We start from the raw sequence: 55,488 nt of genomic DNA, 5'->3' as shown, positions 1-55,488 counted from the left end.
ACGGCGCCTCCTGAGTTCGCGACTGCGGGGCTCGCAGGACCGGCTCACTCCTCGCGCTCACGCCCGCTCCTTCCGCCGGCCCAGCATCCGCAGGTAGACCAGCGCGATGACCAGGTTGATCAGCAGCATGATGAACGAGATGGCCGCGCCGAAGCCCAGCTCGCCGCCGGAGAGCGCCACCTTGTAGACGTAGACCGCCAGCACCTCGGAGCGCTGCTCGGGGCCGCCCGCGGTGATCAGGAACGGGGTGAAGTCGTTGAACGTCCAGAGGCTGATCAGCAGCAGGTTGGTCAGCACGTGGCCGCGGATGCGCGGGAAGACCACGTCGCGCAGCTGCTGCCAGGTGGACGCGCCGGCCAGCCGGGCGGTCTCCAGGTGCGAGCGGGGCACGTTCTCCAGCGCGGCGGCGTAGAGCATCATCGAGAACGCGGTACCCCGCCAGGTGTTGAAGATGACGATCGACAGCATCGGATGGTCGAGCAGCCAGGCCATGCCGGGCGTGCCGAGCAGCGCGTTGAGCGTGCCGGCGTCCCGGTCGAGCAGGGCGATCCAGAGGAAGGCGACGACCGAGCTGGGCAGGATCCACGACAGCAGGACGAACGCCTCGACCACCCGGCGCAGCGGGCCCCGCCGGTCGCGCAGCGCGAAGGCGATGGCGAAGCCGAGGCCGGCCTGGCCGAGCACCGCCGAGCCGAGCACGAACTGCAGGGTCAGCAGCAGCGACGCGCGGAAGCGTTCGTCGGTCAGCGCCCGGGTGTAGTTGTCGAGTCCGACGATCTCCGGGTTGGCCGCGGCCAGGCCGGTGAGCCGGTAGTTGGTGACACCCAGGTAGATCGTCCAGGCGGCCGGCACCACGAGGAAGAGCAGGATCAGCACCATGCTCGGGACGAGGAACCCGGCGGCGCGGGTCCGGCCCAGCCCGGCGGCGTCGGGGGCGGGGGAGGCGCCCGTGTCCGGGCGCGCTCCCCCGACCGTCTCGTCAGGACGAGACGTTACCTGGACCACCGACGATCCCTTCGACCTTCTTCTGGTACGCCGTGGCGGCCTCGTCGACGCTCTTGCCCGACGCCGCGGCGGCGGTCGCCTCCTGCAGTGCCACCGACACCTGCGGGTAGACCGCCAGCGGCGGCCGGTACGCGGTCAGCGGCAGCACCTTCTCGGCGACGAAGTTGAGCATCGGGTCGCCCGCGAGGACCTCCTTGTTGACGTCCATCCGGGAGGTGATCCGCGCCGCCCCGGCGAGCTGCGCCTTGGTGGCCTCCGCCGAGTGCATGAACGCCAGCAGCTCGAACGCCTGGGACGGGTACTTCGAGTTCGGGTTCAGCACGTCGACGCCGCCGCCGGACATGCTCACGAAGTCCTGCCCCCGGATGCCCGCGCCGGGCTGCTTGGCCGGGATCATCGCGTACCCGACGGTGCTGTCCCGGTCGGGCATCTTGGCGATGCCGTCCTTCGGGTTGATGACGCTGCGCCAGAAGTAGTCGCCCTCGCCGAGGATGCCGATCTTGCCGGCGGCGAACTCCTCGAAGGACTTGTCCCGACCCTTGGCCTCCTGCTGGAGCTTCGGGTCGCCGAGGCCGCCGCCGTAGACCTTGGTGTAGAAGTCGAGCATGTCCTTGACCGGCTGGTTGGCGCCGGCCCACTTGCCGTCCTTCCAGATCTCGCCGCCGGCGCCGACCAGCAGCGGCAGCGCGCCCTGCATCGCGGTCGCCTCGCCCATCGCGGTGCCGGCGTTGATCTGGATCGGCGTCACCCCGGGCAGCGCCTTGAGCTTGGCGCCGGCGTCGAGGATCTCCTGCCAGCTCTTCGGTTGCCAGTCGGCGGGCAGGCCGGCCTGGGCGAAGAGCTTCTTGTTGTAGTAGAGGACGCGGCCGTCGGTGCCCTGCGGGATGCCGTACCGCTTGTCGTCGAACGTGCCCAGGCCCTGCACGCTCTCCGGGATCTGCGACCAGCCGTCCCACTTCTCGGCCTGGTCACCGGCCACCTCGGACAGCGGCTTGAGGTATCCGGCCTGGGCGAACTCGCCGACCCAGATGCCGTCGACGGACACCACGTCGGCGCCGCCCTTGGAGCGCAGGTCCAGCGCCAGCTTGGTCTTGTACTGCTCGTCGTCGACCCCGCTGGGCACGAACGACACCTTGGCGGTTACCCCCTTGGCCTTCTGGGCCTCGACGAACCGGGGGATCACCCACTTCTCGATCCACTCGGCGCCGGTGGCGTTCTTGCCGCCGGCGATGGCGTTGGCGGCGATGGTGAGGGTGATGTTCTTGGCGTCCTTGCCGGCCGGCTCGTCGCCTCCACCGCAGCCCGTGGCGGTGAGGGTGACGGCGGTGAGCGCGGCGAGCACACCCGTGACGCGTCTCGACGTGACTGACATGGGTTGTTCCCTTCGCAAGGAGAGACTTCGAAGAGACTCGCGGGTCGCCCGCCGGCTGCAGGTCCATGCCGGCGGTGCTTGTCGGCCACAATGTCATGACAGCCTGACGACGTAAATACCTGTCACTGAAATGAGCCGGAAACAGGCGCGTCACCGCTCGGCGACGGTCACCTCCAGCGCGTACCGGGAGGCCCGGTAGATGTGCGCGCCGTGCTCGACGTAGCGGCCCTGGTCGTCGTACGCCGTCCGGGTCATGGTCAGCAGCGGGGCGCCGCGCCGCTCGCCGAGCATCTGCGCCTCCGCCGCGGTCGCGGCCCGGGCGCCGATCCGCTGCTGGGCGCCGCGCACCCGCAGGCCGGCCGCGCGCAGGATCGCGTACAGGCCCCGGCTCTGCAGGCCGTCCAGGGTGAGCCGGACCAGGTCGAGGGGGAGCCAGTTCTGCATCACCGCGAGGGGCTCCCCGTCGGCGAAGCGCAGCCGGCGCAGGTGCTGCACCTCGCTGCCCGCGGCGACCCCGAGCGCGGCCGCCACCGGCGCCGGGCAGGCCACGGTGGCCAGTTCGAGCACCGAGGTGGACGGCTGCCGCCCGGCCCGGGCCAGGTCGTCGTGCAGGCTGGTCAGCTCGACCGCGCGGCGCACCTCACCCCGGACCACCTGGGTCCCCACGCCCCGACGGCGGACGATCAGTCCCTTGTCCACCAGGTGCTGGATGGCCTGCCGGACGGTGGGCCGGGACAGTCCCAGCCGGTCGGCGAGCTGCAGCTCGCTGTCCAGCCGGTCGCCCGGTGCCAGGTCACCGCGCTGGATCGCGGCGCTGAACTGCTCGGCGACCTGGAAGTAGAGCGGGACCGGGCTGCTCCGGTCGACCACGATCTCGGGGCCGGTCACGGGGACCTCCTCGTCACGGTTGCCCAGGGGGTCGGGGGCGCGTCGATGGGCGCCACTGTACCGAAGTGGTCACCGAGCGCGCCCGCCGGATGTCAGGACAACACATTGACACAACTCGCGGCCACTGTTACCAATCAGGGACCAGGATCGAGGTGGCGGTCACGCCGTCGCCGGCCCGGACAAAGGACGCCGCATGCTCGATGTGCTCACCATCGGCCGGGTCGGAGTGGACATCTATCCGCTGCAGATCGCCACGCCGCTGGCCGAGGTCGAGACGTTCGGGAAATTTCTCGGCGGCAGTGCCACCAACGTCGCGGTCGCCGCCGCCCGGTACGGGCTGCGCGCCGGGGTGGTCACCCGCACCGGCGCCGACGCCTTCGCCGACTACGTGCACCGGGCGTTGCGGGACTTCGGCGTCGACGACAGCCAGGTGCGACCCGTCGCCGGGCTGCCCACCCCGGTGACGTTCTGCGAGATCTTCCCGCCGGACCACTTCCCGATCTGGTTCTACCGCACCCCCACCGCCCCCGACCTGCAGATCCACCCCGACGAGCTGGACCTCGCCGCCATCGTGGCCGCCCGGGTCCTCTGGATCACCGGCACCGGGCTCTGCCAGCAGCCCAGTCGGGACGCGCACACCACCGCGCTGGCCGCCCGCGGCGGCCGCCCGCACACCGTCCTGGACCTCGACTACCGGCCGATGTTCTGGCCCGACCCGGCCGCCGCCACGGCCGCCTACGCCGAGGCGCTGCCCCGGGTCACCGTCGCCGTCGGCAACCTCGACGAGGTCGAGGTGGCGGTCGGCACCCGGGACCCCGAGCAGGCCGCCCGGCTGCTGCTCGACCGCGGGCCGCGGCTGGCCGTGGTCAAGCTCGGCCCGGACGGGGTGCTCGCCAGCACCGCCGAGCGCACGGTCCGGGTGCCGCCGGTGCCGGTGGCGGTGCTCAACGGGCTCGGCGCCGGGGACGCCTTCGGCGGCGCCCTCTGCCTGGGCCTGCTGCGGGACTGGCCACTGGAGCGGACGCTGCGCTTCGCCAACGCCGCGGGCGCCATCGTGGCGTCGCGGCTGGCCTGCTCGTCCGCCATGCCAGACGAGGCCGAGACCGAGGCGCTCGCCGCCCGGGCGGAACCGGCCCCCGCGACGGAAGGAGACCGGTGAGCACCGACTACGAGGCGTTGACCCTCACCCGCGCGCACCGGCCGCAGGCGATCGCCGAGGCCGCCGCCGGGCGGACCCGCCGACCCTGGCCGGACCACGGCCGGCCGCTCTTCCTGATCGCCGCCGACCACCCGGCCCGGGGCGCCCTCGGCGTCCGGGACCGGCCGATGGCCATGGCCGGGCGGGCCGACCTGCTCGACCGGCTACGACTCGCGCTGTCCCGGCCCGGGGTCGACGGGGTGCTCGGCACCCCGGACGTCCTGGAGGACCTGCTGCTGCTCGGCGCGCTGGAGGACCGGCTGGCAATCGGCTCGATGAACCGCGGTGGCCTGTTCGGCGCCGCGTTCGAGCTGGACGACCGGTTCACCGCGTACGACGCCGACAGCATCGCCGCGATGGGCTACGACGGCGGCAAGATGCTCTGCCGGATCGACCCGGCCGACCACGGCACGGCCTCCACGCTGCAGGCCTGCGCCCGGGCGGTCAGCGCCCTCGCCGCGCACCGCACGGTGGCGCTGGTGGAGCCGATGTGGGTGGGGCGCACCGACGGGCGGGTCCACGTCGACCTGACGCCCGAGGCGGTGATCAAGAGCGTGAGCGTCGGGCAGGCACTCGGCACGACCTCGGCGTACACCTGGTTGAAGCTGCCGGCGATCGACGAGATGGACCGGGTGATGGCCGCGACCACCCTGCCCGTCCTGCTGCTCGGCGGCGACCCGACGGAGGCCCCCGACGTGGTCTACGCCCGCTGGCAGCGGGCGCTGCGCCAACCCGGCGTCCGCGGGCTGGTGGTCGGCCGGGCGCTGCTCTACCCGCCGGGCGACGACGTGGCCGCCGCGGTCGACCTGGCCCACTCGCTGCTGCCGACGCGGCAGGAAGCATGACCGGGGAGCTGCACCTGCCCTGGGGTACGACGGCCCAACCGCCCTGGGCGCTCGAGCTGACCCCCGCACGGGCCGGCTGGACGTACGCGGGACTGCGGGTGCTGGACCTGCCCGCCGGCGGCGTGGTCACCTTCGCCACCGGCGACGAGGAGATGCTGGTCCTGCCGCTGGCCGGGGCCGCCACCGTCCGCTGCGACGGGCTGCGTATGGAGCTGGCCGGTCGTGCCTCGGTCTTCGCCGCGGTCACCGACTTCGCCTATCTGCCCCGGGACGCGACGGTGACGGTCCGGGGCGAGGGGCGCTTTGCGCTGCCGTCGGCCCGGGCCACCCGCCGGCTGTCGCCGCGCTACGGCGCGGCCCGGGACGTGCCGGTGGAGCTGCGCGGCGCCGGGCCGGCCAGCCGGCAGGTCAACAACTTCTGCGCCCCGGAGGCCTTCGACTGCGACCGGCTGGTCGCTGTGGAGGTGCTCACCCCCGGCGGCAACTGGTCGTCCTACCCGCCGCACAAGCACGAGGACGACCGGGTCCACGACGGCGGCCGGGTCGAGGCGGCGCTGGAGGAGATCTACTACTTCGAGGTGTCCGGGGCGGCGCCGGGCGACGGCGGGGGACCGGTCGGCTACCAGCGGGTGTACGGCACCGACCGGCGGCCGATCGACGTCCTCGCCGAGGTGGGCAGCGGCGACCTGGTGCTCGTCCCGTACGGCTACCACGGCCCGTCGATGGCCCCGCCCGGCTACCACCTCTACTACCTCAACGTCCTGGCCGGCCCCGGCCCGGACCGCACCATGGCGTGTGTGGACGACCCACGACACGGCTGGATCCGGGGCAGCTGGGCCGACCAGCGGGTCGACCCGCGGCTGCCGCTGACCGGCCCGGCCCGGGGAGGCGACTGATGCGGACGCTCACGGTGGCGCAGGCCCTGGTGGCCTTCCTCGCCCGGCAGTGGTCCGAACGCGACGGCCGGCGGCGCCGGCTGATCCCCGCCTGCTTCGGCATCTTCGGCCACGGCAACGTCGCCGGGCTCGGCGAGGCCCTCGCCGGCGCCGCCGCCGCAGGCGTCGACCTGCCGTACCGGTTGTGCCGCAACGAGCAGGGCATGGTGCACACCGCCGCCGCGTACGCCCGGATGACCGACCGGCTCAGCACCCTGGCCTGCACCACCTCCATCGGCCCGGGCGCGACCAACCTGGTCACCGGAGCCGCCGGCGCGACCATCAACCGGCTGCCGGTGCTGCTGCTGCCCGGCGACATCTTCGCCACCCGGGCGGCCAACCCGGTGCTGCAGGAGCTCGAGGACACCCGCTCCTACGACGTGAGCGTCACCGACGCGCTGCGCCCGGTCTCCCGCTACTGGGACCGGATCAACCGGCCGGAACAGCTGCCGGCGGCGCTGCTGGCCGCCATGCGGGTGCTCACCGACCCGGTGGAGACCGGCGCGGTCACCCTCGCCCTGCCGCAGGACGTGCAGGCCGAGGCGTACGACTGGCCGGAGGAGCTGTTCGCCGACCGCGTCTGGCACGTGCCGCGCCCCCGCCCCGACGAGGGGGCCGTCCAGCGGGCCGCCCGGATCGTCACCGCGGCCCACCGGCCGGTCCTGGTGGCCGGCGGCGGCGTCATCTACAGCGGCGCGCCGGACACGCTGCGCCACTTCGCCGAGCGGCACGGCGTGCCGGTGGTGGAGACCCAGGCGGGCAAGGGCGCCCTGCCCCACGACCATCCCCTCGCCGCGGGCGCGGTCGGGGTCACCGGCACCGCCGCGGCCAACGAACTCGCCGCGAACGCCGATGTGGTGATCGGCGTCGGCACCCGGTACAGCGACTTCACCACCGCCTCCGGCACCCTCTTCGGCGACGCCCGGTTCGTCAACCTCAACATCACCGGCTTCGACGCCGCCAAGCTGTCCGGCGTCCAGGTCGTCGGGGACGCGCGGGAGAGCCTGACCGCGCTGAGCGCGGCCTGCGCCGACTGGGCGACGCCGGCCGCGTACCGGTCGACGGTCGCGGACCTGGGCGCCCGGTGGGCGGCCGTGGTGGACCGCGCCCGGCACGCCGACCCGCAGGCGCCGCCGACGCAGGCGGCGGTCATCGGCGCGGTCAACGACGCCGCCGGCCCCCGCGACGTGGTGGTCTGCGCGGCCGGGTCGATGCCCGGCGACCTGCACAAGCTGTGGCGCAGCGCCGACCCCAAGGCCTACCACGTCGAGTACGGCTACTCGTGCATGGGCTACGAGATCGCCGGTGGGATCGGGGTGAAGCTGGCCGCGCCCGACCGGGAGGTCTTCGTGCTGGTCGGTGACGGTTCCTACCTGATGCTGCCGAGCGAACTGGTCACCGCGGTGGCCGAGGGCGTCAAACTGGTCGTGGTGCTGGTCGACAACCAGGGGTTCGCCTCGATCGGGCGGCTGTCGGAGAGCGTCGGCGCGCAGCGGCTCGGCACCGCCTACCGCGACCGCGCCGGTGCGCCGCTGCCGGTCGACCTCGCGGCGAACGCGGCGAGCCTCGGCGCGGAGGTGATCCGGGCGACCACCATGGCCGAGCTGCGGGCGGGTCTGGACGCGGCGAGGGCGGCGCACCGCACGACGGTCGTGCACGTGTCGACGGACCCGATGGAGGCCGGGCCGGACGGCGGCGCGTGGTGGGATGTGCCCGTCGCCGAGGTCTCGGCCACCGCGGCGGCGCAGACGGCCCGGGCCGCGTACGAGGCGGGGCGCAAGGCGCGCCGCGCGCACCTGCACCCGTCCTGACCCACGTCGGCGCGGGCCACCGCGGACCCGGTGTCCTCGGTACACTGCCGCGATGCACCGGTCCCGGGTCCACGCCCTGATCATCGACGTGCCGCAGGTCGCCGCGGCGCAGGCCGCCGACTTCTGGTCCGCCGCGCTCGGTGCCCCGCCCCGGCACCTCGCCGACGAGCCGGAGTTCACCAACCTGCCGGACGTCGTGCCCGACCTGGTCACCGCGATCCAGGCGGTCGACGACGCGCCGCGCTACCACCTCGACATCGAGACCGACGACGTGCAGGCCGAGGCGGACCGGCTGCGCGGGCTCGGCGCCACGCCGGTGTCCCGGTGGCAGGAGTGCCATGTGCTGCGTGCCCCCACCGGCCACCTGCTCTGCGTCATCCCGGTCGTCGGCGACCCGGCGGGGTTCGCGGCGACCGCCCGGCGCTGGGACTGATCGTCCGACGGGCGACGCCCCGACCGCCGGGACGGCGGCCGGGACGTCCACAGTGTCGGGTCATCCGGTGTACGGCAGGGTGACCTTCGACCGGTTGCCGGTGCCGAGGCTGGTCGGCGTGCTGCCGATCGCGTTCCAGACCTCGACCTTCACCGTGCCGCCGGCCAGGTTCCCGAGCGTGCCCGCGGCCGAGTACAGGCCCTTGGCCTCGGTGTAGTGCTCCCAGCCGTCGACCGGGTCGGTGGCGAAGTAGTGGTACGTCTCCACCCGGTCGAAGCTGCCGTCGCCGGTCAGGTCATAGGAGACCCGCACGTGGGTGCCGTCGCCCACCCCGGTGCCGGAGTCGAGGAACAGGTCGAACCGGGTCTGCCCGCCGGAGTACGTCGCGTTGACCCCGGTGGCGGTGTAGACCAGCGGGTTGTGCGGCGTACCCACCCAGTTGCCGTTGGCGGCGGCGACGGTCGCTGTGCCCGCGACCCCGGCCGTGCCGGACAGCTGGCTGGTGCCCTGTAGGTACAGGTTCGCGGCGAAGCCGGTCGGCGGCGGGGTGGTGGTGGGCGCCGTCCCGGTGTACGGCAGCACCAGCTGCGACTGGTTGCCGATGCCCAGGCTGGTCGCCGCGCCACCGATGGCGTTCCAGACCTCGACCTTCACCGTGCCGCCGGCCAGATTCCCCAGCGTGCCGGCGGCCGACTTCAGCCCCTGCGTCTGCCGGTAGTGCTCGACCCCGATGACCGGGTCGGTGGCGAAGTACTGGTACGTCTCCACCCGGTCGAAGCTGCCGTCGCCGGTCAGGTCGTACGACACCCGGGCCTGCACCCCGTTGCCCACCGCTGTGCCCGCGTCGACCGCCAGGTCGAAGCCGGTGGCGCCGCCGGTGTAGGTGCCGGTCAGCCCCGTGGCGGTGAACACCTGCGGGTTGGTCGGCGTGCCGTCGTGGGTGCCGTTGGCCGCGGCCACCGACACCGTGCCGGCCGCGCCGGCCGTGCCACCCAGCGCCCCGCCGGAGAGCAGGTACTGCGTCGGGCTGAGCGGCTGCCCCGGCGGGGTGGTGGGCGATGGCGACGGGCTCGGGCTGGTCGGGGTCGGGCTCGGGCTGGTCGTCGTCGGCGGGCCGGTGGGGACGACCACGCCGCCGGTGGCGTTGCCGCCGCTCCAGGTCAGCGCCCCGGAGGTGGCGGTCTTCCCGGCCGGGACGACCAGCTTCGTACCGTCGGAGAAGGTCACCGTCAGCGGCGCGGCGGTGATGTTCGACGCCACGTAGGTGCGCGCGCCGCCCTTGGCGAACACCTTCGCCAGCGGGTGGCTGGCGGTGACGGTGGTGTCCACGGTGCCGAGCGCGGCCAGGTTGCGGATCCAGTGGAAGGTGTGCGCCTTGCTCTCGCCCTCCTCGCTGGTGAAGGTGCTGTTCGCCCGGAAGTTCGACAGCGCCCGGTCGCCGTCACCGAGGGCCAGGAACTCCCAGATCACGTCCTGCCAGACAGTTGGCGGTCCGCCGTTGTTGGTGACCAGCTCGTTGTAGTTGGCGGTCACGTAGGCCGGGTCGTCGCCCAGGTAGAAGTGGCCGCCGGTGATCGGCAGCATGTTGATGCCCTGGATCATCTCCGGGTCCGCGGAGAACCAGGTGGAGTACGACGCGCCGTCGCCCCAGACCATGCCGACGGTCCGGTGACCGAAGGCGGAGGGGAAGTTCGCGTCGCGCACGTCGAACCAGTACTCGGAGATCGCCGCGGACTGGGTGGTCCAGATGTAGACACCGGCGTCCCGGACGGCGGTGTCGCCGGTCGCCTGGCCCCACTGGATCAGGGCGTTGGCGAAGTTCATCCCCTCCGACGAGGACTCCTGGTTGTTGCCGGCGAAGAAGGCGGCGTGCCCGGAGGCCCAGTCGTGGCCGGCGTAGATGTCGAAGTCCCGCAGGTAGGGGAACCGGGCGTCGGCGCGGTCGTAGTTGTTGGCGTCGCGGATCAGCAGGTCGACCATGCCGCCGTACTGGGCGTCGGCCGCCCAGGCGGGGTCGAACTTGGCGACGGTCGCGGCGGCGGCGACGAAGTAGCCGTAGTGGAAGTGGTGGTCGTTGAGGTCCTCGTCGGAGAGGTACGAGGCGGGGTATCCGATCAGCGTGCCCCAGTTCCGGTCGTAGTAGAAGAGCTGGCCGGTCTCCCCGGAGCCGGCGGTCAGCCAGTTGGTGAGCCGGGTCTTCATGGCGTTCACCGCCGCGTTGCGCACGGTGGTGAGGCCGAGTTGGTCGGCGATCTCGGCGATGCGCGCGGCCCGGCCGAGGCCCTTGCCCGCCCAGTAGGTGTCCTGGCCGCTGACCCCCTCCGGGTTGGCCAGTTCGGCGTTGAGGTGGTTGGTGACGGTGGTCAGGTCGGCGCCGGAGGAGTCGCCCACCGCGGGCACCTCCGGCAGCACGCCGGTGTACCTCATGCTGGTGGTGAAGGACGAGACGCCGGTGAGCGTGCGCATGGCGCCGCGCGGCGAGACGTACGTCGGGGTGATCGGGGTGCCGCCGGCGAGGCTGCGCCACTGGTGCGGGTAGAGCGACACCACGGTCCTCGTCTCGGTGCCCTCGCGCGGGGTGGTGGTGAACGCGTACGTGGTGCGTACCGTGCCGGTGGCCGGGTCGTACGCGTAGGTCATCCTGGTGCCGGTGACGTGCGCGTGGGCGTACCTGCCGTATTCGGCGGCGAGGGCGGCCTTGTCGGCGCCGCCGGGCAGGACGGCGACGGAGAAGTAGCCCTTGCCGCCCAGCGTGGAGCTGATGCCCGTGCCGGCCACGGTCCAGCTCGCGCCGGTCGGCGCGTACGCCACGTAGTCGTGGCCGCGGACGGTGAAGCCGATCATCGCGCCGGAGTTGGCCCAGACGGTGGGCGCCGCGGCGGCGGTGATCTGCGCGTTGCCGCCGGTGATCCGGTAGTAGCTGAACGGCAGGCCGTGGCCGATGGTGGCTCGCATGGTGCGCGCGCCGTCGGTCCAGTCCGCGGTGACCGTCCAGTCGGTCCAGTCGGCGGCCTTGACGACCGGGGCGCCGAGCCCGGCCACCCCGACCCGGATGTCTTCGGTGTACGGGAAGTGGTATTCGCCGACCCCGGTGGCGGTGCCGCTGATCGCCGGTGTGGTGGTGTACGACAGGCCGAGCCCGTTGGTCTCCGCGTGGTACGCAAGCGGGTGGGCGTGCAGGTTCTCGCTGGTGGCGCAGTTGTTGCGCTTCCAGAGCAGCGACGACCACCAGTCGTTGGTCGGGATCGCGCCGGTGGGGGCGTCGGCGGTGACGAAGAGGCGCGGGTTGGTGCTGATCTCGCCGCAGCCCTTGGGCAGCGCGGTGCCGGGCGGGCGGGTCTCGGTGAAGCTGCCGGCGCCGACGGTGCCCGCCTCGGCGGTGCCGCCGCCGATCACGACGACGCCGAGGCCGCCCGCGGCGAGGAGAGCGGCGGTGGCGAGGGCCAGGGCGCGGACGCCGCCGCCGCGGCGCCGTCCGACGGGGGCCGGGACGGGTGTCGGCCCAGGACGGTCGCCCGGGGAGACGTCCCGGAGGGGGAGGGTCATGGGGGTTCCCCTTCGCAGTCAGGGATCGGGGCACGGGGTGTGCGGAGCCGAGAGAGCGCTCTCTTGAGGAGCGAGGTTAGGTATTGGTTACATCCCCGTCAATGGCTTGTTACGCCAGCGAACGCTCTCCAGGGCTTGCTCGCCGCCTGCCCGCGCGATCCTCGACCCCTCCGGATCAGCGAAGACGGCCCATCGGTAGACCTGGTGACCCGTCCCGCGACCCCTGAAACACGCGAAATAAATCAGCTACCAGGATCACGGCCGGGGCCAGTGGGCCGCGGCCGGATGAGGTCCGGGGCGCCGCGCGCCGGCGGCGTCCCGGTCCAGGTTCGGACGGTCTCAGGCGGCCGACGCCACCGCCGACCCGTCCCGCCGGGCCGCCGGCGCCGGCTGGGTTCGCGGGGATGCGCCCGCCCAGCCGCCCTCCTCCGCATGGCCGTCCCGGTCGGCGGTGTCGGCGGTCGCCGCCGAGGCCGGGCGGCTGGCCGCCTGAGCGGCGCGCATGCCCTCCTGCGCGTTGTTCCAGGCGGCGCAGGGCCAGGCCGCGCCGACGCAGCTCGGGCTGACGCAGGCGCCGTCCTCGTCGGCCTGGTGGGTGTCGGCCACCGCGGTGGCCAGGCCCCACAGCAGCGGGTCGGTCACCTCGACCGGACGGTCGGCCTGGTCTGTGCTTGCTTCGGACATGAAGGTCCCCCCTCTTCGAGCGGCCCCCACCATTTCCAGTTCCGCGGTCGATCAAACCTCCGCCCGTGATCTTTTCGGCGTCCGTGCCGGTCGGCCGCCGGCCGGGCGGCGGCATAGGCTTACCGGTGTGGCGAGGTACTACGACCTGCATCCGGACAATCCGCAACCCCGGGTCCTCCGGCAGGTCGTCGACCTGCTCCGCGACGACGGCCTGATCGCCTACCCGACCGACTCCTGCTACGCCTTCGGCTGCCAGCTCGGCAACCGGGGCGGACTGGACCGGATCCGCGAGATCCGCCGGCTCGACGACCGGCACCAGTTCACCCTGGTCTGCCGGGACTTCGCCCAGCTCGGCCAGTTCGTCAAGGTCAGCAACGCCGTCTTCCGGCTGGTGAAGGCCTGCATCCCCGGCAGCTACACCTTCATCCTGCCGGCCACCGGGGAGGTGCCCCGCCGGCTCCAGGACCCCCGCAAGCGCACCGTCGGGATCCGGGTACCGCAGCACACCGTCACCCAGGCACTGCTGGCCGAACTCGGCGAACCGCTGCTCTCCAGCACCCTGCTGCTGCCCGGCGAGGACGAGCCGATGACCCAGGGCTGGGAGATCAAGGAACGGCTCGACCACCTCCTCGACGCCGTCGTCGACGCCGGCGACTGCGGCGTGGAGCCGACGACCGTGGTCGACCTGTCCGGACCGGAGCCGGAGATCCTGCGCCGCGGGGCCGGAGACACCGCCCGCTTCGAGTAGCCACCGCGCCAATTACCCGGTTCGACCGCGCGTTCCGCACCCGCCGTTCGACCATGTTGGGGCGGCGGCCTACACATGATCCTTCCGTCGCCGCGCCGGCCCCGATCGGATGACGGGAGTACGACGTGAGCGGGCTCGTGCTGATCGCGGTGCTGGGCGTGACGGTGCTCATCGGCACCACGCTCGGCGGCCGGTACAGCGTCGCGCCGCCGGTCCTGCTCATCTCGATGGGTGCCCTGCTCGGGCTCCTCCCGCCCTTCCGGCACGTGGTGCTCGAACCGGACGTGGTGCTCCTGCTCTTCCTGCCCGCGATCCTCTACCGGGAGAGCCTGGTCATCAGCCTGCGGGAGATCCGGGCCAACCTCGGGGCCATCGCCCTGCTGGCGGTGGCCCTGGTGGTGCTCACGATGGTCGCCGTCGCGTACGCCGCGCAGGCCCTCGGGGTCGAGCCGGCGGCGGCCTGGGTGCTCGGCGCGGTGCTCGCGCCGACCGACGCCGCCGCGGTCGCCGGGCTGGCCAAACGGATGCCCCGCGGCATCCTGACCACGCTGCGCGCGGAGAGCCTGATCAACGACGGCACCGCCCTGGTGCTCTTCTCCGTCGCCGTCGGGGTGATCGCCGGCGGCGCGGTGCCCAGCGCGCCCGGCCTGCTGGTCCGGTTCGTCGTCTCCGCCGCCGGCGGGGTCGCCGCCGGCCTACTGGCCGGCGGAGCGTCCGTCCTGATCCGCAAGCACGTCGACGATCCGATGCGCGAGGGCGGGCTGAGCATGCTCACCCCGTTCGTCGCGTTCCTGCTCGCCGAGGCCGTGGACGCCAGCGGCGTCCTGGCCGTCGTGGTCGCCGGCCTGCTGCTGTCGTACGCCGGGCCCCGGGTCATCCGGGCCCGCTCCCGGATCACCGCGTTCGCGTTCTGGGACCTCTCCACCTTCATGATCAACGGCGGTCTCTTCGTGCTGCTCGGCATGCAGATCCCGCGCTCGCTGCGCAGCATCACCAGCCACTCGCCGACGCAGTCGCTCGGCATCGCCGCGGTGGTCACGGCCGTGGTCGTGGTCACCCGGATGGGGTGGCTGCACCTCGCCATCCCCGCCCTGCAGACCCTCGACCGCCGCAAGGGCCGCCGCGCCAGCCAGTTCGACTGGCGGGTACGCACCGCCGCCGGCTGGGCGGGTTTCCGTGGGGCCGTCTCCCTCGCCGCCGCCCTCGCCGTCCCCGTGGCGACCAGCGCCGGCACCCCCGTCCGCGAGCGCGACCTGATCATCTTCGTCACTGTCACCGTCATCGTGCTGACCATGCTGATCCAGGGCACGACGCTGCCCTTCGTGGTCACCTGGGCGCGGCTGATAGGCGACGTGGAGCGGGCGGACGAGGTACGCACGGCCCGGATCCGCGCCACCGAGGTCGGGTTGGCCGCTCTGCCGCAGGTGGCCGCCGAACTCGGCGCGTCGCCGGACGCCGTCGACCGGCTCCGCAGCGACTACCAGGAGCACCTCGACGACGTCCGCAGAGCCGACGACCACCAGACGGCGGAGGAACGCGAGACCGCCCGCCGGCTGCGGCTCGGGGTGCTCGAGCACAAGCGCCGCGAGATCACCCGGCTGCGCGACTCCAACGAGATCGACGACGCGGTGCAGCGGGAGGTGCAGGCGGCCATCGACATCGAGGAGATCCGGCTGCTCGGTCCGACCAGCGAGGACTGACCCGCCAGGCTAGTGCGTGTCCACTAACGTTGGCCGGGTTGGTCGGGGTTGGGGAAATGTCGTACCGGTGGTGTTGGCTTCGGTTCGTGCCTCGCCGTCGGGACCCCGCCTTGCCGCGTGTCGTGCACCGCACCGCGCGTGTCGCGGTGCGGGTGACGCCCGGGCAGCGGCGGCGGTGTTTCGGGCTGCTGCGCTGCGCCGGTGACGTGTGGGCGTGCGTGTTGGAGGTCAACGCGTGGCGGCGCCGCCGCGGCGACGCGCCGCTGGTGGGCTATCAGCAGTTGTGTCGGGAGCTGTCCGGGTCGGGGCCAGGCACCTTCGGAGACCTGGATTCCGTCGGCGCCCGTTCGGTGTTGCGCCGGTTCTCGGATGCGTGGTTCGCGGCGGCGAAGCGCCGCAAGGACGGTGACGTGTCGGCCCGGTTCCCGCGCCGGCGGCGGGGGTTGGTGCCGGTGCGCTGGTATCACGGCACGTTCACCCTCGACGGACTTGCGGGTGCGAGTCCCGACCGCCCGGGGCACATCTCCGTTGTGGGTGCGTCTGGCGCGGGAGGTGCCGTATCCGGCCGAGCAGGTCCGGTCGATCACCCTGCTGTGTGAGGGCGGCCGGCTGTTCCTCGACCTCACCGCCGAGGTGCCGGTGGCGGTCTACCCGCCCGGCCAGGAACCGGACCCGGCCAGGATGGCCGGGGTGGATGTGGGGATCATCCACCCGTACGCGGTGGCCGGCCCCGGCGGGGAGGGGTTGTTGGTGTCGGGGCGGGCGATCCGCGCCGAGCACCGCATGCACCTGGCCGACACCAAGGCCCGCCGCCGTGCCGTGGCCCGGCGGGCGCCGAAGCCGGGTCAGAAGGGGTCGCGGCGGTGGCGCAAGTACCGGCGTCGGGCACGCCTGGTGGAGGGCCGGCACCGGCGCAGGGTCCGCCAGGCCCAGCACGAGGCCGCCCGCAGCGTCGTGTTCTGGGCGGTGGGTCAGCGGGTGGGTGTGCTGCACGTGGGTGACCCGCGCGGGGTGCTCGACATTGCGGCGGGGCGGCGGCACCACCTGCGGTTGCGGCAGTGGCAGATCGGCCGGCTCCTGCAGGTCCTCACCGACAAGGCCACCCTCGCCGGCATCACCGTCCACCTGGTCGACGAACGCGGCACCTCCTCGACCTGCCCCGCCTGCCACCGCCGGATGCCGAAACCCCGCGGCCGGACCCTGTCCTGCCCGCACTGCAGCTTCTCCGGCCACCGCGACCTCGTCGCGGCCGCCAGCATCGCCACCCGCACCCCGGGCGGCGGACCCACCACCCCGACAGCCGTCGTGCTGCCGAAGGTAGTCGAGCACCGTCGAGCCGGCCGGCACCTCCCGGGTGCCGGCCGGTCCCGACGTGACCCCCGCCGCCCACCCCGGGCGGCGCGAGAATCAGTTGGCCCGCGGAGGCCCGCCCCACCACCCAATGGGGAGTCGCTCGCCCAACAGGCGAGGATCCACAACACCCACCGCAAACCCGGTGAACGTTAGTGGACACCGCACTAGGCGGGGTCGGGGACGGCCATCTCACCGAGCCGGGACCAGTCGTCCTGCGGGACGGTCACGTTGACGATCCGGGGCGTCTCGGCGAGGTGCGGTGGCAGGCTCCGCTGCGCCGTGCGGAAGTGCTCCGACCGTACGTGCGCCGCACCCGCCTCGTCGTCCTGGAAGGCCTCGACCAGCACGTACTCGGTCGGGTCGTCGATGCTGCGCGACCAGTCGAACCACAGGCAGCCCGGCTCGGCGCGGGTGGCCGTGGTGAACTCCGCGGCGATCTGCGGCCACCGGTCGGCGTGCTCCGGCAGCACCCGGAACTTGGCGGTAATGAAGATCATGGTTAGAGGCTACCCAGGCGCCGCGCCCGACGTGGATGAAGAAACCGTCACTCACCGCTCGTCGCCCGGAACCCGCCGATCGCCGCTCCCGCCCGTCCGCTGACCGCTCGTCCGCAGCCAGGAGCTTTGCCGGCGGCGGCAGGGCGACAAGCATCAAGGTCATTCGATCGATCGCTTCGACGGGAGGCACCATGACCGGCATCCGGAGGCGGGAGAACCCATGACGACACGACTGGCGATCACAGCCTGTCTCGCCGCCGTGCTCACGGCGGCCGGCCTGTCGGCGCCCGCCGGGCCGGCCGTCGCGGGCGGGCAGCGGTCCGCGGAGGTGACGCTCACCGAGTCGGCGCTGCAGGGAGTGCACGGCACCGCGGCCGACGCGACCGTCCGCAACGTGCTGACCGTGACGGCCAGGGGAGAGAACCTGCGGGTACGCCTGTCCAACCCGTTCGGGGCGACCGGCGTCACCGTCCGCGCGGCGTCCGTCGGCCGGCAGGCCCGGGTGGACGATCCCGCGCTGCTGCCCGGGTCACTGCGGGCGGTGACCTTCGCCGGTGCCCGGAGCGTGACGATCGCGCCCGGCGCCAGTGTCTGGTCCGACCCGGTACGACTGCACGTGCGGGCGGGCGACCACCTCGCCGTCAGCGTGTACGCACCGGGCGCACCGGTCAACGACCACACCTTCCCGCCACCGGAGACCGACACCCCGGGCTCGTTCCTGTCGGTGGGGTCGGGGGACGCGACCCGGGATCAGACCGGGCAGGCGTTCGGCGCGTTCCGGGGCGGCACGCTGTGGTGGGTGGACGCGGTCGCCGCACGGTCCCCGGCGCGGGGCACCATCGTCGCGCTCGGCGACTCCATCACCGACGGCTACCAGGCGGTCGGCGGCGGACCACGGTGGACGGACGTGCTCGCGCAACGGATCGACGCGCTGCCGCCGGCGCGCCAACTGTCCGTGGCCAACGCCGGCATCAGCGGCAACACGGTCAGCGTCCAACCCAACCCGTACGACCCGACCAACCAGTGCTGCGGCCCGCCGGCGCCACTGCGCCTCGACCGGGACGTGCTCTCCCTGCCCGGCGTCGAGTACGTCATCCTGCTGGAGGGCACCAACGACATCGGCGGTGGCGCGTACGCCCCCTCCGCCCCGCCCGAGCAGGTCATCGCCGCGATGCGGGAGGTCGCGGCGCGCGTCCACGCCGCCGGCCACAAGATCGTCGGGGCGACCATCCTGCCGATGTGCAATCCGGCGGGCAGCGGCAAGGAGCGGACCAGGGTCACCGTCAACCGGTGGATCCGTACCTCCGGTGCCTTCGACGCCGTCCTCGACTTCGACGCGCTGCTGAAGGATCCGACCGATCCGACCGTCATCTACGGTCCGTGGCGGCACGACTGCTACCACCCGAATGCGGCCGGCGACGCGGTGCTCGGCCGGTCCATCCCGCTGGACGTCTTCGGGCTCGAGGAGACGAGGACCGCAGCCTGATCTGGGCGGCGTGGTGGCGCCCTGCGGCGCCGCCACGCCTGTCCGGTGCGGACCATCGGCCGGTCGCGGGGGAGTCGGCAAGCCGACATCCTCCACTGTGGTAACTCGTCCTTAGAATGAGCCATGGCTCCGCCGGCGATGAACCGCGCGACGATTGACGTGCTCGGTCTGCTGTTCCAGGCGTGGGAACACCAGACCGAGGTGCACGGCTGGCAGTTGATGAGGTCGCTGCGGCGGTCCGGTCCGACGGTCTACGCGGTGCTCGACCGGCTCGAGGACGCCGGCTGGGTCGCCGGCTCCTGGGAGAGCCCGGCGGACGGCGCGGAGGGACGCCCGAGGCGCCGCTACTACCGGCTGACGCCGTCCGGCGCCGAGGCGGCCCGTCGACACGCCGTCGTCCCCAGCCCGGCGCCGCCGGCGCGGCCACGTCCGGCCCCCGGCTTCGGTCGGCACGCCCCGCTCCCGGCCGGCGGGCCGAGCCTCTGATGGGCACCACGGAGATGGTCCTGGCCGTCGTGCTGGGGCTGGTCGTCAACGAGATGACCGACCTGTCGCCGTGGCTGGGCCGCAAGCTGGTGGCCTGGTCGGCCTGGCTGCGATACCAGGACACGCCGCGCGCCGGCATCCGGGCCGAGGAACTGGCCGCGGTCATCAACGACCGGCCCGGCAAGCTCTTCAAACTGGGTACCGGGCTCGGCTTCTTCTCCGCGGCCCTGATCACCCGACTCCGCCGGCTGGTCAGCGGCGGATCGGCGCCAGGGGAGGAGCCGGTCGGCGACGACCTGCTCGGCGCGCGACCGGTCCTGCCGCTGGAGGACGAGCCCACCCGCTGGGTGGCCCCCTTCCTCTTCCCCACCGAGCGGTTCCGGGGCGAGTGGCGCCGACACTGGATCCACCCGGCGAAGAGCCTCGGCGTGATCACCCTCTACGCCGTGCTCGGGGTGTGGGCGGCCGAGGAGCGGATCAAGCCGCGGTACGTCGGCTGGGTGATCGCCCTGGTCGTCGCCCTGGCCGTCCTGACCGCCGCGCAGCGGGGGTTCGCGTGGTACCTCGGCCGGTTCGTCATCACCAACAAGCGGCTGATGTCGACCGAGGGGGTGCTCTCCCGCCGGGTCGGGATGATCCCCCTGCTGCGGGTCACCGACATGCGGTACGTGCAGTCGCCGCTCGGTCGGCTGCTCAACTACGGCACGTTCCGCCTGGAGTCCGCCAACCGGAGCAACGTGCTGCGTACGATCGTGGACCTGCCCAACCCGAACGAGCTCTACCTGCGCCTGGTCGAGGAGCTGTACGAGCCGGAGGCCGTGGAGGAACGGCTGGGTCGCCACCTCGACGAGGAGCAGGACGTTCCGGACGGCGACCCGGTCGACCTGGCGTCGGTACGGCGGGAGGTCATTCTGCGCATCGGCGAGTTGTCCACCCACCTGGCCGCCCTCACCGACGCGATCGCGCGACTCGAACCCGCGCCGGCGTCATCGGCGCCACCTGCCGGCGAGACCTCGGAGCTCGTCGCGCTGCCTGCGCCGGCACCGTCGGACGAGCAGCAGGCCCAGCCGGAGCCCGAACCGGCGGCACTCGGCCCCGGACCGGCGGACGAGCCGGAAACCGTCCCGCCGGTCCGCCGCCGACGCCGCCGGACGTTGGCAGATCCGTTACCGGACGTCGGCGACTGACCGGTCCGGTGCCGTGCCGCCCTGCCCTGCACTCACCCGAACCCCGGAATTCCGGGGACCGCCACGCGAGCGTGGCTACCCCGTTTGTCCGGCGCCGCGACGGGTAGCCGCCCCGGAAGCGACGGCACCGACGGGAGGGACTGTGGCGCGGTACGCGGACGAGGTGGTGGCGCTGGCCGCGCCGCTGACGGACGCGGGGGATCTCGATGTCCTCCTGGACCGCATCGGCGACGCCCGGGTGGTGATGCTGGGCGAGGCGAGCCACGGTACGCACGAGTTCTACCGGTGGCGGGCGGAGCTGACCCGGCGCCTGATCGCCGAGCAGGGCTTCTCGTTGGTCGCCGTGGAGGGGGACTGGCCGGACTGCGACCGGGTGGACCGCAGCGTCCGCCGCCGGGCCGACGCGCCGGAGGACCCGTACCACGCCCTGGCCGCGTTCGAGCGCTGGCCGACCTGGATGTGGGCGAACGAGGAGGTCGTCGACTTCTGCCGCTGGTTGCGGGGGCACAACGCGGGCGTGGACCCGGAGCGCCGGGTCGGCTTCCACGGGTTGGACGTCTACTCACTCTGGGAGTCGCTGCGGGAGATCCTGGTCTGGTTGCGCGAGCGGGAGCCGGGGCTGGTGCCCGCCGCGCTGGCCGCGTACCGCTGCTTCGAGCCGTACCGGGAGGACCCGCAGGAGTACGCGAGGGCCACCAGGTTCGTGCCCACCAGCTGCGAAAACGAGGTCGTCGACCTGTTGGTGGCGCTCCGCGCCACGGCCGAGGGCCCCGGCCCGGCCGACACGGACCCGGATGCGCGCTTCGCCGCCCGGCAGAACGCCGAGGTGGTGGCGGGCGCGGAACGGTACTACCGGACGATGGTCGCCGGCGGGCGCCAGTCCTGGAACGTTCGGGACCGGCACATGGACGAGACCCTGGACCGGCTCCTCGACCACTACGGACCCGGGTCGAAGGCCGTGGTGTGGGCGCACAACACCCACGTCGGTGATGCCCGGGCGACCGACATGGCCGACGCCGGGGAGATCAACATCGGTCAGCTGGCCCGCCAGCGGTACGGCGTCGACCAGGTGGTGCTGGTCGGCTTCGGCACTCACCACGGCGCCGTCGTCGCGGGCGGGGCCTGGGGCGCGCCCACGGAGCTGATGGCGGTGCCGCCGGCCATGACCGGCACCCTGGAGGACGTGCTGCACCGGTCGGCCCCCGAGCGGGCGCTCTTCGTCTTCCCTCGGGCCGACCGACCCGACGTGCTCACCGACGAGCTGGACCATCGGGCGATCGGGGTGGTCTACCACCCGGAGCGGGAAGGGCTGGGCAACTACGTGCCCACCGTGCTGGGCGACCGGTACGACGCTTTCTGCTGGTTCGACGCCACCCAGGGGGTGCGTCCCCTGCACACCGGCCGGGCGCGGGAGCCGGAGACCTTCCCCTCCGGCGTCTGAACCACGTCGACCTCGACGACGAGCGGGAGCTCTTTCTGCCCGGCTTCCTGCTCCGCACGGTCCGCGCCGACACCTGGCCCCGACCGGCGACTACCGCCGAGCTGCGTCAGTCCAGGCAGAACTCGTTGCCCTCGGGGTCGGTCATCACGATGAAGCCGGCGCTCATCGGGGGAGCGGGCTCGTAGCGACGCACCCGCGTCGCTCCCAGCGCGACGAGCCGCTCGCACTCGACCTCCAGCGCCGCCATCCGCTCCTCTCCCTGCAGTCCGGGAGCCGCACGGACGTCGAGGTGGACTCGGTTCTTGGCGACCTTGTCCTCCGGCACCTGCTGGAAGAACAGCCGTGGGCCGGGCCCGTCCGGGTCCTCGATGGCCGATCTCGTGTTGCGCTGCTCCTCCGGTACGCCGATCCGCGCGAGGAAGTCGTCCCACGCGGCCAGCGGGTCGGCGTCCTCGGGCAGGTCGACTCCGGGCGGCCCGGGGTGGACGTAGCCCAGTACGTCGCGCCAGAACGACGACAGCGCCCGCGGGTCGTGGGCGTCGAAGGTGACCTGGAGGTGGCGGCTCATCGGGTTGCTCCGTTCGTAGTGGGTTTCGTGTGCAGGTAGAGGTCGCGCGGCAGGCAGACCTCGGACAGGTGGTGGATCAGCTCGCGGTGCACGTGCAGCACCAGATCGGCCACTCGCGCAGCGTCCGGTTCCAGTCGAGTTCGTCTGCCTCCATGGAGCCACCCTGACACCCCTGGCGGACAGAATCGGTCCGCGATCTCTGACAGGGTGGGCGACATGGACGTGGCAAGCGGTGACGTGCGCAGTACGACGGAGCGGGTGCTCACCCTGCTCGGGCTGCTGCAGCAGCGCCAGGTCTGGACCGGCCCCGAGCTCGCCGACCGGCTCGGGGTCACGCCGCGCACGGTACGGCGTGATGTCGAGCGGCTGCGCACGCTCGGCTATCCGGTGCATGCCAGCCAGGGTGTCGGCGGCGGCTACCGGCTCGGCCCGGGGCGGGATCTGCCGCCGCTGCTGCTCGACGACGAGGAGGCGATCGCCACCGCGGTCTCGCTGCTCGCCGGTGCGGGTGGCGGCGTCGCCAGCGCCGGCGACGCCGCACTCCGGGCGCTGACCAAGCTCGATCGGGTGCTGCCCACCCGGCTGCGGCACGAGGTGCGCGCGCTCTCCGGCTCGGTGGAGTCCTTCGGCGGAGGCCGTACGCCGGTCGATTCCGAGGTGCTCATGACGCTGGCCAGAGCCTGCCGCGACGAGGTCGAGGCCGGCTTCGACTACCTGTCCGGGAGCAAGGTGCGACGGCGGCGGGTCGAGCCCTACCGCCTGGTCGCCTCCGACCGGCGCTGGTACCTCCTCGCCTACGACCTCGAACGCGACGACTGGCGCAGCTTCCGCGTCGACCGGATGACCGATGTGTCCGCACGGACCTGGCGCTTCCGCCCGCGCCCGACGCCCGACGCGGCGACGTACGTGCAGGAGGGTGTGGCGAGTCGGGCCTACCCGCTCCAGGCGCGCTTCCTCGTGCACGCGTCGGCCGACACGGTGCGCGCGCAGATTCCGGCGTCGGCGGCCGTCGTACGACGGCGAGGGAGCGAGCTCTGCGAGGTGCTCAGTGGCGCCGGCAGCCTCGACTTCGTGCTCATGCACGTGCTCCTGCTTGGGCACGACTTCGAGGTGCTCGACCCTCCGGAGCTCCGGAGGCGCTGTCGCGCGCTGGCGGAGAGACTGCTGTCGGCCGGTGCAACGATCGCTTCTCGGTGACGGCGAGGCGCTGGCCGGGAGGATCAGGTCGTTTTCCATGGGACCCGACCGGACCGGGCGCCTGCGAACCCCGGTACGCGGGCGCTGACTGGACGACGGGCGGTGGGAATCGTTCAACGCCTATACACTCGTGTGTCACCTGCCACACCGGCCGTGGGTCGTCCGCGCCGGCCCAACGTGGTGCGAAGGGGAGCGCGAGGGTGAGCCCACGTCATGGAGACGGCTCTGACCGCATCTGGCAGCTCGGGCCGGCACGGGTGTTGACGGTCGCGGGAGTCGGCTACCTGATCGTCGTACTGGCGCTGGCGGCGGTCACGTTGGACCTCGACACCGGGCATCCGAGCTCGGCGAGTCGTCCCCCGGCAGCCGGCGCGACGACCGGGGGGCAGGGTGATGACGGTGCCGCCGCGTCGCCGCCGTCCCCGGTCACGCCTGCCGGCGGGGACGTGCGCGTCGGATCGGCGCAGAGCCGACCCGCGACCCCACCCGCGGCTCGGCCGTCCGTCGTCCCACCGCCCACCACCACGTCCGCCCGGCCCGCCACCCCGGCGGCGCCGCCGGTGGTGACGTCGTACGAGGCCGAGTCGGCGGCGAACGGGCTGGACAACATCCGGATCTTCACCTGTTCCGGCTGCTCCGGTCAGCAGAAGGTGGGCAACATCGGTCGCGGCATGGGAACCCTGCGCTTCAACGGCGTGACCGCCCGGACGGGCGGCTCGGCCACCGTGACGATCGCCTACGTCAACGGTGAGTCCCCGCGGGTCGGGCAGGTCAGCGTGAACGGCGGACCCGCGATCACGCTGACCTTCCCGGGCACCGGCGGCTGGAGCAGCGTCGGCACCATGGTCGTGACGGTTGCCCTCCGACCCGGACCCAACACCCTGACGATGTTCAACCCGTACTCGGCGGCGCCCGACTTCGACAAGATCACAGTCAGCGTCCGATGAGTCCGCGCCGTTCAGGCGTCGCCGGCGCGCAACCGGGAGGCGCACCAGGCCGTCCAACCGTCTGAAGCGGCGGGCAGCCGGTGGCGGAGGGGACGGCGGGACGTGATGAGCCGGCGAAACTACCTGGTGGCGATGGTCGCGGTCGGAGCGCTGACGGCCGGCTGCGGCGGGCAGGGCGGGACGTGGGCCGGCGTCCCGGACAGCCCGCAGCTCGGCAGCACCGGGAGCCCGGGACCGGCCGATCCGGTGGCGCTGATCGGCAACTGGCGGCTGGCGGAGGTCGCCGAGGAACCCGACGGCATCCTGCGCCTCGCACCCGACCGGGTTCAGCTCTTCGGCCGCTGCGGGATGCTGGTCGGCTCCTGGCGGGCCGACGCCGGTGGGCTGTTCGTGGTCGGCATGTTCGGCGCCTCGGGAGCCGAGGGCCGGACCGGCTGCGCGAAGGCCGACAGGTTGACCCCGGACTGGCTGCGGCTGGTCAGGTCGTACCGGGTCGAGGGCGACACGCGGGTGCTCCTGGACGGCGAGGGCGCGCTGGTCGCCCGGCTGCTGCCGGGCGCGAAACCGACCGCCGGCCCGGACCTGGCGGCGTCCGAGGTCGAACCGCCGCAGGCCACCGACGAGGTCCGGCGGTGGTCCGCACCCGCAGCCGCGCTGCCCGTGACGCTGACCCCGGCCGAGGCGGACCGGCTCGTCGGGAGGTGGGTGCCCGCGTCGGGGCCCGAGCGGGCGTACGTCGAGTTCGGCGCCGACGGCGAGTGGCGCGGCTCCGACGGCTGCAACCGCCAGGCCGGGCGCTGGATCGCGGGCCCGGGCGGAGCCCTCCTCGCCACCACCGGTTTCAGCACGCTGATCGGTTGCGACAGCGCGCCGGTCGGGGCCTGGCTCTCCTCGTCCTGGCGAGCCGGCCTGGACGGCGAGACCCTGGTGCTCCTCGACTTCCGAGGCGGGGAGGCCGGGCGGCTGCGGCGCGCCGGCTGAGCACCGGCGCGCCGGCGATCGGGTTGACCGGCGGCTGAGGCAGCCGACCAGTGTGGAGCGGGTGCCGTCGCTCAGAGCCAGGGCAGCGGGTCCACGGCCCGGCCGCCGAGCCGTACCTCGAAGTGCAGGTGGGGGCCGGTGGAGGCGCCGGTCGACCCGACCAGCCCGATCACCTGGCCGGCGCGTACCCGCTGACCGACCGAGACGAGCAGCCGGGACTGGTGGCCGTAGCAGGTGGACAGCCGCTGCCCGTCGGCGCGGCCGTGGTCCAGGCAGGTGTAGTTGCCGTAGCCGCCGTACCAGCCGGCCCGGGTGACCCGGCCGTCCGCCGCGGCGACGATCGGGGTGCCGACGGGGGCGGCGAGGTCAACCCCGGGGTGCAACTGCCACACGTGGAAGTACGGGTCGAGCCGGGTGCCGAACCTGCTGGTGAGGCGGCCTCGCAGCGGGAGGCCGAGGCTGCCCCCGCCGGCCGTGGCGGTGCCGCGGGCCGGTGCCGCCACGGCGGGCACGGCGCGTACCTGGCGGTCGATCTCCTGCCGCAGGGCTGCCTCCTCCCGCTCGCGGCGGGTGAGCTCGGCCTCGCCGGAGGCGATCGCGCCGGACAGCGCGACGGCGTGGCCGGCGGGGGTGTCGACCACCTCCGCGGAGTCCGCCACGGCGAACGGCGGCGCCGGATCCGGGTCCGCGCCGGTGGTGAGCGCGGTCATCAGTTGCAGCACCGGATCCGGGTCGCGCCGCACCCGGGTCAGGTCGTCCCGGGTCCGGGCGAGGACGTTGTGCAGGTACTGAATCCGGTGCTGGACGTCGGTGAGAGCGGCGACCCGACGGGCCTGGGGCGTGTCGGCGGCGTCCACCGGTGGCTGGGGATACAGGTCGGCGCCCGGGTCGGCGCCGATCAGCGCGCCGGCGGCAGCGGGGCTCACCACCGAACCGCCGTCGCCGGGCGGGCCCGGGACGGCCGCTCGCGGTGGCGTGCCGGCGGCCGGCGGGGTGGTCCCGGGTGCCGCCGTCGGTCCGGTCGACGGAGTGGCCGACGGGACGGTCGGCGGCTTCGGAGTGGGCAACTTGACCGTCGGCGGCTTGATGGGCGGCAGGGTCACCGTCGGCAGGTTCACCGGCGGCAGCGACACGGTCAGCGACGGGCTGGGCAGGGGCAGCAGGGTCGGCAGGGGCAGCGGCTCCTGCACCGAGGTCGGTGCCGCGGCGGTCGCCGTCCCGGCATCCAGGCAGACGGACGTCGTCACCAGCGCCGCCGCCCCGGCGAGCGCCGCCAGCGTGGCCCGCCTCCAGCACCGTCGATCCATGCCGTACTCCTGCCGCCGACCCCGTTCCCCGTCCCCTGCTACATCGGATCCCGGTGCCTGGTCGTTACAGCCCGCCAGCCGGCGGCGGGCCGTGCCGCAGCCGCAGCCGCCGACGCGTCAGCACGGCAGCCGCGGCGACCGCGCCGGCCACCACGATCGCCGCGACGGCCGGCACCCGCATCGACCGTCCGCCCGGCAGGGCCTCCCTCGCCACCGGCGACTCCAGCGCCGGATCGGTGGGCGTCGCCGTCGCCCCCGGGAGCAGGTACGCGTTGCTGGCGAACTGGGCGCCCGTCGCGGTGGACTCCACCGAGGTGACACTGACCCGGTTGCGGACCAGCGTGCCCGGCGGCACACCCGGGCGGACCCGCCCGGCAATGGTGATCTTCGGTACCGACGGGGCGGTGCTCAGGCGCAAATCGCCGAGCTCGCAGACGACCGTACGAGGGGACGCCGTACACCGACCCGGCTCCGCGCTCGCCGTGACACCGTCGAGATCGGCCGTGGTGGTGAACGTGACCCGCGTGTTGGTGAGGGTGCCGCCACCGGAGATCGTGACGACGTGGGTCACCTGCTGCCCGGGCAGCGCGCCGAACGGCGTCGACGTCAGCACCGGCGCGGCGTCCACCGGCCGGGCGGGTGTCGGCGTCGGGGCAGCCACGGCCACGGCGGCCAGCAAACCCACCACCGGCGCGGCAACGGACTCCCACATTCCCACACTGTAGGTCGACCGGCGACGGTCCGCCGGACCTTGTCCCTCCTTTACCTCCTGCGGGTTTCATCGACGCCGGCTGTTGCGCGCGATGGCGTTGTGTCGTACGGCTGCCGTTGAATGGGCCTGCACACGGTCGACCAGCTCCGCACGGTCCGCACCGCGCCGCAGGTGGTGCCGGCATCGCCGGCATCGCCCTGCGCCGTGCGACGGCTGCGCGGCCGGCGGGTCAAGTCTCCAGAACGCGCACGAGGAAGGTAGCGGTCATGAGCAGACGCACCACCGGCCTGGCCATCGAGGCCGAGGGCCTGACCCGGTCGTTCGGGGCGACCCGCGCGTTGGCCGGCATCGATCTTCAGGTCCCCGCCGGCACCGTCTACGGCCTGCTCGGTCCGAACGGGGCGGGCAAGACCACGGCGGTGCGCGTGCTGGCGACGCTGCTGCGTCCCGACGGCGGCCGGGCTCGGGTGTTCGGCCACGACGTCGTCGAGGAGGCGGACGCCGTGCGCGCCCGGGTCAGTCTCACCGGCCAGTACGCCTCAGTGGACGAAGACCTGACCGGGACGGAGAACCTGGTGCTCCTCGGTCGGCTGCTCGGGTTGAAGCGGGCGGCCGCCCGGGAGCGTGCCGAGGCGTTGCTGGCCGCGTTCGGCCTGACCGAGGCGGGCGACCGCCAGGTCAAGAAGTACTCGGGCGGCATGCGGCGGCGCATCGACATCGCGGCGAGCATCCTCAACACCCCTGACCTGCTGTTCCTGGACGAGCCGACGACGGGCCTCGACCCGCGCAGCCGCAACCAGGTGTGGGAGATCGTCCGGGCCGTGGTGGCGCACGGCACGACCGTGTTACTGACCACGCAGTACCTGGACGAGGCCGATCAGCTCGCCGGCCGCATCGCGGTGGTCGACCACGGCCGGGTGATCGCGGAGGGCACGCCGGGTGAGCTGAAGGCGTCGGTCGGCTCCGGCACGGTTCACCTGCGGCTGCGCGACCCGGGGCAGCGTCCGGCGGCCGAGCGGCTGCTCCAGGCGGCGCTGGGCGTTCCGGTACAGCTCGAGCCCGACCCGGTCGCGCTGACGGCCCGCGTCGGGGGCGACGGCAGCGACCTCGACGCCAGTGAGCAGGCCGCCCGTGCGCTGTCCGACCTGGCCCGCGCCGGCATCGCCGTCGACAACTTCTCCCTCGGTCAGCCGAGCCTGGACGAGGTCTTCCTGGCCCTTACCGACCACCCCGCCGTCTCCACGGACGAGCGGGACGACCAGCTGGAGGCAGCGCGATGAGCAACGCCGCTACCACGACCGGCCGCGCCCCGTCCGTCTACGTCCCGTCCGCCGACGCCCTCGGTACGGTGCTCGCGCCCGGTACGCGACCGCCCAGGCCGAGCGCCCTCTCAGCGTCGCTCACGTTCGGCTGGCGCGCCCTTCTGAAGATCAAGCACGTGCCGGAGCAGCTCTTCGACGTGACGGCGTTTCCGATCATCATGGTGCTGATGTTCACGTACCTGTTCGGCGGCGCCCTCGCCGACAGCCCCCGGGACTATCTGCAGTTCTTCCTGCCCGGCATCATGGTGACCAGCGTCGTGATGATCACCATGTACACCGGGGTCGGGCTCAACACCGACATCGAGAAGGGCGTCTTCGACCGCTTCCGGACGCTGCCCGTCTGGCGGCCGGCCGCCCTGGTCGGCATGATCATCGGAGACGTGCTGCGCTACATCCTCGCGGCCCTGGTCATCCTGGGCGTCGGGCTGGTGCTGGGGTTCCGGCCGGGCGGCGGGCTGCCGGGCGTACTGGCCGGGATCGGGCTGCTGGTCGTCTTCTCGTTCGCGTTCTCCTGGGTGTGGACGTTCTTCGGCCTGGTCCTGCGCAGCGAGAAGTCCGTGATGGGCGTCAGCATGATGGTGCTGTTCCCGCTGACGTTCCTGAGCAACGTGTTCGTCGAGCCAGGCACGATGCCGGGTTGGCTCCAGGCGTTCGTCAAGGTCAATCCGGTGACGCAGTTGGTGGCGTCGGTGCGCGCGGTGATGTCGGGGGCGTCCGATCCGTCGAGCACGATGTGGACCCTGGTGTGGAGCGCCGGGTTCGTGGTGGTCTTCGGTGTGCTGACGATGTACCGCTACAACCGCCGCTGACATCGGGCGCTGCCGTGGCGCCCCTTCCCGATGGGACGGGTCGCCACGCTGATGGCGGTGCTGCCCGGCGCCGGCGGGGACGCACGATCTACCTCGACGCGCACTACGCCGCCTCAACGCCGCCGGCCGCACGATCATCCTCGTCCCGCATGACGTGCGGCGTCCGGTCAGTGCCCGGCGGGGGCTGTCCGGGCTGCGGTAGCCGCGGGTAGCCGGCGGTGCTCCCGGGTCAGCAAACCCCGCCGGTCTCCCAGTTCAGCTTGCCGCCGCCGAACGGCCCCACACCCGGTTTGAGGGTCTGCGGGATGGTGGCGTTACCGGCCACCACGTACCACGAGTCGCCGCAGTGGCCGGACAGGGCCAGCCGCATGGTCCAGGTCGGCTGGGAGCGGTCGAGGTAGCGGACCTGCTCGGCCGCCGGGTCGGACCGCTGCTCGACCTGGCCGGGGCCGGTGGCCGGGTCGGCCGCGCGGTGCGGGCCGGGGTGGGGGTGACCGCCGGCCGCACGCTGCCCGACGGGGTGGGTGCCGCGCTCGGGGTGGGCGTGCCGGCGGCCGTCGTGACCGGCGTGAGTTCCGCGGCCGGCCGGGCGGCCGACGGCCGCTCCGGTGCGGACCAGGCCATGGCGACGGCGACGAGCAGCACCAGCACGGCGGCGAGCCCCGCCGCGGGAAGCAGCCACCGCCGGGAGCGGATGACCTCGGGTACGTCGGCGGGGGACTGCTCGGACATGCGGGCTCCGGGTGGCGGAGGCGAGGATTCGCCAGGGTGCGGGGGTCCTACTGTCGCCGATCAAGGATCAGGTCGGCGGCCCGCCAGGCCAGTGCCATCACCGGGGCGTTGAGGTAGCTCGAGACCAGGACCGGCAGGACGGAGGCGTCGACGATCCGTAGGCCGTCCACGCCGCGCACCCGGAGCTGCGGGTCGACCACGAACTCGTGGTCCGGGCCCATCGCGCAGGTGCCCACCGCGTGGTAGCCGCAGTAGCCGAGTGCGAGGGCCGCGTCGATGATCTCGTCGTCGTCCTGGACACCCGGACCGGGCAGGGTCTCCGCGGAGATCCGCTTCGCGATCGGCGCGGTGGCGAACAGCTCCCGCATCCGCCGGAAGGCGCTCACCGCGACGCGACGGTCATGCGCGGTATCGAAGTAGTTGGCGACGATCCGCGGTGGCGTTTCCGGATCGGCCGACGTGATGGCCAGGCTGCCCTCGCTGTCCGGCCGGGTCACCGTCGCCAGGGCCATCAGCCCCGGCTCGGTCTCCAGCTCCAGCGCGTGCCCCGGGCGCTGTGGCGCCGCCGAGAAGGGCGCGATCAGCAACTGCGTGTCGGGATGATCGGCCTCCGGGTCGGACCGGATGTGCGCCCCGACGTCGTACACCGGCAGGGCGAGCGGCCCCCGGCGGGTCAGCAGGTAACGCAGCATGGCCCGCCCCTGACCGAGCCGGCTGCCCAGCAACGGGTTGTAGCCGCCCGCGGCGGTCAGCCGGAACTGCACCGGCATCGACCGGTGCTCCCGCAGGCCGGTTCCCACCCGGGCCCGGTCGACCAGCACGTCGACGCCGGCGCGGCGCAGCGTGTCGGCCGGACCGATGCCGGAAACCTGCAACAACTGCGGGGTGGCGATCGCGCCGGCGGCGAGGATGACCTCGGCGGAGGCCGCGTAGTCCACCGTCCGCCCGTGCCGCCGGGCGCGCACCCCGATGGCTCGGCCCTGCTGGACGAGGACCCGGAGCGCGACGGTCCCCACCGCAATGGTCAGGTTGGGCCGGTTGCGGACCGGATGCAGGAAGGCGTCGGCGGCACTGAACCGGCGACCGTCGCGAATGGTCGCCATGACATAGCCGATCCGCTCGTCGTCGTCGGCGTTCAGGTCGTCCGCCCGGCGCCAGCCCAGCTCCACCCCGGCGGCGATCGTCTCCTCGCAGAGCTCGTCGGTGTCGGTCGCGCTGGACAGCCGCAGTGGCCCGTCGGCGCCGCGTACCTCGGAGGCGCCGAACGGGTTGTCCTCCAGCTGCTTGAAGATCGGCAGCATGGTGTCCCATCCCCAGCCGGGGTTGCCGAGGCGTTCCAGCCCGTCGTAGTCGAGCCGGCCGCCGCGGCCGTACACCATGCCGTTGATCGAGCTGGAACCGCCGATCATGCGACCCCGCTGCCAGACCTCGCGGCGCGCCGGCCCCGCGTCGGCGGGGTAGTGCCAGGCGGTGCGCGGGTTGTCCATCAGCCGGCTGAAGGTCTTGGGGATGCGGACGAAGGGACTGCGGTCCCAACCACCCGCCTCGATCAGCAGCACCCGGGTGCCCGGATCCTCGGTCAACCGGTTGGCCAGCACACAGCCGGCCGAGCCGGCACCCACCACGACGTAGTCGAACTCCTCCAATGGGCACCCCCGGTTCGCCGGCACGAGCGTGGCACCCACCGTAGTCCGTTGATCACCGAACGGAAAGGGGGGCCGCCAGGCCGCTATCGGCGGTGTTCGCCGGCCCGGTCGACGCCCTTGTGCACCCGCACGGTGCGGTCGATGAGCTCGCGGAGGCTGGTCTCGTCGACATCGTCGAGCCGTTTCAGGTAGAGGCAGCCCTTGCCGGTCTTGTGCGGACCGAGCCGGGCGAGGACCGGCGCGTGCCGCTCCTCGAACCCGCCCACCAGGTAGACGACGAGCTGCTGCTTTCGCGGCGAGAAGCCCGCCAGCGGCCAGTCGCCTGTGCGCCCGCTCTCGTAGGTGTAGCGGTAGCTGCCGAAGCCGACGATGCTCGGGCCGTTGCTGATCCCGTCGTCCGGTGTCAGCAATCCGTGCGTTTCCGCGCGGAAGGTCCGTAACGGTGTCACCGCAATGTGAGGGTCGCGGTGTCCTGATGACGGTCTCTCGCTTCCGCCTGCCGCTGTCGTGGCAGGGTTGCGCCACCTGCCCGCCCCGCCCCGGCCATACGGCTGGGAAGGGTGACGCGGGTCTTCTGGTCGGCTCCACGAGGCTTCGGCGCTTTCGCGCCCCGGTCTCCGGCCACTCCGGTGCCGGTGGTGCTGGCCGTCACAAGGGCGGCGAGGTTGCAGGCGGCGTTAGCGTCCCGGTCCATCACCAGGCCGCATACATCGCAGCAGAAAGCGCGCGCGTGCAGCGGCAGTTTGGCTTTCACCGCGCCACACCCGCAGCAGGTCTTCGAGGAAGGGAACCAGCGATCGGCGACATGGACCTGTCCACCGTTCCAGCCGGTCTTGTAGGTCAGTTGTCGCCGGATCTCTCCGAATCCGGCGTCGGCGATCTTCCTTGCCAGGCGCCGATTGCGGAGCATCCCGGCGACATTCAGGTCTTCGACCACCACCGTGCCGTACTCGGCGCTGATCGCTGTAGTGAGTTTGTGCAGCGCGTCGGTACGCAGGTTCGCCACCTGGTGGTGTACCCGGTTACGTTCCGCGTTGGCTTTCAGCCACCGTTTCGAGGGCGTCTGGCCGGTGCGCCGGTCCAGCCCATGGCGGCGGGAAACCCGCCGCGACAGGCGTTTGAGGGCCTTCAGGGCGGTGTCGTAGTGCGCCGGGTTGAGCACGTGGCGGATCTCGCCTCGACTGTCGGCGAGGACGGCGAGGCATTTCACGCCCAGGTCCACCCCGACCGCGACGTCCGGGCGGGCCGGGGTGCGCTCGGCGCGTTCGACCTCGACTTGGAAGGAGACGAACCAGCGCCCGCGCTCGAACCTCACAGTGGCGGAGAGGATGCGGGCGCTGCCGCCTGCGATACGACGCTCAAGCTTGCGTGTGGATTCGTGGGTGCGGATCGTGCCCAGTCTGGGCAGGGTGACATGACGGCGGTCCGGCTCCACTCGGATCGTGCCGGTGGTGAATCGGCAGGCCAAGCGCGCCTGCGATCGCGGTGCTCGACCACGATCACCGCCGCTTCGGGGTCGGCGAGGACAGAGGCGAGTTTGCGACGCCGGCCGTCTAGTCCGGAGCCGACCTCCGTGACGACTTCACCCACCGCAAGCCCGACCCTGGTCGCTCCCGCGACCACCCGGGCAACCTGCCGATCCAGGTCAGGCTTCTGGTCGGACGAGGACACCCGGCAGTACGCCACCAACCGGCCAGCCGCAGGGGCGTCAGGCTCCTGCACTAGCCAAGTCCCGGTAGCGGTACGCACCACTGGCACGGGCATCTTGCCGTCCCTAGCCCACCGCCAAGCGGTCTGGGAGTGCACACCGTTGCGTGCCGCCCACTCGCCCAACCTCACACGGCTATCCTATAAGGACATTGATTAGAAGATGAAACAACGTGCAACAGCTAGCAACCCCACATCACCGCCGGCTCGCCGGTCACCTCGCGCAGAATCGAGCGGAGGCGTTGCGCGTCGGCCCGCCGGCGTTCGTCGGGAACCGCGGCCAGGAAGTCGTCGACGCTGGCCTCGGTCGGGACCGTGACCGGCTGCTTCGATGTCGCCATCAGGTCATGCTCCCATGCGGGTACGACAACGGGTTCGCGCTCGGTGCGCTCGTTCAGCGCTGCTGTTCATCGAGGAAGGCGAGCAATCCGCTCGGATCCGGGGAGCGTGGCCGGCGCGGTCGGTCATTCGTTGGCGGCCCGGGCCGCCGGCTTGATCCAGCCGAAGGTGCGCTCCACCGCGCGCTCCCAGTTCTCCCGTTCCTCGGCGCGGACGGCCTCGTCCATCTCCGGCAGCCAGCGGGCGGCGAGATGCCAGTTGCTGCGCAGCCCCTCCAGGTCGGGCCAGTAGCCGACCGCCAGCCCGGCGGCGTACGCCGCGCCGAGGGAGACCGTCTCGGCGACCATCGGGCGCACCACCGGCACCGCGAGCACGTCGGAGACGAACTGCATCAGCAGGTTGTTGGCGGTCATCCCGCCGTCCACCCGCAGTGCCGTCAGGTCCAGGCCGGAGTCGGCGTTCATCGCGTCCACCACCTCCCGGGTCTGCCAGCCGGTGGCCTCCAGCACCGCCCGCGCCAGGTGCCCCTTGGTGATGTACGAGGTGAGACCCACGATGACCCCGCGTGCCTCGCTGCGCCAGTGCGGCGCGAACAGCCCCGAGAAGGCCGGCACGATGTAACAGCCGCCGTTGTCGTCCACCGTCCGGGCCAGGGTCTCGATCTCCGGCGCGGTACTGATCAGGTCCAGCCGGTCGCGGAACCACTGCACCAGGGACCCGGTGATCGCGATGGAGCCTTCGAGGGCGTAGACCGCCGGCTCGCCGCCGATCTGGTAGCCGACGGTGGTGAGCAGCCCGTGGGTGGAGTGCACCGGCTCCGCGCCGGTGTTGAGCAGCAGGAAGCTGCCGGTGCCGTAGGTGCACTTGGCATCGCCCGGCGCGAAGCAGGTCTGGCCGAACAGGGCCGCCTGCTGGTCCCCGAGCGCCGCGGCGATCCGGACGCCGGGCAGGACGTCGGTCGCGGTGCCGTACACCTCCGACGAGGAGCGGATCTCGGGCAGCATGGCGGACGGGATGCCGAAGAAGGCCAGCGAGTCGGGGTGCCAGGCGAGCGTACGCAGGTCCATCAGCATCGTCCGGCTGGCGTTGGTCACGTCGGTCAGGTGCAGACCGCCCGCCGGACCACCGGTGAGATTCCAGATCAGCCAGCTCTCCATCGTCCCGAAGAGCACCTCCCCCCGCTCGGCCCGCTCGTACAGGCCGGGGGTGTGGTCGAGCAGCCAGCGCAACTTCGGGCCGGAGAAGTAGGTGGTCAGCGGCAATCCGCAGCGCTGCGGGAGGTCCTCGGCGCCGGGCGTCCCGGCCAGCGTCTCCACCAGGGCGTCGGTGCGGGTGTCCTGCCAGATGATCGCCGGGGCGACCGGGACCCCGGTGCGCCGGTCCCACACGACGGTGCTCTCCCGCTGGTTGGCGATGCCGATCGCGGCGACCTGGCCGGCGACGATGCCGGCCTGGGCGAGGGCCCGGGGCACCACCTTCCCGACGTTGCGCCAGATCTCCAGCGCGTCGTGTTCAACCCAGCCGGGCCGGGGGAAGTGCTGCTGGTGCTCCCGCTGGGCCACCGAGACGAGGTTGCCCCGGCGGTCGAAGACGATGCAGCGGGTCGAGGTGGTGCCCTGGTCGATGGAGACGACGTAGCTGTCAGTCATTCCTCGTCCTCTCTGGGCGGAGGCGGAGCAGGGTGGACGGATCACCAGCGGGCCGCGCCGAGGTCCCGGGAGACCGCGCGGGCGGCGTCGCGGACGTACGCGACGAGGGCCGGGCGGGGGTGGCCCTGCCCGTCGCAGACGCGGTCGACCGGGCCGGAGAGCCCGATCGCGCCCACGACCAGACCGCCGTAGCCGCGGATGGGCGCGGCGATACCGGCCTCGCCGAGGGTCATCTCCTCGATCTCGGCGCCCCAGCCGTTGTCCCGGATGCCGGTCAGCGCCCGGGTGAGGGTGCGGGCGGTGACCAGGGTGCGCCGCGTGTACGGCTCAGGTTCGCCCTGCATGACCGCGTTGGCGGCGCCCACGTCGTAGGCGAGCAGGACCTTGCCGAGCGCGGTGGCGTGCGGGGGCAGCAGGGACCCGACGTCCAGGGTCTGCAGGGTGTCGTCGGGCCGGAAGACATGGTGGACCACCAGCACCTTGCCGTCCAACAGGGTGCCGATGCGGACGGCCTCGCCGCTGCGCGCGGCCAGCGGGTCGGCCCAGTTGATGGAGCGCGAGCGCAGTTCGTTGACGTCGAGGTAGCTGGTGCCCAGGTGCAGCAGGGCCGCCCCGAGCTGGTACTTGCCGGAGGTCTTGTCCTGCTCCACGAAGCCGACGTCCTGCAGGGTGCGGACGATGCCGTGCGCCGTGCCCTTGGGCAGGTCGAGGGACCGGGCGATCTCCCCGATGCCGAGCCGGCCGGAGCTGCTGGCCAGCAGGCGGAGGATCGCCGCGGCCCGCGCGATGGACTGCACCTGACCCGGCATGGGGCCGAATGCTAACGGCGATCCGGCCGCCGCAACAGTGTTCGACATTGTCGACCGGGGTTCGTTGACCCGGCCCCACGGGTTTCCTACGGTTCACCGAACGGTGACGTCCGACATCGCAGCGTCACCGACCGACCCTCCGCTTTCCCGGACGGGAGGGCCGCCATCCCCACCGCGTTGGAGGAACCATGGCGCAACGGTTGAAAGGCCCCGGACTCGTCGGCGAGTTGGCCGCCGAGTTCGCCGGCACCGCGATTCTCATCCTGTTCGGCGTGGGCGTCGTCGCCCAGGTGGCCGCCGCGGGAACCGGCGAGTTCGACAGCATCGCCTGGGCCTGGGGTCTCGGCGTCACGCTCGGCGTGTACGTGGCGGGCCGCATCAGCGGCGCGCATCTCAACCCCGCGGTCACCGTCGCCCTGGCGGTGTTCAAGGGCTTCTCGTGGCGCAAGGTGCTGCCGTACGCGCTGGCCCAGACCGCCGGCGCGTTCGTCGCGGCCCTGATCATCCGCTGGAACTACAGCGAGACGCTGTCCCGGTTCGACCCCGGCCTCACCAGCAAGAGCCAGGGTGTCTTCTCCACCCTGCCGGGCGTCGGCGTGAGCGAGTGGGGCGCGCTGCGGGACCAGATCATCGGCACTGCCATCCTGCTGTTCCTCGTCCTGGCGGTCACCGACGCCCGCAACTCGCTGCCCGGCGGCAACCTCGCCCCGCTGATCGTCGGCCTGATCGTGGTCGCGATCGGCATGGCCTTCGCCGCCAACGCCGGCTACGCCATCAATCCCGCCCGCGACTTCGGCCCCCGGCTCGCCTCCTTCCTGACCGGTTACGAGACGGCCTTCCAGGACACCAGCGGATATCCGTACTTCTGGGTGCCGATCGTCGGGCCGCTGGTCGGGGGCGTCATCGGCGCCGGCCTCTACGAGCTGGTCGTCGGGCGCTTCCTGCCCAGCGAGGAGCTGGAGCCGGGCACGTTGGCCACCGAGACCGCCTCGGCCGAGGCCGAGCTCGCCCGCATCTGACATCCGCCGACCCGCATCTCTCGACGAACCAGAAGGAGACACCCGCATGCCTGACTTCGTCGGCGCGGTAGACCAGGGCACCACCAGCACCCGTTTCATGATCTTCGACCACGGCGGCAACGAGGTCGGCCGCCACCAGCTCGAACACGAGCAGATCCTGCCGCAGGCCGGCTGGGTGGAGCACAACCCCCTCGAGATCTGGGAGCGGACCCAGACGGTCATCCAGACCGCGATGAACGCCCGCGGCCTGACCGCCGCCGACCTGGCCGCGCTCGGCATCACCAACCAGCGGGAGACCACCGTGGTGTGGAACCGCCGGACCGGCCGCCCCTACTACAACGCCATCGTCTGGCAGGACACCCGCACCGGCCGGATCGCCTCGGCGCTGGAACGCGAGGGCAAGGGCGACGTCATCCGGCGCAAGGCCGGCCTGCCGCCGGCGACGTACTTCTCGGCGGGAAAGATCCAGTGGATCCTGGAGAACGTCGGCGGGGTGCGCGAGGCCGCCGAGCGCGGTGAGGCCGTCTTCGGCAACACCGACACCTGGCTGCTGTGGAACCTCACCGGCGGCGTCGAGGGCGGGGTGCACGTCACCGACCCCACCAACGCCAGCCGCACCATGCTGATGAACCTGGAGACGCTGGACTGGGACGACGAGCTGCTGTCCTTCTTCGACATTCCCCGCGCCATGCTGCCGGAGATCCGGCCGTCGTCCGACCCGCGCTCGTACGGCAGCTGCGCCATGAACGGCCCGTTCAGCGGCGCGGTCCCGCTCACCGGCGACCTGGGAGACCAGCAGGCCGCCACGGTCGGGCAGGTCTGCTTCGCGCCGGGCGAGGCGAAGAACACCTACGGCACGGGCAACTTCATGCTCCTCAACACCGGCACCGAGATCGTGCGGTCGAAGGCCGGGCTGCTCACCACGGTGTGCTACAAGTTCGCCGACGAGGCGCCGGTGTACGCGCTCGAAGGCTCGATCGCGGTCACCGGCTCGGCCGTGCAGTGGCTGCGCGACCAGCTCAAGATCATCAGTAGTGCGGCGCAGAGCGAGATCCTGGCCCGCCAGGTGGAGGACAACGGCGGGGTCTACTTCGTGCCCGCGTTCTCCGGCCTGTTCGCCCCGTACTGGCGCTCCGACGCCCGCGGCGCGATCGTCGGCCTCTCCCGGTTCAACACCGACGCCCACATCGCCCGGGCCACCCTCGAGTCCATCTGCTACCAGAGCCGCGACGTGGCCGATGCGATGGAGCAGGACTCCGGGGTGCACCTGGAGTGCCTCAAGGTCGACGGCGGGGTCACCGTCAACGACCTGTGCATGCAGATGCAGGCGGACATCCTCGGCGTCCCCGTCAGCCGCCCGGTGGTCGCCGAGACCACCGCGCTGGGCGCGGCGTACGCCGCCGGCCTCGCCGTCGGCTTCTGGAAGAACACCGACGAGCTGCGCGAGAACTGGAACGAAAGCCGGCGCTGGCAGCCGGCCTGGTCCCCGGAGCAGCGCGAGACCGGCTACGCCCGGTGGAAGAAGGCGGTCCAGCGGACCCTCGACTGGGTCGACGTCGACTGACCCCACCGCACCCCCGTACGGATCTGGGCGGCCGGCGCCCGCCGCCGGCCGCCCGAACCCTCCACAGGAGAGAAGACTGATGCACTCCGCGACACTGTCACCGGCCGCCCGCGAGCGGTCCCTGGCCGCCCTCGACAGCGGCCAGGAACTGGACGTCCTGGTGATCGGCGGCGGCGTCACCGGCGCCGGCTGCGCGCTCGACGCCGTCACCCGGGGCCTGTCGGTCGGGCTCGTCGAGGCCCGCGACTGGGCCAGCGGCACCTCGAGCCGGTCCAGCAAACTCATCCACGGCGGCCTGCGCTACCTGGAGATGCTCGACTTCGGGCTGGTCCGCGAGGCCCTGCGCGAGCGGGGCCTGCTCCTGCAGCGGCTCGCCCCGCACCTGGTCCGTCCGGTGCCGTTCCTTTATCCGCTGCGCCACCGGGGCTGGGAACGGCTGTACGCCGGTGCCGGCGTGCTGCTCTACGACACGATGAGCCTGTCCGGCAGCCACGCCCGCGGCGTGCCGGCCCACCGGCACCTGAGCCGCCGCGCGGCCCTGCGCGCCTGCCCGTCGCTGCGGCCCGAGGCGCTGGTCGGCGCCCTCCAGTACTACGACGCCCAGGTCGACGACGCCCGGCTGGTGACCTTCCTGGTCCGCACCGCCGCCGCGCACGGGGCGCACCCGCTGTCGCGGGCCCGCGTCGTGGGTTTCCTGCGCGAGGGTGCCCGGATCACCGGCGCACGGGTGCACGACCAGGAGACCGACCGGGTGTTCGAGGTGCGTGCCCGGCAGGTGGTCAACGCCACGGGAGTGTGGACCGACGACACCCAGGCCCTCGTCGGCGAGCGCGGCCAGCTCCAGGTGCGCGCCTCCAAGGGCATCCACCTCGTGGTGCCCCGCGACCGGATCCGGTCCAGCACCGGCCTGATCCTGCGCACCGAGTCCAGCGTGCTGTTCGTGATCCCCTGGGACCGGCACTGGCTGATCGGCACCACCGACACCGACTGGGACCTCGACAAGGCGGATCCGGCGGCGACCAGCCGGGACATCGACTACCTGCTGGAGCACGTCAACGCGGTGCTGGCCACCCCGCTGACCCGCGACGACGTCGAAGGCGTGTACGCCGGCCTGCGCCCGCTGCTGTCCGGGGAGTCCGACGCGACCGCCAAGCTGTCCCGGGAGCACACCGTGGTCAGCCCCGCGCCCGGACTCGTGGTGGTGGCCGGCGGCAAGTACACGACGTACCGGGTGATGGCCCGCGACGCGGTCGACGAGGCGGTGCGCGGCCTCGACGCCGCAGTGCCCGCCTCGTGCACCGACCGGGTTCCGCTGCTCGGCGCGGAGGGCTACGTCGCCCGGTGGAACCAGCGCCGCCGGCTGGCGCAGCAGTTCGGCCTGCACACCGAGCGCGTGGAGCACCTGCTGCGGCGCTACGGCGCCGCCGTCGACGAGGTGCTGTCGCTGCTGCGGGAGGACCCCACGCTCGGCGAGCCGCTCGACGGCGCGGAGGACTACCTGCGGGTGGAGGTCGTCTACGCGGCGTCCGCCGAGGGGGCGCTGCGCCTGGAGGACGTGCTGACCCGGCGTACCCACATCTCGATCGAGACCTTCGACCGTGGCCTGACCGCCGCCCTGGCGGCGGCGACGCTGATGGCGCCGGTCCTCGGCTGGGACGACGAGCGGACCGACCGGGAGGTGACGGACTACGTCGCGTGGATCCGGGCCGAACGGGCCGCCCACGACCAGCCCGACGACGCGGCGGCCGACGCGGTCCGGTTGGGCCCGGCCGAGGTGACGGCGGCGACGGCCGTGGCGGCCTGAACGGGCTCCGGCGGTGTGCCCGGCACACCGCCGGACCCGGCCACGCGGGGCCCTACGGGCAACGCTGATCGGGGCGGCGGCTCAACGGCCGCCCTCGGCCAGCTCGGCGAGCATCCCCTCGCAACTGCGGACGACGACCTGCGCGCCGCGCCGCTGGGCCAGCCGGAGCAGGGGATCCTCCGCGAGGTCCCGCCACCGCCACTGCGCGTCGGAGGCCGCCTCCCAGAGCCGCTGCACGGTCGCGTCGTGTTCCACACCGAGCCGGATGGCCAGGCCGACCCCGTCACCGCCGACCAGGCGCCGCGCCTCCTCGGCCAGCTCGGCGTCGAACCCGAGCCGGGCGTTCCGGAGCGCAGCCAGCAGGCACAGCTCCCGGAACTCGTGCGCGCCGGCGAGGATCTGCTCCACCGCGCTGAGCAGCTCGCCGGTGCCGGGGCCGGGCTCGGCCCGTACCAGCGCCTCCACCCCGGCCAGCGCCGAGCGAGCCTTGAGGGTGTCCCGTCGGTCGACGAAGAAGCGGGACATCGACTCGCGCAACTCGGTCAGGCCGCTGCGTCGGATCAGTTCCGCGGAGAGCTTGACCCGGCTGTCGCAGCCGGTACGGACGAGGGTGGTCGCCAGCCTGACCCCGGCGAGGCCGAGCCGGTCCAGCAGCGCGGCGCGTACCCCCGGGTCCAGCGGCACCGGCAGCTCACCGCGGACGAACCGGTCGGCGGACAGCAGGTGCGTCTCCAGGTCCTCGCGGGACACCCGGGCCAGTTGCGCGAGCGCGGCGAAGTCCGACTCGCTGAGCACCCGGCCGGCCAGCCCGATCAACCCGCTGCACGCCGCCAGGTCGACGCAGAGCGCGTTCACCCGGGGGTCGCGGTACTGCTGTCGGGCGAGCTGGCGGGCGGTGAGCAGCGCGTCGACCCGTCCGCCGCCGGCCTCGTCGACCCGGGACAGCACCAGGATCACATTCACCGGGGCGGCCTGCCCGACGGCGCTGTCCCGGGTCGACTCCAGGACGCGCAGGTCGGTGCCGCGGCCGTCGCGGGTCAGGAACAGCACCGCGTCCGCGTCCCGCAGCACCCGGTCCATGACCGGCGACCGCCCCTGCTCGTCGGGGCCGGTGATCGCGGGTGTGTCGATCAGGGTCACCTGCCGCAGGGCCCGGGTCGGCCATTGCACGACGATGTCGCGCAGCTCGCCCGCCCGCCAGCCGACGAGATCCACCCGCATTCCGGTCGCGGACTTGGCCACCGCCAGCTCCTGCGGGGGTTGGTTCGTCGAGTAGGCGGTGGCGCGCGGCTGCGGACCGTCCTCGTACCAGGTGAAGACGCCGCTGCCGTCCGGGCCGTCGACCGGCGCGACCTCCTCGCCCATGATCGCGTTCAGCACGGTCGACTTGCCGGACCGCCACGGGCCGGCGATCGCGATCCGCAGCGGTTGCTCCAGCTGGGCGAGCTGGTGCCGGAGGTGATCGGTGGCCCGGGGATTGTCCCGGTAGAGCTGGAGGGCCTGGTGCAGCAGGCCCCAGACCGCCTCGTCCAGCCGTAGGCCGACGGTCATGCCCGGGGCTCCAGCGGCCGGGCCGGTCGGGGCGCGGTCAACTGCTGGGCCTGCTCGTAGACGGCGGCCAGCCGGGTCATCTTCAGCCGAATCTCGCGCTGCCGCTGGTCGCGGACCGCCGCGTCGGTGTCGGCGGCCTGCTTCGCGGTACGGAACGACTGGATGATGGCCTCCTGCAACTCCTCGGTCAGCGCGGTGAAGTGGTCCCGGAGCATCCGCTGCACCTGCCGGGTGGTGTCCCGGCATTCCTTGGTCGTCCGGACGAAGAAGTCGTCGACGTGCCGTTGGACCGCCGTCTTGACGGTTGCCTGCCGGCGGCGGAGCAGCTGCCTGCTCTCGTCCCGGATGCTCTTGCCGCCGAAGAGCGCGCCGGCGCCGATCGAGACCGGGTTGATCATCGGCATGCCGGCCAGCGTCATCACCAGGCCGAACATCAGCAGGCCACCGTAGGAACCCTTCATGCCGGTGATCGCCTTCTGGCTCACGGTGAACCGGTCGATGGTCGGGCGCTCGATCTCCGGCAGCCGGTCCAGGAGATCCTCCGGCACCGTCATGGACCAGGGCGGCAGCACGTCGTAGCCGTACCGGGCGAAGTTGCCGGCGACCCGCCGGGCGGCGAAGTCGCAGCGCTGCGCCAACCACTCGTGGTTCGCCTCCGCCGCCTCGACCAGGCTTTGTTGCAGCCACTCCTGGAAGGTGTCCCAGGCGACCAGCGGATCGGCCGTGTCGAACGCCTCGTCGACCATCCGCAGGATCTGCCGGGTCCGGTCGCGCAGGTCGTACTCGATGTCGGAGAGCAGGTCGGCCATCTCGTCGGCGAGGGTGTTCTGCCAGCGGGTGGAGCAGCGGCGCAGCTCGTCGACCTCGCGCTGGGCCGCGTGCAGCCGGGAGATCGGGCCAGACTGCTCCTCCGCCTCCTGGCTCTCCAGCTCGGCGCGCAGCGGCGCGGCGAGCTGCTCCACCACGGTGCGGGCGATCATCGCGACCGAGGCCCGGGCCAGCACGTCGGCCTTGCCGGTCAGGTCCCGCTGCAGGCGGGCGATCAGCAGCGGGAAGCCCGACTCGGCGTTGAGCCCGTGGTCGTCGGCGGCCGCCGCGCGCAGCCGCAACGCCGCCGAGACGGGGATCAGCGCCGCCGGTACGCCGGCCTCGGCCAGGTGCTGCCGATTGCGCTCGGCGACCGCGCGCCAGTCCGGCACCAGGTCGGTCTTGGTCTGCACCACCGCCACGTTCGGATGCTGCCGGGTGACGTGCAGCAGCATGTTCAGCTCGGCCACCGACAGTTCCCGGGTCGAGTCGGAGACGAGCAGCACCGCGTCGGCGTGGTGGAGCGCGGCGGGCGGGGCGGCGGCGCCCAGCACGGCCACCTCGTCGGCGCCGGGTGTGTCCACCAGCACCAGTCCGGCGCCGAGCAGCGCGCGCGGCAGTCCGATCTCGACGTACGCCGGGCCGCCGCCGGGCCGGCGGCCGAGCGTGCCGGCCACCCCGGCGGCGATCTGGTCCAGCGGCACGGGGGTCCGCTCGGCGGGCACCGGAACGGACGTGCCGACGGCCCGCCCCGGCGCGGACGCGGCTTGGACCACCGTGGCCGACGCGACCTCGGCGTGCTGCACCACCGTCGGCAGGACGGTGGTGCGCCCGTCGCCGACCGGGCACACCGGCGCGTTCACGATCGCGTTGACGAGTTGGCTCTTGCCCTGGTTCGGTTCGCCGATGACCAGGACGCGCAGCTTCGGGTCGAGCAGCTGAGCCCGCTTCTGCCGGACCGCCAGCAATAGGTCCGCCCGCCCGTGCTCGCGGCACGTACGGGCAATCTCGTCGAGCGCGTCCAGCCAGATCCCCGCCATCACCGCACCAAGTGTGCGGATTTCGAATCAATTATCAAGAGGGGATCTGCGCCGAAACAGGGAGAAAGCCGGATCGGCAGTGCCGATCCGGCTTTCCGCTCCCGTCGGACCCCGGTCAGAGCAGACCGTCGCCGAGGCCCAGCAGCCCGCCGCCGGCCGACGCGGAAGCGTCGCCGTGGATCCCGGCGTGGCCGTCCACACCGTCGGTGACGTCGCCGGTGACGCTGCCCACCGTGCCGGTGACGCCGGACAGGACGCCATCCACCTGGTGGGTCACGCCGCCCACGGTGGACGGCACGTCGACGTCCGGGACCACGCCGCCGGAGTCGCTGATGCCGAGCCCGCCCAGGGTGTCGTCGACGCCGAGCGGGCCGACGACACCGGCGACCTGGCCCTGGGTGCCGGAGAGCGTGCCGCCGAGCAGACCGTCGCCGCCGAGCAGCCCGTGACCGCCGAGCAGACCGTCCGGGGTGCCGAGCAGACCGGCGTCGGTGCCGTCGAGCAGACCGTCCGGGTGGCCCACGGTGCCGGCCACGTCGCCGACCACCGGGTCGGCCGCGGTGTCCACCACGCCCACCACGTCGGCGTCGAGGGTGTGTGCGACGTCGTGCACGCCGATCAGGTCGGTGTCGACGCCGCCCGGCCCGACGCCCAGGCCGATCCCGGGCAGCACGGCCGCCCCGGCGGCGACGCCCGTCGGGTCGACGGCGAGGGCGCCCAGGACGCCGGCCTTGACGTCCACACCGGAGTAGGAGCTGCCGATGGCGATGTCCTGCGGCACGGACTGGAGCTGGGCGACGACGCTGGTGGTGTCGGCCAGCAGCGGGTCGACCCCGAGCTGCCCGGCCACCGCGGTCACCGGCGCGAGCCCGTTCACCGGTGCGTAGTCCACGACCAGCGGGACCACGTCCTGCACGTCGGCGGCGGTGATGTCGGTGAGCCCGGCGGCCTGCAGCGCGCCCTCCGGGTCGAGTTCGAACGCCGACTTGGCGTCGGGGTCGGTCAGCAGGTTGAGCACGAAGTCGTGCAGGGTCTGGTCCATGTGCCGGTTCTCCTCGGACGTTGGCGTCAGCCACCGTTGATCGTCGACAGCGACGCTATGGGAGCGGGCCGGCACGGTCATCGGGGATCTGCCCGCAATCCGCCCCGCCCCATTAGGGTGCTTTCCGCCTCGCCTGTTAGGGGGACTGGGGGGCCTGGGCCGGCCAGAGTTAGGGTCCCGATGCCGGAGTGATCTCTGGTACGAACGTAGGAGCCCACGGGGTTCCGCCGGGGTGGGTCGCCGCACGGTGTCGCACCGTCGCCACCGGCCGGCCAACTCACGGTGAAGGAAGAAAGCGGATGCCGTACGTCCTGGGGATCGACATCGGAAGCACCAACACCGCGGCCGGCGTGGCCCGGCGGCGGGGTGCGACCTGGGCGCGACCTGAGGTGGTCGCGCTGGACGGCGGGTCGGCGACCGTACCGTCGGTGCTGCACCTGGCCACGGACGGGTCGCTCGTGGTCGGTGCGCCGGACGGCGGGGACGGGAGCCGGACGGCACGGGGGTTCGTCCGCCGGGTCGGCGACGACGTGCCCCTCCTGCTCGCCGGTGAGCCGTTCCCGCCGCAGGTGCTGACCGCGGTGCTGGCGGAGTGGGTGGTGCAGCGGGTCCTCGACCGCGAGGGCGAGCCCGCCGAGGCCGTCGTGCTCAGCCACCCCGCGGGCTGGGGAGGGCACCGGCGGGAGTTGCTGCACAGCGCCCTGTGGCAGCTCGGCCTGGGCAACGTGACGCTGCTTCCCCGCACGGTCACGGTGGCCGAGAGCCACGCGGCGCGCGGCTTCCCGGGCAGCACGGCGGCCGTCTACGCCCTGGGCGGCAACACCTTCGAGGCGGCCCTGGTCCGCCGCACCCCGCGCGGCACCTACGAGACCTTCGGCTTTCCCCAGGGGCTGGACTGGATCGGCGGCGCCGACTTCGACGAGGCGCTGGCGGAGCACGTGCGTACCGTGCTCGCCCGGGAACTCGCCGCGGCCGGACGCCGGGAGACGCACGCCGCGCTGCGCGGACTGCTGCCCGAGTGCGACCGCGCCAAGCGCGAACTGACCGTCGGGACGGAGACCGACGTGCTGCTGACCCTGCCGAACGGGCCGGTCCGGGTGCCGGTGAGCCGGGTGCGGTTCGAGGACATGATCCGGCCGGCCGTGCAGGCGACCGTCGACCTGCTGGCCCGGACCGTCCACTCGGCCGGGCTGCGGCCGGCGGAGCTCGACGGCGTGCTGCTCGCCGGCGGCTCCACCCGCATCCCGCTGGTCGCCGAGCTGCTCGCCGAGACCTTCCCGGTACCGGTGGAGGTGGAACCCGATCCGCAGTCGACCGCCGCCACCGGCGCGGCGTTGGCCGCCTGCCAGGTGGTGTCGCCGCGCCGCCGGTTCCCGGAGCGGGACGGCGAGCCCGCCCCGGCCGGCGACCTCGGCCCGGCCGCCCCGCCGGCGGTCCGGGCGCAGCGTCGGCGCGACCACGACCGTCCGGCCCGCAGCGAGCCACCACCCCGCCCCCCGGTCCGGATCACCCCGCTGGACCTGCCGAAGGCGTCCCGCCTGGCGCTCACCCGCAGCTGGGGACGCGAAGGATGACCACCATGATCAAGAGCAGCGCCGCCGGGTCCCGCCTGGTGCTGGACCGCGGGCCGCAGGCCCTGCTCGACGCCGTCGCGGCGGACCCGGACGCGCCGCTCGCACTCGGTGTGACCGGCCCGGGCGGCCACGGCCGGAGCGCGTACCTCCAGGACCTGGCCCGGGTCTACCGGCGGGCCGGGAGCACGGTGCTGGAGGGCGCCCCCGACCAGCCCGACACGATCGAACCGGACGCCGTGCTGGTGGTCGACGACGCGCACCTGCTCGACGACGCCCGGCTGCGGGCGCTGCGCGCCCTGGTGGCCACCCGTCGGCACCGCCTCGCCGTCGGCTACCGGCCGTGGCCCCGGCCGGCGGCGCTGGTCGACCTGGCCGACGCGCTCCGGCGGGACGGGCACCTGGTCCTGCTCACCCCGTTCGCCCGGGAGCGGACCGCGGCCTACCTCGCCACCGTGCCGGAGGTCGGCCGGCGGCCCGACCTGGTCGACTTCGTGCAGCAGCAGACCGCGGGCGTCCCCCGCGACGTCGAGCGACTGGTCCGCGGCCTGCGCGGGCAGGAGAGCGGGCCGGGCGTCCCGGCCGAGCCGCCCCGGCAGGTCATCCTCCAGTTCGGAGCGGACCTGGACGACCTGCCGCCCGATGTCCGGCGGCTGCTGCTCGCCGTCGCCGCCGGCGTACCGCTGCCGGTGGACCTGCTCCGGGCGTTGCTCGGCCGGGAGCCCGGCGAGGTGGACGAGCTGATCGCCGCGACCCGGGCGGCCGGCCTGCTCGGCGCGGACGGCCGGCTCGCGCCGATCGTGCGGCGCGCGGTGGCCGCGCTGAGCCCGGCCACCGAGCGCACGGCGGTGTGGCGCCGGCTCACCGAGTTGCAGCTCGCCCGGGGCGGGCCGGTGCTCCCGCTGGTCCGCTCGTTGCTCGCGGCCGGAGTGGCCGGCGACTGTCCGGCACCGACGCTGGAGGCCGCGGCCGAGGAGGCGCTGGCCGGCGAGCCCGCCCTTGCCGCGGAGTTGTTCGCGGCGGCCACGGCCGCCGGGCGCCCGGCCGCGCTCCGGCAGGCGGTCGCCGCGGCCCTCGCCGGCGACCTGGACGCCGCCCTGCGGCTGGCGGACCGGCTGCTCGCCGCCGCGGCGCCGGCCGACCGGTCGGGCGCGGCGGTGGTCGCCGCGACGGCGCTGGCGCACCGCGGCCAGGTCGGCCGCAGCGTCGAGCTGTACCGGTGGGCGGGCGGCGCGTCGGCGCAGTCCTTCGCCGCCGTCGGCGCGCTCGCCGCCGGCCAACCGGCCGACGCGGCGGACGCGCGCGGCACCGACCCCGCGGGGGAGCCACCCACCCTGCACGCCAGCGCGGCCCGGTTGATGGCCGAGGGGATCCGGGACAGCGTCGCCGGGCCACCCACCGCCGCGCTCTCCACCCTCGTGCAGGCCGCCGCCCTGCTGGAGCCGGCCGGGCGGGGGGTGCTCCTGCCGGACAGTCCGGCGGCGCTCGCCGCGTTGACCGGGGTGCACTGCGGCGAGCTGGACGTCGCTGAGCGGGTGCTCGACCGGGCCGCGGCCAGCGGGGTCGGCGGGCCGCTGATGGTCCGGCGCCACCGGCTGCTGCAGGCCTGGATCGCCATGGTCCGGGGCCGCACGGCCGTCGCGGCCGACCAGCTCGCCACGGTGACCGGCGGCGGTCGCCCGCTCGAGTCGAGGGACCTGCTCTTCGCCTCCGCGCTGGAGATGGGGATCGCCCGGCGAAACAGCGACCTCGGCGCCCTCCAGCGCGGGTGGGGGCATGCGCTGGAGGCGGTGGTCCGCCACCCGGTCGATCTGTTCACGCTGCTGCCGCTGGGCGAGCTGGCCGTCACCGGGGCCCGGCTGGGTGACCTGAGCCGGCTGGAGCCGTACCTGCGGGAGGCGCGCCTGCTGCTGGCCCGGCTCGGCGACCCGCCACTGTGGAGCACCCCGCTGCACTGGAGCGGGTTGCACGCGGCGATCCTCGCCGAGGAACCGGCGGCCGCCGACGGCCACGTGGCCGCCCTGCTCGCCGCCGCGGACCACAACCGGTACGCGGCCGTGGTCGCCGCGGCCGCCACCAGCTGGGTCGAGGTGCTGCGCGGGAAGGTCGACCCGGTCCGGGTGGAGGCCGCCGCCCGCGGGCTGCACGACGCGGGGCTGTGCTGGGACGGCGCCCGGCTCGCCGGGCAGGCCGCGATCCGCACGTCGGACCGGCGGGCGATGAGCATGCTGCTGGACTGCGCCCGAATGCTCCAGGGCCGGCCGGCCGGGGCCACGGGTGGGCAGCGGCCGGCGTCCGCCGACGCCGCCGCCCCCGGGGCACACCGGCTCAGCGACCGGGAGCGGGAGGTGGCCGAGCTGGTGCTGGCCGGGCTGACCTACCGGGAGATCGGCGACCGGCTCTTCATCTCCGCGAAGACCGTGGAGCACCACGTCGCGCGGATGCGGTCCCGGCTCAACTGCGCCAACCGCACGGAGCTGCTGGCCCTGCTGCGGACCATCCTGGCCGACCGGTCACGCGGTGCGGCCGGGCAGCCCTGGCCGCAACGGCCGGCGTCGTGAGCCGGACCCGGACCGCTGACCACGGGACCCGGACCCGGCTCGCCGCGCTGGCGGTCGTGCCACCACCGGGTCCTGGTCGCGCCGCACTGGCCCTGGTCGCTCGCCGGACCCGCCGTCACGACGGTCGTCCACCTGCTGGCCGAGCTGATCGAGAACGCGCTGGTGTTCTCGCCGGTGACCACCACGGTGCGGGTGGCCGGCGAGCCCCGAGCGCAGGGCTGCGCCGTCGTGGTCACCGACGACGGGCCGGGCCTGGACGTCGCCGCGCTGGCCGAGGCGGACGACCTGCTCGGCAACCCGCCGGGCGACCCCCCGCCGGCCGGGCCGGGCTGTACGCCGCGGCGCTGCTCGCCGCCCGCTGCGACGCCCAGGTCTCGTTGCGTCCCGGCCCGCGTGGCGGCACGGCGGCGGTCATCCTGCTCCCGGCCGGCCTGGTCACACCGACCGTCGGCGACCGTGCCACGACCGGGCCGAGCCGCCCGCACGGCCGGTCGACGTCCGGGCCCGACCCCGACGACGGACTGCCGAGGCGGGCCGGGAACGGACCGCTGCCGCCGAGCCCCGGCACCGCCGGCTCGGACAGCGTCGGCACCCCCGACCCGGCCGCAGCGAAAGGACAGTAGATGAGGCAGTCAGTGGTCGCCGGCGGGCTGGCGGAGGCGCTGCACGACCTGGTCGCCCGGGTGCCCGGGTGCCGAGCACGCCGTCGTGCTGCTTCAGGCGATGCTCGCCGGGCTTCGCGCGCTGTGACCTGCGTCTGGTCCCGCGAGGCGGATCGGGGACGGGTGTCCGGTGCAGAATCTGAAGGGGAGGAGTTCATGCCGGCATCACCGCCCCAGCCGCGGCGGACTCTGGTGATCGTTGTGCTCGACCAGATCGTGGCCGTGGTCGGATCCGTGCGGCGCGCCCTCACCGGCCGCGGTGGCGGCTCCCGGCTCACCCGGGACGCCGTGATCGCGTCACTGGCGGTGCTGGTCGCCACGGCGGTACCCGTCGTGCTGGTGCTGCGGACGCCGGAACGCCTGACCCCGGTCGTCCTCGACCCGCCGCCGGACGGCGACCTGCCGACGATCCCCGAGTTCGGTACGCGCAGCATGGAGGCCAGGCCCGCCGCCTCCAGCCCACCGGCGGCGGCGCGCACGACGACCGAGGCGCCGCCCGCCGGTCCGGCCGCTCCGACGACGGCGGGCGAGCCGTCGCCGGCGGCGACGGGGTCGACCAGCCCGGCCGCGCTGCGCGCCGCCTTCGCCGTCGAGGAACGTGCCCTGCTCAGCTACGGCGCCGGCGTGACGATCAGCAACGCCGGGCCGACCGCGGCGACCGGGTGGACCCTGGTCGTCACGCTGCCTCGGGAGTCGCTCGAGGTCACCTCCGTCACCGGCGCCCGGGCCACCCGCGCCGGCGCGACGTGGACCTTCGTGCCGGACGGGAGCACGGGGGAGGTGCCCGGCGCCGGCTCGGTCCGGGTCACCTTCCGGGTGTCCGGGGCACCGATCAACTCAACGCCCACGGCCTGCACCATCGACGGAGCCGCCTGCTCCGGCCTGCCGGCCTGACGTACGGCACCCACCGGCGACCCACCCGCCAGCGGGCAGGGCTGCGGGTGGCGCCGAATGAGATCCTGGTAGGTCTCGTTGGCCGACTCGAGCTCGGCGCAGGCGCCCGCCGGCGTCAACAGCAATGTGCTCACCGACGAGACGGCCGTCGACCCGCTGTCCGGCAACGTCGTGCTCCATGGCATCCCGGTGCGCGTCGAGCCCGCCTGATGCGGGGCCGATCATGCGAGCAGCGGCGTGGCTGCCCGATTATCGCCGGGCCTCGGAGTTGCTTCGCAGCGTGTTCGCCCAGTGCGTGGCACCGACGCCGGCCGGCTGCGGTCCGGTGTCGTTCTCGGTGGTCGCGTCGGGCCACTGGGTCTGGCCTGCCGCCGTCAGGCCGAGCCCTTCGGCACCGAGCGGGCGGTCCGGTGCCAGAGCGACGGGCGAAGAGGAGCTTTCCGGAGTTGCCATCTCGGGTGCCTCGGCTGCTGGTCGTGGCCAGCGCCGCCACCGCTGAACGCTGAGCACGGCGACCAGCATCGCGGCACCGATCAGCAGCGTGGTGCCGGTCCGCACCGGGGTGGCCAGGTCGGCGTGCTGGCCGGCCACGGTCACCTGGTGGCCGAGGAGGCGCAGCAGCCAGGTCGGGCGCATCATCATGGCGAGATAGCTGCCCGCGTACACGATCCCGGTCAGCACGGCGCCGAGCGGGGAGAATCGTAGGGTGGCGATGAGCCCGAGCAGGATTCCCGCCGCTGCCAGTAGCAGCGCAGTCCGCACGAAGTCACCCGTGTTGAAGGCGCCGCTGGTCTGCGCCGCGGTGAAGGCCTGGACCGAGCGGCCCTGTCCGATGGCGAGAAGGATCCAGGCCAACGGACCGATGACAATCGCGGCGATCAAGGTTCCGACGTGTCGCATCCGGGCACCGTACCGATGGAACACAACGATGAAAACCCCTGATACCGACCGTCGTTGCTCGGTCACGGTCGGGGCCCGGCAGGAGTCAGCATGCCCGGATCTGGTCGGGCAGCGGCTCGTCCGGCCCGACGGCGTGGCCGAGGACGAGGCGTACGACGGCCCTGGGATGATCTTATGTCCGTCAGTGCGGTTGGTTAGCATGCCCGGCGATGATGTTTCTATTCCCCTCCCTGCGGCTACGCCGCGCCGCCCGTAGACACTTCGGCTGGCAGAAGCTTCGAGCTACGCAGATGCGCGCGATGCGCGCGCTGCTGGCGGGCCGCGACACGCTGGTCGTGCTGCCAACCGGGGGCGGAAAGTCCGCCGTCTACCAGGTTCCCGCCACGCTGCTGCGCGGCCCCACGGTGGTGATCTCCCCGCTGCTGGCATTGCAGCAGGACCAGATCGGCAACCTCAACGAGCGGGCGGATCCTGCTTTGCGCGCTGTTCGGATCAGCTCCGCGGAGAGCCCGAGCAAGCAGGCCGCGGCGCTGGCCGAGCTGCGCTCGGGTGCCGCGAAATTCCTGTTCATCACGCCGGAGCAGCTCAGTTCCCCGGAGCGGCTGGCCGAGGTCCGCGCGCTGCGTCCGGCGCTGGTGGCGGTTGACGAGGCGCACTGCATCTCGTCGTGGGGGCATGATTTCCGCCCCGACTACCTCACACTCGGCCACCTCATCCGCGGCCTGGGACGCCCGCCGGTCGTGGCGTTGACCGCCACGGCATCGCCGCCGGTGCGCGAGGACATCACTGCGCGGCTCGGCATGCGCAAGCCGCGGCTGGTCCTGTCCGGGCTGGACCGTCCGAACCTTTTCGTGGCGGCGGCGCACTGCCCCAGCGAGGACTACCGCTGGCGCAGGCTGCTCACCCTGCTCAAGGAGACCGACCCGCCCGGCATCGTGTATGTGCCGACCCGGCGCGCCGCCGAGGAACTCGCGGAACGGCTGTCCGACGCGGGTTTTCCCGCACAGGCATACCACGGCGGTATGGCGGCCGGGGTGCGTCACCGCCGCCACGAAGACTTCCTCGCCGACCGGGTGCCGATCATGGTCGCCACGTCGGCGTTCGGCATGGGCATCGACAAGCAGAACCTCCGCTGGGTGGCACATGTGGCGCTGCCCGACTCACCGGACAGCTACCTGCAGGAGATCGGGCGGGCCGGGCGCGACGGTGAGCCCGCCCGGGCGTTGCTGCTCTACCGAGCCGAAGACGTTGCCCTGCAACGTTTCTTCAACGGCGGCGCGCCTGAACTGAAGGAACTGCGAGCGGTGGCGGCGGTCCTGCACAACGGCCCGGTGACGCGCAGCGCGCTGGCAAAGGCCACCGGCCTGGGGCAGCGCAAGGTCGCCAGCCACATCGGTCTGCTTGAGCAGGTCGGCGCGGTGACGGCAGGCGCCAAGGGCGAGCTCACCGTCCCTCGGTATGCGCCCCTGCCCGATCAGGCGGCTCGGGAGGCGCTGGCCGAGTACGCCCGCTATCAGGCCGGGCAGCGTTCCCGCACCGACATGATGCGCCGATTCGCCGAGAGCCGGGGCTGCCGTGTGCAGTCACTGCTGGGCTACTTCGGAGAGCAGCTGAGCCGTCCCTGCGGGCACTGCGACAACTGCCACGGCGGCACCTCCGAGGTGATCCCGGGCGACGGGCCGTACCCACTGCACAGCACCGTCCGGCACGCCAAATGGGGATCAGGCATGGTACTCGGGTACGAGAAGGACCGGATGACCGTGCTCTTCGACGATGTGGGCTACAAGACCCTGTCGGTCTCCGTCGTGCAGGCCCAGGGCCTGCTGGCGCTCGAGGCGAACCGCGGCTGAAGCCGCGGACAGGCAGTCCGCGTCCTCGGGCCGCAGGTTGACCGGCCGACGCCGCGTAGGGCGCGACGCAACGGGTAAGCGGCCGCGGCGAACAGACGACGGGACGGCAGGTGCCGGTGGAAACGACGGAGTTGCGGGTACCCGGCGTCGGCGGCTCCAGCGCGGAGGAGAGCCTCGATCGACCGATCGTGACGAGGGTGGCGGGCGACCAGAACGCAGGATTCTTCCGCCCCAAGGCGGGCTTCGGCGACCCGCGGGGACCCGGCGGGGTGCTGATCGAGGCCTACCGCTGGGGCAACCTGACCGGCGGCAGGGCCAGCCGGGCCTTCTCCCTGATGCTGCTGCTGCCGTTCATGCTGAGCAACATCGCGATCTGGATGCTGCCGCCGGCCGCGCCCGGCCCCGGGGCGGTCGGCCGCGCGGCCTGCCGGATGCTGGCCGGGACCCTGACCGCGATGTACGTGCTGTCGGTGACCGGCGTGGCGATCGACCTGGTCGCCTGGCAGTGCGCCGCCGACCCCCGGTGCACCGACGGCCGCCGGCCGATCTCCTGGATCGCCGGCGTGCAGCCGGGTCAGCGCGTGGCGCTGGCCGCCCTGGTGCCGATCGCCGCCGTCGCGGTCGTCTGGTGGCTCGGCGCGCGGTCGTGGCGGCTGTCCGAGGACGCCTCCGCCACAGCCGCGCCGGCTGGTCTCGGCGCGTTCCGGCTCGACGACCACGACTTCTGGGACAACCGGATCCTCCTGCGCCGGCTGCGGGAACTGCACGTCGCGATCGCCCTGGGCGCCGTCGACGTCGTCCTGCTCAGCGTGATCGCCCCGCACGACAACCGGAGGGCCGGCTACGGCCTGGTCGCCCTCACCGTCGCCGTCATGGTCGCCGCCACGGCGTTGCTCTGCCGCCCGGCCCGGCCCGGCCACCCGCACGACCGGCGGCTCGGACTGGCCAGTCGTACCGTGCTGGTGGCCATGCTGGTGGTCACCGCGCTGACCCTCGGTTACGCCGCCCTGCCCCGGTCCCGGTGGATCCCGGGGGCCGAGTTGCCCGGCTACGGCTCCCTGGTCGCCTGGCTCTACGTGAGCCAGGTCGTGCTGCTGCTGATCCTCAGCGCGCTCGTGATCCGCCGGCCGAGGCGGACGAGGACCGCGACGTTCCTCGGCGGCCTGGGCGCCCCCGTGGTCATCACCTTCGCCATCGGCCTCGGGGTGGCGTTCTCGTCCGCCCTCGTCTACACGGCCTCCGACTATCTCGACCGGGACGTCAACCCGACACCGCGCCGCCTGCTGCCGGCCGGGGTCCCACCGCTGCTACCGCCGCTGGCGTACCGGTGGGCCGCGATGGGCTTCTTCGTGGCCCTGCTGGTGACCGCGGTCGCCGCCCTCCTGCGCAGCCTGCTGACCAGGTGGCACCGGCGGCGGGTGGCGATGGAGATCCTGCGCCGCGACTTCCCGGACGCCCCGCCGGAATCGCACCCGCGGGTCCGCGCGGTGCGCAACGCCATCGCCCAGGCGCAGCTCACCGACCGGAGTTGGCCACTGCCCGCCGCGTACGCGGTCATCTTCGTGCTGATCCTCGGCTCCGCCGGACTGTCGCTCGCGGGCATCGGGCCGCGCGATCTGAGCCTCCGCATCGGGGGAGAGTCGCTGGCCCGAGCGACGGTGTTCGTCAGCCACCTGGGCACCAACCTGGCCGGGCTCTTCGCCATCGCGATGGCGGTCGCCGCGCTGCTGACCCACAAGCCGAGCGCGCGTACCCGCTTCGTCGGAGTGCTGTGGGACGTGGCCACGTTCTGGCCGCGCGCCGCCCACCCGCTCGCCCCGCCCTGCTATTCCGAACGCGCCGTACCGGAGCTCACCCGACGAATCCGGCACCTGACCAGCCAC

General features: G+C 73.2%; 47 protein-coding genes and 1 pseudogene (1 of these 48 only partly in view). 27 read left to right on the top strand and 21 right to left on the bottom strand.

What is annotated here, in order from left to right; translation table 11 throughout:
* Positions 1–57: 57 nt before the first annotated feature.
* The 3 genes from ACFOYX_RS33765 to ACFOYX_RS33755 all read right to left on the bottom strand — a co-directional run bounded on the left by ACFOYX_RS33765 (position 58) and on the right by ACFOYX_RS33755 (position 3,265).
* Positions 58–1,005 (bottom strand): sugar ABC transporter permease, encoded by a 948-nt coding sequence (locus ACFOYX_RS33765; RefSeq protein WP_322438821.1) that lies wholly within the window; start codon positions 1,003–1,005, stop codon positions 58–60.
* Positions 980–2,377, bottom strand: coding sequence for an extracellular solute-binding protein (locus ACFOYX_RS33760; protein WP_109800312.1), 1,398 nt, complete (start codon positions 2,375–2,377; stop codon positions 980–982). The genes ACFOYX_RS33765 and ACFOYX_RS33760 overlap by 26 nt, the downstream gene beginning before the upstream one ends.
* 150 nt (positions 2,378–2,527) lie before the next feature.
* Entirely contained in the window at positions 2,528–3,265 is a 738-nt protein-coding gene (locus tag ACFOYX_RS33755; protein ID WP_109800311.1) for a GntR family transcriptional regulator, read from the bottom strand.
* A 193-nt stretch (positions 3,266–3,458) separates the two neighbouring features.
* On the opposite strand from ACFOYX_RS33755, the gene iolC reads away from it, so the two are divergent.
* From iolC to ACFOYX_RS33730, 5 genes are read left to right on the top strand one after another with little or no spacing between them, the layout of a single operon-like run.
* The gene (iolC, locus tag ACFOYX_RS33750; RefSeq protein ID WP_322438820.1) at positions 3,459–4,424 is read left to right on the top strand and encodes a 5-dehydro-2-deoxygluconokinase; all 966 of its coding nucleotides are present in this window, start codon (positions 3,459–3,461) and stop codon (positions 4,422–4,424) included.
* Entirely contained in the window at positions 4,421–5,308 is an 888-nt protein-coding gene (locus ACFOYX_RS33745) for a deoxyribose-phosphate aldolase (protein WP_109800309.1), read from the top strand. Before iolC ends, ACFOYX_RS33745 begins: the two co-directional genes overlap by 4 nt.
* Positions 5,305–6,204 (top strand): 5-deoxy-glucuronate isomerase, encoded by a 900-nt coding sequence (gene iolB, locus ACFOYX_RS33740; protein ID WP_322438819.1) that lies wholly within the window; start codon positions 5,305–5,307, stop codon positions 6,202–6,204. Before ACFOYX_RS33745 ends, iolB begins: the two co-directional genes overlap by 4 nt.
* Complete coding sequence (iolD, locus tag ACFOYX_RS33735) at positions 6,204–8,054, top strand: 3D-(3,5/4)-trihydroxycyclohexane-1,2-dione acylhydrolase (decyclizing) (protein ID WP_322438818.1); 1,851 nt, start codon at positions 6,204–6,206, stop codon at positions 8,052–8,054. The genes iolB and iolD overlap by 1 nt, the downstream gene beginning before the upstream one ends.
* Before the next feature lie 52 nt (positions 8,055–8,106).
* On the top strand, positions 8,107–8,487 hold the full coding sequence (locus ACFOYX_RS33730) for a VOC family protein (RefSeq protein WP_322438817.1): 381 nt from the start codon (positions 8,107–8,109) through the stop codon (positions 8,485–8,487).
* Positions 8,488–8,547: 60 nt separating this feature from the next.
* Here ACFOYX_RS33730 and ACFOYX_RS33725 read toward each other — a convergent pair whose 3' ends face one another.
* Positions 8,548–12,033 (bottom strand): glycosyl hydrolase, encoded by a 3,486-nt coding sequence (locus ACFOYX_RS33725; RefSeq protein WP_322438816.1) that lies wholly within the window; start codon positions 12,031–12,033, stop codon positions 8,548–8,550.
* Positions 12,034–12,372: 339 nt separating this feature from the next.
* Complete coding sequence (locus ACFOYX_RS33720; RefSeq protein ID WP_322438815.1) at positions 12,373–12,717, bottom strand: hypothetical protein; 345 nt, start codon at positions 12,715–12,717, stop codon at positions 12,373–12,375.
* 127 nt (positions 12,718–12,844) lie between these two features.
* On the opposite strand from ACFOYX_RS33720, the gene ACFOYX_RS33715 reads away from it, so the two are divergent.
* The 4 genes from ACFOYX_RS33715 to ACFOYX_RS33700 all read left to right on the top strand — a co-directional run bounded on the left by ACFOYX_RS33715 (position 12,845) and on the right by ACFOYX_RS33700 (position 16,671).
* Positions 12,845–13,465: an L-threonylcarbamoyladenylate synthase gene (locus ACFOYX_RS33715; RefSeq protein ID WP_322438814.1), complete on the top strand. Its 621-nt coding sequence runs from the start codon at positions 12,845–12,847 to the stop codon at positions 13,463–13,465.
* A 125-nt stretch (positions 13,466–13,590) separates the two neighbouring features.
* Positions 13,591–15,165, top strand: a complete 1,575-nt coding sequence (locus ACFOYX_RS33710) for a Na+/H+ antiporter (protein ID WP_322438813.1) — start codon at positions 13,591–13,593, stop codon at positions 15,163–15,165.
* Between the two features lie 110 nt (positions 15,166–15,275).
* Positions 15,276–15,764 carry a hypothetical protein gene (locus ACFOYX_RS33705; protein ID WP_322438812.1) on the top strand — a complete coding sequence of 163 codons (489 nt, stop codon included), beginning with the start codon at positions 15,276–15,278 and terminating at the stop codon, positions 15,762–15,764.
* A complete protein-coding gene (locus ACFOYX_RS33700) occupies positions 15,700–16,671 on the top strand; it encodes a transposase (protein ID WP_322438811.1) in 972 nt (323 codons plus the stop codon). The genes ACFOYX_RS33705 and ACFOYX_RS33700 overlap by 65 nt, the downstream gene beginning before the upstream one ends.
* An 11-nt stretch (positions 16,672–16,682) precedes the next feature.
* Here ACFOYX_RS33700 and ACFOYX_RS33695 read toward each other — a convergent pair whose 3' ends face one another.
* Entirely contained in the window at positions 16,683–17,015 is a 333-nt protein-coding gene (locus tag ACFOYX_RS33695) for a putative quinol monooxygenase (protein WP_322438810.1), read from the bottom strand.
* Positions 17,016–17,235: 220 nt separating this feature from the next.
* Here ACFOYX_RS33695 and ACFOYX_RS33690 point away from each other — a divergent pair, with 220 nt between their 5' ends.
* From ACFOYX_RS33690 to ACFOYX_RS33675, 4 genes are all read left to right on the top strand, one after another.
* On the top strand, positions 17,236–18,501 hold the full coding sequence (locus tag ACFOYX_RS33690; RefSeq protein ID WP_322438809.1) for a GDSL-type esterase/lipase family protein: 1,266 nt from the start codon (positions 17,236–17,238) through the stop codon (positions 18,499–18,501).
* 123 nt (positions 18,502–18,624) lie between these two features.
* Positions 18,625–18,987, top strand: a complete 363-nt coding sequence (locus tag ACFOYX_RS33685; protein WP_322438808.1) for a PadR family transcriptional regulator — start codon at positions 18,625–18,627, stop codon at positions 18,985–18,987.
* Positions 18,987–20,174, top strand: a complete 1,188-nt coding sequence (locus ACFOYX_RS33680; RefSeq protein ID WP_322438807.1) for a PH domain-containing protein — start codon at positions 18,987–18,989, stop codon at positions 20,172–20,174. The genes ACFOYX_RS33685 and ACFOYX_RS33680 overlap by 1 nt, the downstream gene beginning before the upstream one ends.
* Before the next feature lie 142 nt (positions 20,175–20,316).
* Complete coding sequence (locus ACFOYX_RS33675) at positions 20,317–21,615, top strand: erythromycin esterase family protein (protein WP_377534720.1); 1,299 nt, start codon at positions 20,317–20,319, stop codon at positions 21,613–21,615.
* Positions 21,616–21,721: 106 nt separating this feature from the next.
* Here the strand turns inward: ACFOYX_RS33675 and ACFOYX_RS33670 are convergent, their stop codons facing one another.
* Positions 21,722–22,183, bottom strand: coding sequence for a VOC family protein (locus tag ACFOYX_RS33670; RefSeq protein ID WP_109805037.1), 462 nt, complete (start codon positions 22,181–22,183; stop codon positions 21,722–21,724).
* Positions 22,184–22,399: 216 nt separating this feature from the next.
* On the opposite strand from ACFOYX_RS33670, the gene ACFOYX_RS33665 reads away from it, so the two are divergent.
* The 3 genes from ACFOYX_RS33665 to ACFOYX_RS33655 all read left to right on the top strand — a co-directional run bounded on the left by ACFOYX_RS33665 (position 22,400) and on the right by ACFOYX_RS33655 (position 25,308).
* Complete coding sequence (locus ACFOYX_RS33665) at positions 22,400–23,380, top strand: YafY family protein (RefSeq protein ID WP_322438806.1); 981 nt, start codon at positions 22,400–22,402, stop codon at positions 23,378–23,380.
* A gap of 200 nt (positions 23,381–23,580) precedes the next feature.
* Complete coding sequence (locus tag ACFOYX_RS33660; protein WP_322438805.1) at positions 23,581–24,327, top strand: hypothetical protein; 747 nt, start codon at positions 23,581–23,583, stop codon at positions 24,325–24,327.
* Between the two features lie 105 nt (positions 24,328–24,432).
* A complete protein-coding gene (locus tag ACFOYX_RS33655) occupies positions 24,433–25,308 on the top strand; it encodes a hypothetical protein (RefSeq protein WP_322438804.1) in 876 nt (291 codons plus the stop codon).
* A gap of 71 nt (positions 25,309–25,379) precedes the next feature.
* On the opposite strand, the gene ACFOYX_RS33650 is transcribed toward ACFOYX_RS33655, so the two are convergent.
* A complete protein-coding gene (locus ACFOYX_RS33650; RefSeq protein WP_322438803.1) occupies positions 25,380–26,615 on the bottom strand; it encodes a peptidoglycan DD-metalloendopeptidase family protein in 1,236 nt (411 codons plus the stop codon).
* A gap of 64 nt (positions 26,616–26,679) precedes the next feature.
* Positions 26,680–27,327, bottom strand: a complete 648-nt coding sequence (locus ACFOYX_RS33645) for a hypothetical protein (RefSeq protein WP_322438802.1) — start codon at positions 27,325–27,327, stop codon at positions 26,680–26,682.
* 266 nt (positions 27,328–27,593) lie between these two features.
* Between ACFOYX_RS33645 and ACFOYX_RS33640 the strand changes: the two genes are divergently transcribed.
* Together ACFOYX_RS33640 and ACFOYX_RS33635 are read left to right on the top strand one after the other, a co-directional pair.
* Positions 27,594–28,607, top strand: a complete 1,014-nt coding sequence (locus ACFOYX_RS33640; RefSeq protein WP_322438801.1) for an ATP-binding cassette domain-containing protein — start codon at positions 27,594–27,596, stop codon at positions 28,605–28,607.
* Positions 28,604–29,458, top strand: coding sequence for an ABC transporter permease (locus ACFOYX_RS33635; protein ID WP_109805404.1), 855 nt, complete (start codon positions 28,604–28,606; stop codon positions 29,456–29,458). The genes ACFOYX_RS33640 and ACFOYX_RS33635 overlap by 4 nt, the downstream gene beginning before the upstream one ends.
* A 229-nt stretch (positions 29,459–29,687) precedes the next feature.
* On the opposite strand, the gene ACFOYX_RS33630 is transcribed toward ACFOYX_RS33635, so the two are convergent.
* From ACFOYX_RS33630 to ACFOYX_RS33595, 8 genes and pseudogenes are all read right to left on the bottom strand, one after another.
* A complete protein-coding gene (locus tag ACFOYX_RS33630; protein ID WP_322438800.1) occupies positions 29,688–30,140 on the bottom strand; it encodes a hypothetical protein in 453 nt (150 codons plus the stop codon).
* A gap of 97 nt (positions 30,141–30,237) precedes the next feature.
* Positions 30,238–31,836: a GMC family oxidoreductase gene (locus ACFOYX_RS33625; RefSeq protein ID WP_377534717.1), complete on the bottom strand. Its 1,599-nt coding sequence runs from the start codon at positions 31,834–31,836 to the stop codon at positions 30,238–30,240.
* An 83-nt stretch (positions 31,837–31,919) separates the two neighbouring features.
* Complete coding sequence (locus ACFOYX_RS33620; RefSeq protein ID WP_322438798.1) at positions 31,920–32,246, bottom strand: DUF1801 domain-containing protein; 327 nt, start codon at positions 32,244–32,246, stop codon at positions 31,920–31,922.
* Positions 32,247–32,281: 35 nt separating this feature from the next.
* Entirely contained in the window at positions 32,282–33,304 is a 1,023-nt protein-coding gene (gene tnpB / locus ACFOYX_RS33615) for an IS607 family element RNA-guided endonuclease TnpB (RefSeq protein ID WP_322438797.1), read from the bottom strand.
* A gap of 68 nt (positions 33,305–33,372) precedes the next feature.
* A pseudogene (locus ACFOYX_RS33610) lies at positions 33,373–33,600 on the bottom strand (recombinase family protein); the annotation flags it as partial.
* A 125-nt stretch (positions 33,601–33,725) separates the two neighbouring features.
* On the bottom strand, positions 33,726–33,884 hold the full coding sequence (locus ACFOYX_RS33605; RefSeq protein ID WP_322438796.1) for a hypothetical protein: 159 nt from the start codon (positions 33,882–33,884) through the stop codon (positions 33,726–33,728).
* 123 nt (positions 33,885–34,007) lie between these two features.
* A complete protein-coding gene (glpK, locus tag ACFOYX_RS33600; RefSeq protein ID WP_322438795.1) occupies positions 34,008–35,531 on the bottom strand; it encodes a glycerol kinase GlpK in 1,524 nt (507 codons plus the stop codon).
* A 41-nt stretch (positions 35,532–35,572) separates the two neighbouring features.
* Entirely contained in the window at positions 35,573–36,340 is a 768-nt protein-coding gene (locus ACFOYX_RS33595) for an IclR family transcriptional regulator (protein ID WP_322438794.1), read from the bottom strand.
* 188 nt (positions 36,341–36,528) lie between these two features.
* On the opposite strand from ACFOYX_RS33595, the gene ACFOYX_RS33590 reads away from it, so the two are divergent.
* From ACFOYX_RS33590 to ACFOYX_RS33580, 3 genes are all read left to right on the top strand, one after another.
* Complete coding sequence (locus ACFOYX_RS33590; protein WP_109802112.1) at positions 36,529–37,359, top strand: MIP/aquaporin family protein; 831 nt, start codon at positions 36,529–36,531, stop codon at positions 37,357–37,359.
* Positions 37,360–37,405: 46 nt separating this feature from the next.
* The gene (gene glpK / locus ACFOYX_RS33585; protein ID WP_322438793.1) at positions 37,406–38,923 is read left to right on the top strand and encodes a glycerol kinase GlpK; all 1,518 of its coding nucleotides are present in this window, start codon (positions 37,406–37,408) and stop codon (positions 38,921–38,923) included.
* A gap of 79 nt (positions 38,924–39,002) precedes the next feature.
* Positions 39,003–40,727, top strand: coding sequence for a glycerol-3-phosphate dehydrogenase/oxidase (locus ACFOYX_RS33580; protein ID WP_322438792.1), 1,725 nt, complete (start codon positions 39,003–39,005; stop codon positions 40,725–40,727).
* A gap of 81 nt (positions 40,728–40,808) precedes the next feature.
* On the opposite strand, the gene ACFOYX_RS33575 is transcribed toward ACFOYX_RS33580, so the two are convergent.
* The 3 genes from ACFOYX_RS33575 to ACFOYX_RS33565 form a co-directional block, all read right to left on the bottom strand.
* Positions 40,809–42,278 carry a dynamin family protein gene (locus ACFOYX_RS33575; RefSeq protein ID WP_322438791.1) on the bottom strand — a complete coding sequence of 490 codons (1,470 nt, stop codon included), beginning with the start codon at positions 42,276–42,278 and terminating at the stop codon, positions 40,809–40,811.
* A complete protein-coding gene (locus ACFOYX_RS33570) occupies positions 42,275–44,125 on the bottom strand; it encodes a dynamin family protein (protein WP_322438790.1) in 1,851 nt (616 codons plus the stop codon). The genes ACFOYX_RS33575 and ACFOYX_RS33570 overlap by 4 nt, the downstream gene beginning before the upstream one ends.
* 115 nt (positions 44,126–44,240) lie before the next feature.
* Positions 44,241–45,167, bottom strand: coding sequence for an IniB N-terminal domain-containing protein (locus ACFOYX_RS33565; protein ID WP_322438789.1), 927 nt, complete (start codon positions 45,165–45,167; stop codon positions 44,241–44,243).
* 299 nt (positions 45,168–45,466) lie between these two features.
* On the opposite strand from ACFOYX_RS33565, the gene ACFOYX_RS33560 reads away from it, so the two are divergent.
* The 4 genes from ACFOYX_RS33560 (at position 45,467) to ACFOYX_RS33545 (ending at position 51,065) form a co-directional block, all read left to right on the top strand.
* Positions 45,467–46,741, top strand: a complete 1,275-nt coding sequence (locus tag ACFOYX_RS33560) for an Hsp70 family protein (protein ID WP_322438788.1) — start codon at positions 45,467–45,469, stop codon at positions 46,739–46,741.
* Positions 46,738–49,299, top strand: a complete 2,562-nt coding sequence (locus tag ACFOYX_RS33555) for a helix-turn-helix transcriptional regulator (protein ID WP_322438787.1) — start codon at positions 46,738–46,740, stop codon at positions 49,297–49,299. The genes ACFOYX_RS33560 and ACFOYX_RS33555 overlap by 4 nt, the downstream gene beginning before the upstream one ends.
* 818 nt (positions 49,300–50,117) lie before the next feature.
* Positions 50,118–50,855, top strand: a complete 738-nt coding sequence (locus tag ACFOYX_RS33550; protein WP_322438786.1) for a cellulose binding domain-containing protein — start codon at positions 50,118–50,120, stop codon at positions 50,853–50,855.
* Positions 50,856–50,933: 78 nt separating this feature from the next.
* Positions 50,934–51,065: a hypothetical protein gene (locus ACFOYX_RS33545; RefSeq protein WP_322438785.1), complete on the top strand. Its 132-nt coding sequence runs from the start codon at positions 50,934–50,936 to the stop codon at positions 51,063–51,065.
* A gap of 39 nt (positions 51,066–51,104) precedes the next feature.
* Here ACFOYX_RS33545 and ACFOYX_RS33540 read toward each other — a convergent pair whose 3' ends face one another.
* A complete protein-coding gene (locus ACFOYX_RS33540) occupies positions 51,105–51,821 on the bottom strand; it encodes a hypothetical protein (RefSeq protein WP_322438784.1) in 717 nt (238 codons plus the stop codon).
* A 143-nt stretch (positions 51,822–51,964) separates the two neighbouring features.
* On the opposite strand from ACFOYX_RS33540, the gene ACFOYX_RS33535 reads away from it, so the two are divergent.
* Both ACFOYX_RS33535 and ACFOYX_RS33530 read left to right on the top strand, forming a co-directional pair.
* A complete protein-coding gene (locus tag ACFOYX_RS33535) occupies positions 51,965–53,605 on the top strand; it encodes a RecQ family ATP-dependent DNA helicase (RefSeq protein ID WP_322438783.1) in 1,641 nt (546 codons plus the stop codon).
* A gap of 116 nt (positions 53,606–53,721) precedes the next feature.
* A protein-coding gene (locus ACFOYX_RS33530) for a hypothetical protein (protein WP_322438782.1) crosses the window boundary here: on the top strand, positions 53,722–55,488 show its 5' portion. Its footprint extends 459 nt past the window's final position; the window shows 1,767 of its 2,226 coding nt (coding positions 1–1,767); its start codon is at positions 53,722–53,724; its stop codon lies beyond the right edge, outside the window.

This window comes from Micromonospora sp. GCM10011541, assembly GCF_042650725.1.
Classification (GTDB): domain Bacteria; phylum Actinomycetota; class Actinomycetes; order Mycobacteriales; family Micromonosporaceae; genus Micromonospora; species Micromonospora sicca.
This window is presented reverse-complemented; position numbering and strand designations above follow the sequence as displayed.

What these genes read in the sequence shown, in the direction of transcription:
- ACFOYX_RS33760 (WP_109800312.1), bottom strand. Translation starts at nt 2,377, where the DNA reads ATGTCAGTCACGTCGAGACGCGTCACGGGTGTGCTCGCCGCGCTCACC.
- iolC (WP_322438820.1), top strand. Translation starts at nt 3,459, where the DNA reads ATGCTCGATGTGCTCACCATCGGCCGGGTCGGAGTGGACATCTATCCG.
- iolB (WP_322438819.1), top strand. Translation starts at nt 5,305, where the DNA reads ATGACCGGGGAGCTGCACCTGCCCTGGGGTACGACGGCCCAACCGCCC.
- iolD (WP_322438818.1), top strand. Translation starts at nt 6,204, where the DNA reads ATGCGGACGCTCACGGTGGCGCAGGCCCTGGTGGCCTTCCTCGCCCGG.
- ACFOYX_RS33730 (WP_322438817.1), top strand. Translation starts at nt 8,107, where the DNA reads ATGCACCGGTCCCGGGTCCACGCCCTGATCATCGACGTGCCGCAGGTC.
- ACFOYX_RS33725 (WP_322438816.1), bottom strand. Translation starts at nt 12,033, where the DNA reads ATGACCCTCCCCCTCCGGGACGTCTCCCCGGGCGACCGTCCTGGGCCG.
- ACFOYX_RS33720 (WP_322438815.1), bottom strand. Translation starts at nt 12,717, where the DNA reads ATGTCCGAAGCAAGCACAGACCAGGCCGACCGTCCGGTCGAGGTGACC.
- ACFOYX_RS33695 (WP_322438810.1), bottom strand. Translation starts at nt 17,015, where the DNA reads ATGATCTTCATTACCGCCAAGTTCCGGGTGCTGCCGGAGCACGCCGAC.
- ACFOYX_RS33690 (WP_322438809.1), top strand. Translation starts at nt 17,236, where the DNA reads ATGACGACACGACTGGCGATCACAGCCTGTCTCGCCGCCGTGCTCACG.
- ACFOYX_RS33685 (WP_322438808.1), top strand. Translation starts at nt 18,625, where the DNA reads ATGGCTCCGCCGGCGATGAACCGCGCGACGATTGACGTGCTCGGTCTG.
- ACFOYX_RS33680 (WP_322438807.1), top strand. Translation starts at nt 18,987, where the DNA reads ATGGGCACCACGGAGATGGTCCTGGCCGTCGTGCTGGGGCTGGTCGTC.
- ACFOYX_RS33670 (WP_109805037.1), bottom strand. Translation starts at nt 22,183, where the DNA reads ATGAGCCGCCACCTCCAGGTCACCTTCGACGCCCACGACCCGCGGGCG.
- ACFOYX_RS33665 (WP_322438806.1), top strand. Translation starts at nt 22,400, where the DNA reads ATGGACGTGGCAAGCGGTGACGTGCGCAGTACGACGGAGCGGGTGCTC.
- ACFOYX_RS33655 (WP_322438804.1), top strand. Translation starts at nt 24,433, where the DNA reads ATGAGCCGGCGAAACTACCTGGTGGCGATGGTCGCGGTCGGAGCGCTG.
- ACFOYX_RS33650 (WP_322438803.1), bottom strand. Translation starts at nt 26,615, where the DNA reads ATGGATCGACGGTGCTGGAGGCGGGCCACGCTGGCGGCGCTCGCCGGG.
- ACFOYX_RS33645 (WP_322438802.1), bottom strand. Translation starts at nt 27,327, where the DNA reads ATGTGGGAGTCCGTTGCCGCGCCGGTGGTGGGTTTGCTGGCCGCCGTG.
- ACFOYX_RS33640 (WP_322438801.1), top strand. Translation starts at nt 27,594, where the DNA reads ATGAGCAGACGCACCACCGGCCTGGCCATCGAGGCCGAGGGCCTGACC.
- ACFOYX_RS33635 (WP_109805404.1), top strand. Translation starts at nt 28,604, where the DNA reads ATGAGCAACGCCGCTACCACGACCGGCCGCGCCCCGTCCGTCTACGTC.
- ACFOYX_RS33605 (WP_322438796.1), bottom strand. Translation starts at nt 33,884, where the DNA reads ATGGCGACATCGAAGCAGCCGGTCACGGTCCCGACCGAGGCCAGCGTC.
- glpK (WP_322438795.1), bottom strand. Translation starts at nt 35,531, where the DNA reads ATGACTGACAGCTACGTCGTCTCCATCGACCAGGGCACCACCTCGACC.
- ACFOYX_RS33595 (WP_322438794.1), bottom strand. Translation starts at nt 36,340, where the DNA reads ATGCCGGGTCAGGTGCAGTCCATCGCGCGGGCCGCGGCGATCCTCCGC.
- ACFOYX_RS33590 (WP_109802112.1), top strand. Translation starts at nt 36,529, where the DNA reads ATGGCGCAACGGTTGAAAGGCCCCGGACTCGTCGGCGAGTTGGCCGCC.
- glpK (WP_322438793.1), top strand. Translation starts at nt 37,406, where the DNA reads ATGCCTGACTTCGTCGGCGCGGTAGACCAGGGCACCACCAGCACCCGT.
- ACFOYX_RS33580 (WP_322438792.1), top strand. Translation starts at nt 39,003, where the DNA reads ATGCACTCCGCGACACTGTCACCGGCCGCCCGCGAGCGGTCCCTGGCC.
- ACFOYX_RS33575 (WP_322438791.1), bottom strand. Translation starts at nt 42,278, where the DNA reads ATGACCGTCGGCCTACGGCTGGACGAGGCGGTCTGGGGCCTGCTGCAC.
- ACFOYX_RS33570 (WP_322438790.1), bottom strand. Translation starts at nt 44,125, where the DNA reads ATGGCGGGGATCTGGCTGGACGCGCTCGACGAGATTGCCCGTACGTGC.
- ACFOYX_RS33565 (WP_322438789.1), bottom strand. Translation starts at nt 45,167, where the DNA reads ATGGACCAGACCCTGCACGACTTCGTGCTCAACCTGCTGACCGACCCC.
- ACFOYX_RS33560 (WP_322438788.1), top strand. Translation starts at nt 45,467, where the DNA reads ATGCCGTACGTCCTGGGGATCGACATCGGAAGCACCAACACCGCGGCC.
- ACFOYX_RS33555 (WP_322438787.1), top strand. Translation starts at nt 46,738, where the DNA reads ATGACCACCATGATCAAGAGCAGCGCCGCCGGGTCCCGCCTGGTGCTG.
- ACFOYX_RS33550 (WP_322438786.1), top strand. Translation starts at nt 50,118, where the DNA reads ATGCCGGCATCACCGCCCCAGCCGCGGCGGACTCTGGTGATCGTTGTG.
- ACFOYX_RS33535 (WP_322438783.1), top strand. Translation starts at nt 51,965, where the DNA reads ATGATGTTTCTATTCCCCTCCCTGCGGCTACGCCGCGCCGCCCGTAGA.